Raw genomic sequence first — 57,671 nt, 5'->3', positions numbered from 1 at the left:
CGGCTCGCATATCGACACGGTTCGCACCGGCGGCGTATATGACGGCAATCTTGGTGTGCTGGCCGGGCTCGAAGTCGTGGAGACGCTCAACCGTGCCGGTCTTCAGACGCGCAGACCGCTGTGTGTGGCCTTTTTCACCAATGAGGAAGGCGCGCGATTTGCGCCGGACATGATGGGTAGCCTGGTCTACGTGGGTGGCATGACGCTTGAGCAGGCCCTGACGACGCGAGGCATCGACGGCGAGAGCGTGGCCGACTGTCTCGACCGCATCGGTGCAGCGGGTCAGCACCCCGTAGGCCAGCCCGATGTGCACGCCTTTGTGGAACTGCATGTCGAGCAAGGGCCGGTGCTCGAGCGCCAGGGCATTACCATCGGCGCGGTGGAGCAGGTCCAGGGCATCTCCTGGGCCGAGTATCGCTTTACCGGCAGGTCCAATCACGCCGGTACCACGCCCATGGACATGCGTCAGGACGCGGGTTTTGCTGCCATGGACACTGCCAGCTATGTCAGGCGTCGTGTCAGTGAGGCAGGCGGGCATCAGGTCGGTACCGTAGGGCGCATGTCGCTGACCCCGGACCTGGTCAACGTGGTACCGCAAACGGCCTGCATGACCGTCGACCTGCGCAATACCGATGATCGGGTGCTCACACAGGTCGAGGCGGACGTCGAGCGCCATGCGCGCGAGCTGGCGAAGCAGGAGGGGCTGCTCTTCGAGCGACACACCCTTGCGCGGTTTGCCCCTGTCGACTTCGATCCTGGCGTGGTGGAGCTGGTCGAAAACACGGCCAGGCGACTGGGACACAGTGTCCGTCGCATGCCCAGTGGTGCCGGCCATGATGCCCAGATGCTGGCGCGGGTATGCCCGACGGCGATGATCTTTGTCCCGAGCGTAGGCGGGATCAGCCACAACATCGAAGAGTACACCGCGATGGAAGACATCACCGCTGGCGCCAATGTGCTGCTGCAGGTGTTGCTCGAACTCGCCCAGACCCCCTGACGCCAGACGCGACAAGCAGAGAGAGCTCATGAGCCGACATATTGTAGTAGGTGCCGCCCAGCTGGGTCCGATTGCACGCGACGAGTCCCGGGAGCACGTGGTCGAACGCATGCTCGCCCTGATGGAGCGAGCCCATCAACGGGGTGTGACCCTGCTGGTGTTTCCGGAACTGGCGCTGACGACGTTCTTTCCTCGCTGGTTTATCGAAGACGAACAAGAGCTCGACCGCTTTTACGAGGGGGGTATGCCAGGCCCGGCGACGGATCCGTTGTTCGCCGCCGCGAAACGACTGGGCATCGGCTTCTATCTGGGCTACGCCGAACGCGTCCGTGAGGGCAGCCAGGTGCGCCGCTACAACACGGCCATTCTGGTAAACGAGCACGGCTCGCTGGTCGGCAAGTATCGCAAGGTGCACCTGCCTGGGCATGCCGAGCATGAGCCCTGGCGGCCCTTTCAGCACCTGGAAAAGCGCTACTTCGCCCCAGGAGAGGAAGGGTTCGGCTGCTGGGAGGCGTTTGGAGGCAAGATGGGGATGGCGCTGTGCAATGATCGCCGTTGGCCCGAGACCTATCGTGTCAGCGCCCTGAAAGGGGTTGAGCTATTGATGCTGGGCTACAACACGCCGGTGCACTATCCGCCGGTGCCGCAGCATGATCATTTGCAGGGGTTTCACAACCACCTGTGCATGCAGGCGGGGGCTTACCAGAATGGCATGTGGGTGGTCGCGGTCGCCAAGGCGGGACGTGAGGAGGGCTGCGACCTGTTGGGGCAGAGCTGCATCATCGCTCCTACCGGCGAGATCGTTGCCATGGCCAGCACCCTGGAAGACGAGCTGATCGTGCATGACTGTGACCTCGAGCGTACCCGGGAGATTCGCGAACACATCTTCAATTTTCGTTTGCATCGCCGCCCCGAGTGCTACGGCGTACTGGTAGAGTCATAAAAAAACCGCCCCGGAGGGCGGCAGGCTAGTCACGACCTTCCAGGTCGTGGACATCGCAGGGGCAAGGGGGCCTTGCGATGTCGTCAGGGAACGTCGTTACGTCTCGATGCCGGCGATTTCCTTACTCGAACACTGCATAGATGCCTGCGTGGTCGAGTCGCTGCACGGCGGGCGCCAGGCACCGCTGGGCTCATGTATTCAGTGCTTGCTACTGCCGGATCAGGTAGTCAAAGGCACCGAGAGCAGCGGTGGCGCCTTCACCGACGGCAATGACGATCTGCTTGTACGGCACGGTAGTGACGTCGCCAGCAGCAAAGATGCCCGGCACTGAGGTCATGGCGTGGGCGTCGGTGACGATCTCGCCGCGCTCAGACAGTTCGATCGGAGAATCCTTCAGCCACTCGGTGTTGGGTACCAGGCCGATCTGCACGAAGACACCTTCCAGCTCGACCGTCTTGAGTTCGCCGCTGGAGCGCTCTTCGTAGCTGAGGCTGGTGACGCGATTGCCGTCGCCGTTGATCTCGGTGGTGCGAGCCCCGGAAATGATCTCGACATTGGGCAGGCTGCGCAGTTTCTTCTGCAGCACGGCATCGGCACGCAGCTCGTCCATGAACTCGAACAAGGTCACGTGGGAGACGATGCCCGCGAGGTCGATGGCAGCCTCGACGCCGGAGTTGCCACCGCCGATGACCGCAACCCGCTTGCCCTTGTACAGGGGGCCATCGCAATGGGGGCAATAGGCGACGCCGCGATTGCGGTACTCGGACTCGCCGGGCACGTTCATTTCGCGCCAGCGGGCACCGGTGGCCAGGATCAGGGTCTTGGAGCGCAGGCTGGCACCGGAGGCAAAGCGGACCTCATGCTCGCCGCCCGGGGTGCTGGCCGGTACCAGTTCCACCGCCCGCTGCAGATTCATGATATCCACATCGTACTGCTTGACGTGTTCTTCCAGCGCCGTGGCGAGCTTGGGACCCTCGGTCTCCTGCACCGAGATGAAGTTCTCGATGGCCATGGTGTCGAGTACCTGACCACCAAAGCGGTCTGCCGCCACACCAGTGCGAATGCCCTTGCGCGCCGCGTAGATCGAGGCGGCGGCACCGGAGGGGCCACCACCGATGGTCAGCACATCGAAGGCCTGCTTGGCGGACAGCTTCTCGGCTTCGCGTTGTTCCGCGCCGGTGTCGACCTTGGCCAGAATCTGTTCGAGTGTCATGCGGCCCTGGTCGAAGGGCTCCCCGTTCAGATAGACACTGGGCACCGACATGATCTCGCGAGATGCCACTTCGTCCTGGAACAGCGCGCCGTCGATGGCATCGTGGGAGATGCGCGGATTCAGGATAGCCATCAGGTTCAGCGCCTGGACCACGTCCGGGCAGTTCTGGCACGACAGCGAGAAGTAGGTCTCGAAGTGCATGTCCGCATCGAGGGACGTGATCTGTTCGATCACTTCTTCGCTGGCCTTGGGCGGATGGCCACCCACCTGCAGCAGTGCCAGCACCAGCGACGTGAATTCGTGGCCCATCGGGATACCGGCAAACACCACCCCGGTAGGGGCTCCGTCGCGATGCAGGGCAAAGGAGGGCGCGCGCTGGTCCTGGCCGTCGGTGGACAGGCTGATATGGTCACTGAGTGCGGCAATATCGCTCAGCAGACCGTGGAGTTCCTTGGACTTGTCGCCGTCATCCAGAGTGGCGACAAGCTCGAAGGGGCGAGTGACGCGTTCGAGATAGGCTTTCAGCTGTTGCTTGAGAGAGTCGTCCAACATGACAGCGGCAATCCTGGTATCTATGGGAAAGTAAAACTCTGCGGCGGACGTGGCTTCACCCGGTCACGCGCTCGAGCGCAAGCTGCGTGGGCGTTGAGCAGGCCGCAGAATCCCCACCGAACCCCTCCAAACCCGCAGGGACCCGATCTCGCTTGCGCGACTGGTAGGATGACCGGGACGAGGAGCCCGGTGGGGAAAAGGGTGATCATCCCTGCGGGATGACAGGCGCCTCGCAGGAGGCGCCGTACTGCATATCGGCGAGGTTTAGATCTTGCCGACCAGGTCCAGAGACGGAGCGAGAGTCTCTTCGCCTTCCTTCCACTTCGCCGGGCACACTTCGTTCGGGTGAGCGGCGACGTACTGAGCAGCCTTGACCTTGCGCAGCAGCTCTTCGGCATTACGGCCGATGTTGCCAGCGTTGATCTCGACGATCTGGATCTTGCCTTCCGGATCGATGACGAAGGTGCCACGCTCGGCCAGACCGTCTTCTTCGATCAGCACTTCAAAGTTGCGCGAAATGGTCAGAGTCGGGTCGGCAATCATCGGGAACTGCAGCTTGCCGATAGTCTCGGAGCTGTCATGCCACGCCTTGTGGGTGAAGTGGGTGTCGGTGGAAACGCTGTAGATTTCCACGCCCAGCTTCTTGAACTCTTCGTAGTTGTCCGCCAGATCGCCAAGCTCGGTCGGGCAGACGAAGGTGAAGTCGGCCGGATAGAAGAAGACGACGCTCCACTGGCCCTTCAGGTTGTCGCTGGTGACGTCGACAAACTCGCCATTGTGGTAAGCGGTGGCCTTGAACGGCTTGACTTCGGTGTTGATCAGGGACATTCCCGTCTCCTTTGAGCGATGGGTGTGTTGTCTGAAGACAGGGCATACCTTACGCAGATTCGGACGATAGGATAAATTGAATGGCCTGATGATCCTGATAAGAGCTGGCTATGTTTGAGCGCGAGTGAAAGCGGGACACTCTTGCCCACAGGGTGGCCTCAGAGGGCCTTGCACCAGCGCCTCAGTAGTCGGCGAGATAGCCCCGTAGACGGCTGACGGCCTGGCTGTGAAGCTGACACACCCGCGATTCGCTGACCCCCAGCACGGCGCCGATCTCCTTCAGGTTGAGCTCTTCCTGATAGTAGAGCCCCATCAACAGCTGCTCGCGCTCTGGCAGGGCAGCAATCGCTTCGATCAGGGCCTCGCGGCGCTCTCCGTCCAACAGGTCTGCCAGTGGCGCCGCAGCAATCTGGTCGCTGAAACGGTGCTCGTTGCCTTCGGCCAGCAGTTCCTCGAAGGGCATCAGCTGGCCGTTGTTGACGTCGCCGAGCAAGCGCCGATAGCTGACCAGGTCCATGTCAAGGGCGGCCGCTATCTCATGCTCTTCGGGGGCGCGGCCCAGGCGTTGCTGCAGCTCCCGGGTGGCTTGATCCAGGGCCCTCGCCTGGCGCCGTACGCTGCGCGGCAGCCAGTCGCGACTGCGCAGTTCGTCCAGCATGGCGCCGCGTACGCGCTGGCTGGCAAAGGTCGAGAACTGGGCGCCCTGGCTGGCGTCAAAGCGCCCCAGGGCTTCCAGCAGACCGACGATGCCAGCCTGAATCAGGTCGTCCAGGTCCACCCCGGCGGGGAGTTTGACCTGCAGCGCCAGAGCCTGTCGGCGCACCATGGGAAGGTAGGCCTCAAGCTGGGATTGGTGCTCCATTCTGCCTTGAGCGGTGTACATGGCATTGTCCTCGGCGACAGCGTCAACGGTGATTGACGATCACGGTCATGCCCTCGACCGTCTGCGGTGGCGCACCCTCCGCCAGACGAAAACGAAAGACGAAGGGGCCGGCGGCGGCGAGCCCGGCAAAGGCCTCGGTGCTGCCACGCGCGGCGTTCAGGCGTACGCAGCGATGGCCGTGGCACAGGCGTGCCAACAGGCCTGCGCCAGGGGCCTGACGATAGCGCCAGACCACTCGCTCGACGACACCATCGGCGTGTCCGGCGGGCGGTACCAGCGCCGCTGAGTCACGCTCCAGTTGGCTGGAGGCGACGGACAGGCGCGGAGCGCTGGCGGTCCAGGCGCCCGGAAAGGCCACGGCGGTGGCACTTGCCAGCACGACCGCGATGGCCACAGCGGCAGCGCTAACGGTGCGTCGCAGGAAGCGGTTCACATGCCCCCCACTTGATGAGTGACGCGCAGTAGCCTGTCGTCTGGAATTTCGGCCTGGGACATCACCACCAGGTGACGCAGGCGCCGACGCAGGAAGCGCGCCAGCACTGGACGCATGTTCGGCGATACCACCAGGACCGGCGGCTCGCCGGTCGCTTCGTGACGAGCCAGGGCGGCTTCGGTCTGGTCCATCAGGGTCTGGGCCAGCCCCGGTTCGAGCGCACCGTTGCCGTTCATCGCCTGATTCAATACCTGCTCCAGCTGAGGTTCGAGGCCGATGACGTTGAGGGACGCCTGGCCGGCAAACCACTGCTCGGTGATGGCCCGGCCCAGGGCAATCCTCACCAGCGCCGTCAGCTCGGTGGGGTCCTGCTGATGAGGTGCGTGTTCTGCCAGGGTGTCGAGAATCGTGCGCAGGTCGCGGATCGACACATCCTCGTCCAGCAGCTGCTGCAATACCCGGGTGAACGCGGTCAGTGATAGCGCCTTGGGAACCACCTCTTCCACCAGGGACTTCTGTTCACTGCCCAGCTTGTCGAGCAGTTTCTGTACTTCCTGGCGACCCAGCATCTCGGACGCATGACGATGCAGCAGGTGATTAAGGTGGGTGGCCACTACGGTGCTGGCGTCTACCACGGTGTAGCCATAGACCTGAGCGCGCTCACGCTGGCTGGCACCGATCCAGATGGCAGGCAGGCCAAAGGCGGGGTCCTGGGTCGGCGTGCCTTCCAGTTCGCCGGATACCTGACCGGGGTCGATGGCCAGCCAGCGGCCTGGCCAGGCTTCGGCGCGGCCGATCTCTGCCCCCTTGAGGGTGACGCGATAGGTCGAGGCGTCGAGCTCCAGGTTGTCGCGAATATGTACCACCGGCGGCAGAAAGCCGACTTCCTGGGCAAACTTCTTGCGCACACTCTTGATCCGCCCCAGCAGCTCACCCTGCTGGCGGGCATCGACCAGGGGAATCAGGCGATGTCCCACCTCAAGACCCAGGGTGTCGACCAGCTGCACATCATCCCAGCTGGCCTCCGGGGCTTCGGTGGGAGGTGCCGGCGTTGCGCTTTCCTGCTCTTCCACCAGGCGCTTCTCGGACTGCCGCGACAGCCACCAGGCAAGTCCTGCCAGCAGACCCGTGAACAGCAGGAAGACCAGGTTGGGCATGCCCGGCACAAGACCGAGCAGGCCCATCACCCCAGCGGCCAGCAGCAGCACCTTGGGATTGACGAACAGCTGGCTGATCATCTGCTGGCCCACGTCCTGGTCGGTGTTGACCCGAGAGACCGTGACGCCGGCGGCGGTGGAGATGACCAGGGCCGGGATCTGAGCCACCAGACCGTCGCCAATGGTCAGTAGGATGTAAGTGCGAGCGGCGTCGGAAAAGGCCATGTCGTACTGCATCAGGCCGATCATCAGGCCGCCAAGGACGTTGACCACCATGATCACCAGGCCCGCCATGGCGTCGCCGCGCACGAACTTGCTGGCACCATCCATGGAGCCGTAGAAGTCGGCTTCCTGGGCCACTTCGGCACGCCGACGCTTGGCGTCTTCCTCGCCGATCAAGCCGGCGTTGAGGTCGGCGTCGATGGCCATCTGCTTGCCAGGCATGGCATCCAGCATGAAGCGAGCGCCCACTTCGGCGATACGCCCCGCGCCCTTGGTGATGACCATGAAATTGATGATCACCAGGATCAGGAAGACCACCAGCCCCACGGCGAAATTGCCGCCGACCAGGAACTGGCCGAAGGCCTCGATCACCTTGCCCGCAGCGTCGCCACCTTCGTGGCCGTTCATCAGCACGACCCGGGTCGAGGCGACGTTGAGTGACAGCCTGAGCAGGGTGGTGAACAGCAGCACCGCCGGGAAGGCAGCGAAGTCCAGCGGCTTCTCGGTGAACATGCTGACCAGCAGCACCATCACCGCCAGGGCGATGTTGAAGGTGAAGAACAGATCCAGCGCGAAGGGCGGCAGCGGCAGAATCATCATCGACAGGATCATGATGATCAGCAGCGGCCCGGCCAGCACCTTCATTGGCACCTCGGCCATCCAGTCGCGGCGCGTCAGATACTGGGAAAACGACTTCATCCGCGTGCTCCGTCAAGCCTGGATCGGGTGCTGGTGTCAGCGGTCATGGCTGTCTCTCATCGGTAGTCACGTCCTGTTCGGGCGCATCGGCGGCCACGGCCAGCTCGTCGGGAACGGCGATGGCCGTGGGGGCAGGGGGCGGGGCCTCGCCCTCGCTGGCGGCTCGCTTGAGGCCGAAGGCCCAGGCCAGCACCTCAGCCACGGCGGTATACAGCGCCATGGGGATCTCGCGATCGAGATCCACGTGGCGGTAGAGCGTTCTTGCCAGTGGCGGCGCCTCCAGCAGCGGCACCCCAGCCTCCTGGGCCAGGTCGCGGATGCGTGCGGCCACCGCGTCGGCTCCCTTGGCCACCACCCGCGGCGCCCCCATGTTGCCCTCGCGGTAACTCAAGGCCACGGCGAAGTGGGTGGGGTTGGTCACGACCACATCGGCCTCGGGCACCTTGCTCATCATGCGTCCGCGGGCCATGGCCTGCTGCTGCTGACGAATGCGGCCCTTGACCTGGGGGTCGCCCTCGGATTCCTTGTGTTCCTGCTTGATCTCTTCCTTGCTCATGCGCAGCTTCTTGGCATGGCTCCAGAGCTGATACGGCACATCGATCAGGATCACCACCACCAGGGTCAGCACCATCAAGGCGCTGGCTTCGGCCGCCATGCGCATCGCTGCGGCCAGGGCGGCGGCGATCGGCATCTCCATCAGGCCCAGCGCATCGCCCTTATGCAGATAGACGTAGCCCAGGCCGACGCCGCCGACCAGTACCGACTTGGCAATGGCCTTGGCCAGCTCTGCCAGGGCGTGGGTCGAGAACATCCGCTTGAGCCCCTTGGCGGGGTTGAGCTTGGACAGCTGCGGCTTGAGCGACTTGGCCGACACCAGCCAGCCTCCCAGCAGCGCCGGCGCCACCAGCGCGATCAGTGTCAGCAGCAGGAACAGGGGAATCAGGCTGATCAGGGTGCGGCTACCCAGGTCGAGGGCCTGGGACAGCATCGGCATGGTTTCCATGGCCTCGCGCCGCTCGAACAGGAAGGCCTGCTCCATGACCGAACCTAGCTGACCGTAGAGCATGCCACCCATCGACCACAGCCCGACCACGCCACCCAGCAGCAGCATAAAGGTGGCCAGCTCGCGGGAACGGGCTACCTGGCCCTCCTCCCTGGCCTTCTCCAGGCGTCGGGGGGTGGCCTCTTCGGTCTTTTCCTGATCGCTCGCGCTATCGGCCATGGGCAGTCAATGGGCACAGATTCTGGTATGACCCATTGTCGCCGCTGTTAGCCAGATCAAAGGCTCGAAAAGATGACGAGAACGCAGGCTTACCCCCGGATGGAGGTAAGCCCAGAGACATTCCCGGGAAGAACAGTCAGACGCCGCTTCAGCGCCGCAGCCGAAAGATGTCGTCGGCGATCACGCGCACGGCAGGCCTGTCACCAGGCGTATGGACCACGGCGTGAGTTTAGAAGCCAAGCTCGTCCAGCAGATCGTCGACCTGGTCCTGACTGGCCACCACGTCGCTGCTTTCCGGCTTGATCTGCGGGCCGTTGAGCAGCGAGTCCTCGTTGCGCCGCCGCAGGCTGTCGCGGGCATCCGTATCAGGCACATTGTCGATGAGCACCTGCACCAGCTGGTCCTCGATCTCACGGATGACGTCCATCATGCGCTTGATCACCTGGCCAGTGAGGTCCTGAAAATCCTGTGCCATCAAGATTTCCAGCAGCTCCTTCTGGGTGGCCTGGGTGTTTTCCGGCACCATCGCCAGATAGGCGCGAGTGTCGCTGACCAGGTCGCGGGCGTCGTCCAGCTCCTTGGGAGCGTCGAACCAGGCCTGCCAGCGCTCGTCCAGGGCCTGGGCATGCTCGCTCAGGCTATCCTGCAGAGGCTGGGCGCGATCGATGGCGTTGAGTGAACGTTCTGCGGCCTGCTCCGTCATGCTGGCCACGTAGCTGAGACGATCACGAGCGTCGGGGATGGCCTCTGCGGCCTTTTCGATCTCCTTGTCCAGGCCCAGCTCACGCATGCTTTCACGCAGCATGCGGGTCAGCTGGCCAATGCGCTGGACCAGGTCGTCGCCTTGTGCACCGGAGTTGGCGCTGGCGATCTGCGGGTGTGTCATCGTTGTCTCCTGGTGACGCCTTGGCGTCACATGCCGAGCTTTTCGAAGATCTTGTTCAGCTTTTCTTCCAGGGTGGCGGCGGTGAAGGGCTTGACCACATAGCCGTTGGCGCCAGCCTGGGCCGCGGCAATGATGTTTTCCTTCTTGGCCTCGGCGGTCACCATCAACACCGGCAGTGCCTTCAGACTGTCGTCGCCGCGGATGGTCTTGAGCATCTCGAGGCCGTCCAGGTTCGGCATGTTCCAGTCGGAGACGACAAAATCGTAGCCGCCTTCACGCAGCTTGTTGAGCCCGTCCTGTCCGTCCTCGGCTTCTTCTACATTGGTGAAGCCCAGTTCCTTGAGCAGGCTGCGCACGATACGTCGCATGGTGGGAAAATCGTCCACCACCAGAATGCGCATGTTCTTGTCGGCCATGAATCAGGTTCCTCATCGTTCGCTTGGGGAGGAGGGGGCCTAGAAGGCCTCCCATTCGGTTTCTTCGTGTCGTTGTGCGGTGCGTGTCGCGTGGGGCGCCGACTCGTCGTTGCGCGGTCTTGCGTCAGCAAGCGTTGGCGCGTCCGCGGCCGGTTCCGGGGCACGCTGGGAAAGCTCGGCGTTGCTATCGTCGGGCAGCTGGAAGATGGCGACCGTCGTGGCCAGCTGGCGGGCCTGGATGGCCAGGTCTTCGGCGGCGCGGGATACCTGCTGTACCAGCGCTGCATTTTGCTGGGTGGTCTGGTCGAGTTGGGTGACGGCCTGTCCGATCTGGCCGATACCCTCGCTCTGCTCGCGGGAGGCCACGGCGATCTCGTCGACAATGTCGTGGACCCGGCGCACGGCGTTGACCACCTCGGCCATGGTGTCACCGGCCTGGCGTGCCAGCTGGGTGCCCCCGTCGATACGCTGGGTGGATGTCTCGATCAGCGTCTTGATACGTCCTGCTGCCTCGGCGCTGCGGCTGGCCAGGCTGCGCACCTCGCCGGCGACGACCGCGAAGCCACGGCCCTGCTCGCCGGCCCTGGCGGCTTCCACCGAGGCATTCAGCGCCAGAATGTTGGTCTGGAAGGCAATGGCGTCGATCATCCCGGTGATATCGCTGATCTGACGGGAATCCTGGCTGATGGTCTCCATCGTCTCGACCACCCGCCCGACCACGTCTCCGCCCTGCTCGGCGGTGGTCGAGGCCTGGCTCGCCAGATGTCGCGCCTGGCCTGCATTATCGGCATTCTGGGCAACGGTGGTGGTCAGTTCGTCCATGCTGGCGGCGGTCTGTTCGATCGATGCCGCCTGCTGTTCGGTGCGTGCCGACAGGTCGACATTGCCAGCGGCGATCTCGCGACTGGCGTCGGCCATGCGAGTTCCTCCATGGCGAACCTCGCTGACGGTCTGGCCCAGCTTGGCCTGCATCTGGTGCATGGCGGCGAACAGCTGGCTGATCTCGTTGTTGCCGCGCACCTCGATGGGCTGGGAGAGGTCGGCGTGGGCGATCGCGTCCAGGGTACTCACCGCGCGCTTGAGCGGTTTGATCACCAGGCTTCGCAGCAGCAGGTAGGCGCCCAGCACCGCCAGCAGGATCATCACCAGGGCAGCGATCTCGAGCAGGCGGTCCGTGGCCACCTGGCGTTCGAAGTCGGCCTTGATGACATCGCCACGGCGGTCGGCGTAGTGACTGAAGTCATTGAGCACGTCGTTGAGGGCGTCAAGCTGCGGTGCCAGTTGACGGCTGCCCGCGGTGAAGCGCGTCATGTCGCCGGCTTCCAGCGCGTCGATCAGTGTCATCGCGCCCTCGATGACCTGGGGATAGCGGTCTTCGATCAACTGCCCCGTGGCGTCTCCCTGGGCGGTGCGTGGCACGGCGGCAAAGCGTTCGAAGTGGGTCCTGGCGCGTTCGACCAGTTCCCTGGCATGGCCAAGTCCGGACACCAGTTCCTGATTGACGCCGCCTGATGCCACTTCCACTTCCAGCAGGGCCTCATTGAGCAGCGCGTCACCGCGGCTGACGGCGTTGAGCTGCTCGACGTTGATACGATTGAGCAGAGACAGGGTCTGGGCGGCCTTGTGACTGCTCAGCATGCCGATCCCGAGGCCGACAATGGCCGCCACGAGCAGGCTGGCGAGCATCGCCACCATCAGGGTGTGCAGGCGAATATGATGAAGTCTTGCCACGGTAGAGTCCTCTAGCTGACGGCGCCCTGCCCAGGGCGATGATCAAACACGTTGGGCGCGCCCTGCTGCGGCCACCAGCGCCAGGATGCGCGGCGCGACGTCGGGCAATGCAATCACTTCCGTGGCGCCGCCCAGGGCGATGGCTTCCCGCGGCATGCCGAACACCACACAGCTGGCTTCGTCCTGGGCGAGAGTCTTGGCGCCGGCCTCGCGCATGCGCAACAGGCCCGCCGCACCGTCCTTGCCCATGCCGGTCAGCAGCACGCCGACGGCATTGGCACCCGCCAGGCGTGCCACGGAGTCGAACATCACGTCCACCGAGGGGCGGTGACGGTTGACCGGTGGGCCTGCGTGAAGTCGCGCGATGTAGTTGGCACCGCTGCGGGCGAGTTCCAGGTGATGATCGCCGGGGGCGATATAGGCATGGCCCGGCAACAGGCGCTCGCCGTCGCTGGCTTCCTTGACGGCGATTTGGCACAGCCGATCGAGGCGTTCTGCGAAGGAGCGGGTAAAGCCCCCAGGCATGTGCTGGGTGATGATGATCGCCGGGCTGGCGGCAGGCAGTGGCTCTAGCACCTGCCGAATGGCTTCGGTGCCGCCGGTGGAGGCCCCGATGGCGACCAGCTTTTCGCTGCCGATGATGGGTGCCGAAAGGCGCTGTGGTGGGGCTTCCCGAGGCTTGGTCTGACGCGGCCGAGAGCGCGCAGCAGCGCGTATCTTGTCGGCAATGTCGTTGGCGTAGTCGAGCATGCCGTCGCGGATGCCAAGGGTCGGCTTGGCCACAAAATCCAGCGCGCCAAGCTCAAGCGCCCGCAGGGTGATGTCCGAGCCGGCCTGGGTCAGTGACGACACCATCAGCACGGGCATCGGTCGCAGCCGCATCAGTCGCTCGAGGAAGTCGAGCCCGTCCATGCGCGGCATTTCCACGTCCAGCGTCAGCACGTCCGGGTCGTGGCGCTTGATCAAATCGCGCGCCACCAGGGGATCCGGCGCCACTGCCACCACTTCCATATCCGGCTGGGATTGGATGATTTCCTTGAGCAGGTTGCGAATCAGTGCCGAATCATCGACGCACAACACCTTGATCTTGGGGGCACTCAAGCCGCTCTCCTCTGGGTGGTCCATGCCAGGATTATCGGCAGGCGCGCGCCGATCTTTAGACGTCTGTCAGGGCGCCTGGCAACTGGTAGACCGTCTGCCCGCGCAGGCGGAAGGCGGCGGTGATCTGGGAAAAGTTCTCGGAATGTCCGGCGAACAGCAGACCGTCGGGCTTGAGCAGGGGGGCAAATCGCTCGAGGATGCGCTTTTGGGTTGGCTTGTCGAAATAAATCATGACGTTACGACAGAAGATGGCGTCAAAACGCCCCTCCAGACCCCAGCTGGGCGAGAGCAGGTTGAGGGCGTTGAAGCTGACCCGACGGCTAAGCTCGGGATGGACCCGAGCCATACCCTCCTGACGTCCCTTTCCCCGCAGGAAGTGGCGCCTCAGCAGGGCCGGGTCAAGCCGCGACAGCTGCTCGATGCTGTAGACCCCGGCCCGGGCGCGGGCCAGGGCCTCGGTATCGATATCGGTGGCGATGACCTCCAGATTGGCGGTGTTGCCGCCAAGGGCATCGCTCAAGGTCATGGCGATGGAGTAGGGCTCCTCGCCGGTAGAGGCGGCGGCGCTCCAGACGCGGTAGCCGCCGGAGCGCTGACGAGCGTGCTCTGCCAGCAAGGGAAAATGGTGGGCCTCACGGAAGAAGGCCGTGAGGTTGGTGGTCAGGGCGTTGGTGAAGGCTTCCCATTCCCTGGCGTCCGGGCGCTGTTCGAGCCGCTCCAGGTAGTCACTGAAGCGTACCAGGCCGTGATGGCGCAGGCGCTTGGCCAGACGGCTGTAGACCATCTCGCGCTTGTGCTCGGCCAGCACGATACCGGCCCGCTCGTAGATCAGCTGACGAATGCGAGAAAAGTCTCGTTCGGTCAACAGCAGGTCGCGCTCGAGCGAGGCCATGGCCTCGCTCGGTTGACGGCTGATAGAGGCTGCCAGGGGGTCGTTCAAAAGGCTTCCCACTCCTCGTGGTGTGATGATGGGGCCGCAGGAGCTGCGCGGGAGGGCGCTGGCTCGTTGGCAGCCGGGCGGCGCGTGGTGTCGGGCTGTTCACTGACCTCTTCGCGCACGGCGCCCTTGAGACGGAAGGCGCGGATAGCGAATGACAGCGCCTCACTGTGATCCCGCAAGCGCATGGCGGCAGCGGCGGACGTCTGCACCCGAGCGGCGTTCTGCTGGGTGACCTGGTCCATTTCGGCGACGGCCTGATTGATTTGCACGATGCCGTTGCTCTGCTCGTTGGACGCTGCGGTTATCTCCGCCATGATGTCATTAACCCGGGTGGTGGCTTCCATGACCTCGGTCATGGATGCCTCGGCTTGACGCACCAGAGCGGCACCGCCATCCACGCGCTGGTTGGCATCGTCGATCAGCGCACGAATTTCGCTGGCGGCATCGGCGGAGCGCCCGGCCAGGGTGCGCACCTCTCCGGCCACCACCGCAAAGCCACGGCCTTGCTCACCGGCACGGGCGGCTTCTACCGAGGCGTTCAGTGCCAGGATGTTGGTCTGGAAGGCGATGGCATCGATGGTCGAGATGATCTCGGCCATCTTGCGTGACCCTTCGGTGATCTCCCCCATGTTGCCGACCAGGCGCTGCATCAGCTCGCCGGTGGCCTGGGTCCGTTCAGCGTTGTCAGAGGCCAGGCCGCTGGCCTGACGGGCGTTGTCGCTGTTATGGGCCACCGTGGTGGTCATCTCTTCCATGCTGGCGGCGGTCTGCTGCAACGACGACGCCTGCTGTTCGGTACGTGCCGACAGGTCTTCGTTGCCACGCGCGATCTCACCCACCGCAGGCGTGACCTGGGCGATGGCGCGATTGACGTCGCCGACGATGCTGCCGAGGCTCTTGCGCATGACGTCGAGGCCAGAGACGACCTGGCCAAACTCATCGCGGCGGGCACGCGGGACCTGGGCACCGAGATTGCCGGAGGCGATCTGCAGGCTGAAGCGCTGCACATCGCGCAGTGGCTTGAGCATGGCGCGCAGGGTCAGGGTGCCAATCAGCACCAACAGCAACAGGCCTGCGCCGAGAACGCCGGCGAGCACCATCAGCATATTTTGCTGCATCTGGTTGGCCTGCATGGCCAGGGCATTGGCGGACGCCTGCTTGTCCTGGATCAGACTGGTAACGCGATTCGACAGCGCCTTGCCCTGGGCCTCCACACCGCCGATATGATTGGGCAGGGCCACAAACACTTCGTAGCTGTCATCACCGGACAGGATATCGATGGAGGCGCCGAGGCCTTCTTCCAGATAGTCGTTCAACTGGGTGTCGAAGGCGTCCGCCAGCGCGGTCTGGTTGACCTCACGGGCGTGATAGCCGTCCCATAGCTTCGTTAGGCTTTCCTGAATGCCCGCCAGGTTGGCGGCATGCTCTTCGCGCTTGTCCATCAGCGCCATGCGTTCCTTGCCGACCAGCGACTGGTAGCCCTGGGTGATCAGCTGATCCATGCGCTGCAGCCGGGCCACGTCCTGCAGACCATCCTGGTGAATGGCGGCCAGGTGGCTTTCCGCCTGACGCTCGGCGTACAGACCCACCGCGCCGCTGGTGGCCAGCAGCAGGACGGCGACGCCGATCAGGCCAATCAGGCGGGCCTTCATGCTGGTCAGGTTCAGGCGGCCCAGGGCGCCCAGCAGGCCACGTCGCTTCAGCTCACCCTGGCGCAGGACGAAGCGAGGGCGACGCTTGCCCGCGTGGTAGTCCGCATAGGCGCGCTCGGCAAGCGCCACTTCATCGGCAGAGGCCTTGGTACGGACAGAGGCGTACCCCACGACCTCACCGCCTTCTTCCAGCGGAGATACGCTGGCCTTGACCCAGTAGAAGTCGCCATTCTTGCGCCGGTTCTTGACCAGGCCTTGCCAGTTGCGCCCAGCCTTCAGGGTCTTCCACAGATCGGCAAAGGCCGCTGGCGGCATGTCCGGATGGCGCACCAGGTTGTGATGGGCGCCGACCAGCTCGTCACGGCTGAAGCCGCTGACCTCGACGAACGCCGGGTTGGCGTAGGTGATACGGCCCTGAAGGTCGGTACGGGAGATCAGGAAGTGCTCGTCGTCGAGGACGAACTCTCGTTGTGTCGTGGGTTGATTGTTGCGCATCATGCCCCCTGCGTGGCGGTGTTCTTATGTGTTTCTTTTTGGGCTCCGCGCTGGGTGTTTAGGGGCACGCCAGCGCGGTTCTGGTCAGGGCGTCAGAACGACTCCCACTCCTCTTCACTCGCATTGCCGTCTGCGCGGCTGGTGGTACTGCTGGCGTGTTCGTTGCGCTGTTGCGCGTGACGGCTGGCGTCGGCATCGCGCTGACTCGAGCGCAGCGCCGGCATCCAGCGGGTCAGGTCGTCCTGGCGCTGGCGCTCACCGCTTTCGACAAGCTGGAAGCGGCTCATGGTGGCGGTCAGGCGGCTGGCCTCGGCCTCAAGCTGATTGGAGGCCGATGCTGCCTGCTGCACCAGCTGGGCGTTCTGCTGAGTGACCTGTTCCATCTGGGTGATGGCGTCGTTGACCTGGCCGATGCCGTGGCTCTGTTCGGTGGTGGCAGAGGCGATTTCGTCCATGATGTCGCTGACCCGCGTCACCGCCTTCACCAGCTCGCGCATGACCCCGCCGGCTTCATCGACCAGCTCGGAGCCGGAGCCGACCTGGCTCAAGGAGGCGTCGATCAGCTCGCGAATTTCGCGGGCCGCCTCGGAGGAGCGGCTGGCCAGCTTGCGCACTTCCTCGGCGACCACGGCGAAGCCGCGGCCATGTTCACCGGCACGGGCGGCTTCCACCGACGCATTCAGCGCCAGGATGTTGGTCTGGAAGGCGATGGCATCGATGGTGCCGACGATGTCCGCTACCCGGTGGGAGCCAGAGCGGATGTCATGCATGGTGGTGACCACCGATTCCATCACGTCGCCGCCACGGCCAGCGGCACTGCTGGCCTCATTGGCCAGCTGGCTGGCCTGGCGTGCGTTGTCGGCGTTCTGGCTGACCGTGGAGGACAGCTCTTCCATGCTCGAGGCGGTTTCTTCCAGGGCTGCCGCCTGCTGCTCGGTGCGCGCGGACAGGTCGTTGTTGCCGCTGGCGATATGCTGGGCGCCACGGTAGATCAGGTCGCCGCTGTCACGCACGGCACCGACGGTGCTGGCGAGTCCGGCCTGCATCTTGGCCAGGGAGGCGTAAAGACGGCCGATCTCGTTGTTGCCGCGCTGAGGAATCTGCTGGTCGAGGCGTCCTCCCTCCACGGCTTCGAAGTAGCCAACCAGTCTGCCCAGCGGGCGAATGACGTTGATGGTCACTCCCCACAGCACGCCAGCGATGGTCAGGGCAGCGATCACCAGTACCGCAATGATGGCCCATTGCAGCAGGCTCATGCGCTCGAGAAAGGTGTCGTACAGGGCATGACCGTTGTGCTCGGCCGTGACGAAGAAGTCGACCGCCGCGGTATAGAAGGCTGTGCTCAGGCCGATCAGGTTCTCGCGACCCTGGGTGAAGGCATCGGTATTGCCCGCTGCCAGCGCGGCCTGCTGCGGGGCCAGACTGTCATCGACCAGAGCATGAAAGCTGGCTTCGACAGCAGCGATTCGCTCCGCCTGTTCGGGCCGTGCCGGCAAGGCCATGAACTCGTCAAAGACCTGCTTGAGCTGGACCAGCTGGGCGTCCAGCGCGGCGGCGGCGGCGGTCAGGGGTTCCCGCTCCTCAGGCCAGACGGCGTCGAGCAGTCCGGCTTGGATGTCGCGCAGCTCCACCTGTACGAAAAGCTGCTGGGAATTGACCCGATTGAGCGTCGACTGCTGATCGACATTGACTTCATTGAGTCGCTGGATCGAATTCTCACTAAGCGAGGTGATGTACAGGCCAAGGCCGCTGAGCACCAGTACCAGCAGCGCGAAGGTGCCGAGTACCAGGGTCCAGCTCAGTCTTACCGTCATGTCGTTGAGTCGCTTCACGTGCCATTCCTATTGGGGCGTCTTTTCTTGTCAGCCGTGGGGCGTTGGAGTCGTCAGGGTGTCGTCAGGGGCGTGTTCAGGCGCTGGCGCCGGCGTGCTCGACCAGGGCCATTTCATCGCTGGTCAGCAGCTTGTCGATGTCCACCAGCACCAGCATGCGGTCATCGAGGCTGCCCAGACCGCTCAGGTAGTCCGACGACAGGGTCACGCCGAATTCCGGCGCTGGCTTGATCTGGTCCGGCGCCAGGGTCATGACGTCGGAGACCGCATCGACCACGATGCCGACCACCCGTGTGCCCACGTTGACCACGATGACCACGGTCTGGCCGCCGTACTCCACGCGTTCCAGGTGGAACTTGATGCGCAGGTCGACAATCGGAACGATCACGCCACGCAGGTTGGTGACACCCTTGATGAAGGCCGGTGCGTTGGCGATGCGGGTGACGTTCTCGTAGCCACGAATCTCCTGAACCTTGAGGATGTCGATGGCGTATTCCTCGTCACCGAGGGAAAACACCAGAAATTCACGATGGCTCAGGTCGGTGGCGGCCTGTGCCGCCAGATCGGTGTGCTGGTTCATGCTGAAAGGTCCTCCGTCAGGGAGTGAGAGGCGGTCTGGCTAGCGAGGTCGCGGGGCTTGCGCTGGCGCTTCTCCCGATGCAGCCGGTGCAGATCGGCGATATCGAGGATCAGCGCCACGCTGCCATCACCGAGGATGGTGGCGGCAGAGACACCGGGGACTCGCCGGTAGTTGGTCTCGAGATTCTTCACCACGACCTGCTGCTGGCCGATCAGGTCGTCCACCAGCAGGGCATAGCGGCGGCCCTCGCCCTGGACGATGACCGCGATGGTCTCGGTGATCTCGGTTCGGGCATTGGCGACATCCAGCGCTTCGTGTACCGCCACCACCGGCAGGTATTCGTCGCGAACCTGCAGCACCTGGTCATCGCCGGCCATGGAATAGAGGTGCTCCCTGGACGGCTGCAGCGACTCCAGCACCGCCGACAGGGGCAGGATGAAGGTTTCGTCGCCGACCCTGATCGACATGCCGTCGAGGATGGCCAGGGTCAGCGGCAGCACGATGCGGGTGGTGGTGCCCTGGCCCTGGCGCGACAGAATTTCCACGTGACCGCCCATGGCCTGGATGTTGCGTTTGACCACGTCCATGCCGACCCCGCGGCCAGACACGTCGCTGACCTGGGCGGCGGTCGAGAAGCCCGGTGCGAAGATCAGCTGCCAGACCTCATCGTCGCTCATGCTGTCGGACACGCTGAGGCCGCTGTCTCTGGCCTTGGCCAGGATGCGTTCACGGTCGAGTCCGGCACCGTCGTCGATCACCTCGATCAGAATGTTGCCGCCCTGGTGCTGGGCCGACAGGGTCAGGCGTCCGGTGGCGGGCTTGCCGGCGGCCAGGCGGGTCTGGGGAGACTCGATACCGTGATCCAGGCTGTTGCGAACCAGGTGCGTCAGGGGGTCGATGATGCGTTCGGTCAGGCTCTTGTCGAGCTCAGTGGACTCGCCTTCGGTGGTCAGCTCCACTTCCTTGTCGAGCTTGCCGGCCAGGTCCCGAACCAGTCTGGGGTAGCGGCTGAAGACATAGTCCATGGGCACCATGCGCACCGACATCACGGCTTCCTGCAGGTCCCGGGCATTGCGCTGCAGCAGGTTCATCCCGTTGAGCAGGCGCGGATCGGCGGCGCCGTCCAGCTCGCTGACCGTCTGATCGAGCATGGATTGGGTGATGATCAGCTCACCGACCAGGTTGATGATCTGGTCGACCTTGTCCACCGACACCCTGATGGAGCTGTTTTCCTTGGCCGGTTTAGCGCTGGTCTTGCGCTCGGCACCAGCCGCCGCCTTGGCAGGAGGCGTAGAGGCAGGGGGCGTCGAAGCAGGGGGCGTCGAGTCAGGCTGCGATGTGGACGGAGAGTCGGTGGAAGCAGAGCCCTGTGAAGAAGCGCCCTGTGAAGAAGTCTCCGGCTCGCTGCCTGTTGCCTGCGCGTGCACGTCAGCGGCCGCGTTGGATGAGGCTGCGGTGCTTATCGCTACCTGCTCTGGTTCGGCGATAAAGCACATCACCGCCTCGATATCTTCGGCGCTGACGCTGGTGGACAGCACCACTTCGTAGCGCTCGGCATCGCCGCGCTGTTCCACCACCTCGCCCAGCTGGGCCAGCTCTTCCACCAGCAGTTCCCGGTCCTTGTCGCCGACGCCGATCAGCGCGACTAGCAGTTGGTCTCCTGCGCTCGGGAGGGTGGGCGCGTCCTCGGCCGGGGCGGCCTCAGGCTCTGGTGGCGTGACGGGCGTTGGCGCTGGTGCTGCCTCATGGCCGCCATCCAGAGACTGGCCGATCTCTTCCAGGGCCAGCGTCTTCAGGGTCTGGCAGATGCGCTCGTAGGCCTCTTGATCCGGCGCCTGTTCGTTGCGATAGGCGTCCAGCTGGTCGTTGAGCATGTCCTTGGTTTCCAGAAAGATATCGACGATGTCGGGGCGCAGGCGCAGCTCCCCCCGGCGGGTATGGTCGAGCAGGTTCTCGAACAGGTGTGTGGTGCGTTGCAACACGTCGAAGCCGAACGTGCCGGCGCCGCCCTTGATGGAGTGGGCGGCACGAAAGATGGCGTTGAGCTGCTCGGTGTCCGGCGCCGCCGGGTCAAGCTCCAGCAGATGGCGCTCCATGTCTGCCAACAGTTCTTCGGCTTCCTCGAAGAAGGTGTCGTAGAAATCGGTGATATCCATGCGTGTGTCACCCGGGGTCAGTGGGGCTCGTCGGACGGCGCTGTCGTGGCATTGGCCAGGGCGCCCTGGAAGCGCGCTTCGATGTTCTCGAGGGGGCCTGCCATCAGTGCCCTGTTGTCATTGCTGGTGGGGGGCGTGGAGCGCGGATCCAGCGTGCCGGGATGACGGATCAGCTCGGCCACACTGGGAAACAGCACCACCAGCTCGATGCGGCGGTTTATCGGGTCGTCGGCCTGGGTGTCGGGCATGACGACCTGGTCGGCCAGACCGGCCACGCGCAGCAGCTTGCCACTGTCAAGGCCGCCGCCGATCAGCTCGCGGCGAGACGCATTGGCGCGGTCCGAGGACAGCTCCCAGTTGCTGTAGCTACCGTTGCTGTTGAGGTAGGCCAGGCTATCGGTGTGGCCGCTGATGCTGAGGTCGTTGGGCAGGTCATTGAGCAGGGGGGCCATGGTACGCAACAGGTCCCGCAGGTAGGGCGCCACCCGATCGCTTCCCAGCGCGAACATCGGACGCTGCTCATCGTCCAGGAGCTGAATGCGCAGGCCTTCCTGGGTCATGTCAAAACGCAGTTGATCGCGCAGGCCACGCAGCTTGGGGTCCTGCTGGATGGCCAGCTCGATACGCTGCTGCAGGTTGCGAAAGGCCCGGCGCTGTTGCTCGCTGGGCCGGGTCTGGCGCTTCAGGTCGATGCGCATGCGCTCGCCCTGCTGGCTGGTCACGTCGGGGCCGCCTCCAGGAATGACCTGGGGGCTCATGGCGACGCTGTCACCGTTGGTCATCGACGCCAGCAGCGGCATGCTGAAATAGTCGGCGACCCCCTCGCGGGTCTCGCGGCTGGAGGATGACAGGATCCACATCACTAGAAACAGCGCCATCAGTGCGGTCATGAAGTCGGCCAGGGCGATCTTCCAACTGCCACCATGGTGACGATGCACCACTTTCTTGCGGCGGATGATGATGGGGCGACGCTGGTCGGCGCTGCTCATGCCGCCCCCGCGCCAGCCTTGGCGTCACGCACGTGATCTTCCAGCTCCTTGAAGCTGGGGCGCTCGCTGGTGTGCAACGCCTTGCGGCCGAATTCCACCGCCAGCTGCGGCGGGTAGCCATGCAGGCTGGCCAGCATGGTGACACGCAGGCATTGCAGCATCTTCACCGACTCGCCTGTCTGGCGCTCGATGCGGCTGGCCAGTGGGCTGATAAAGCCATATCCCAGCAGAATCCCGAGGAAGGTGCCGACCAGAGCGTGGGCAATCATCACGCCCATCTCGGAAGGGTCGGCGGCGGAAGCGCTGAGCGCCTTCACCACGCCCATGACCGCGGCCACGATCCCGAAGGCCGGCATGGCGTCGCCGACCTTGGCGATGGCATCGGCGGGGATATGCGCTTCCTGTTCGAACATCTCGATCTCATGGAGCATCAGTTCGTCGATCTCCATGGGATCCATGCTGCCGGCGACCATCAGGCGCAGGTAGTCGGTCAGAAAGTTCATGATCATGGGGTCGGCGAGCACCTTGGGATACTCGCTGAACAGTGCGCTCTCGGCGGGGTTGTCGATATCCCGCTCGATTCCGAGCATGCCGTCGCGCCGGACCTTGGCCAGAATCCGGTAGAGCAGCGCCATCAGCTCCATGTACATAGCCTTGTCATAACGCTTGGAGCGTTTCAGGCGCGGGAAGATGCGGAAGGTCGCCTTGAGCGCCTTGCCGTGGTTGGAGGCGATGAAGGCACCGAGACCGGCGCCACCGATCATCAGCAGTTCGGTCGGCTGGAACAGCGGGCCCAGGCTGCCGCCGGAGAGCACGAAGCCTCCGAACACCGACAGCAGCACGACCGCGAATCCGATGGGTATCAGCACGACGACTATCCTTTGCTGGGACGTGGAAGACGTTCTGCTGGTGTTATCGGCCTGATCACGCAGGACTTGAGCGTGAAATCAGCGTTCATGGAAAAAAAGTGCCTGTTCGCGGCGGGTCGGAGTTTGCACCGGCTCCATCGTGGTCGCGAAGAGCGCCAAGCTATTCCCGCGGCGGTGCTGTGCTGGGCGGCGAGGATCGGGCCGCTGAGGTGAGCTGAATCGGAGCGAGATAGGCAGGAACCACCACGCCGGGGCTTGCTGCGAAGCCCTCGGCGCGGGGCTGGATCAGGCTTGGTGCTTGACCGGTCGGGCGATCGGCTCGGCGCTGACGCCGTCCTGTGTCAGCGCCTGGCGACGGCGGGTCTTGCCGGCACGGGAAGGGGGTTGGCAGATGCCGCACACATAGTCATGGCTGGGGGAGTGGGCATGGGCCACGAAATGTCCCTGGCACCGGGTGCAGGCGTTCAGCTGCAGCAGGTCGCTTTCGAAGAAGCGGATCAGGGTCCAGGCACGGGTCAGGCCCAGCACCGGCTCGGCGGCGTCGATATCGACCTGCTCGGTATACAGCCGGTAAGCCTTGACGAAAGCCTCCATGCGCTCGCAGTCCTGCTCCAGCAGACGCTGATAGTAGGCATAGAACAGCGAGGAATGGATGTTGGGCAGCCAGGTGATGAACCAGTCCGTGGAGAACGGCAGCATGCCCTTGGGGGGAGACATGCCGCGAACTTCCTTGAACAGGCGAATCAGGCGCGCCCGGCTCAGGTCGGTTTCCGTCTCGAGTACCTGAAGACGAGCGCCCAGCTCGATCAAATCGATCGCAAGCTGAACCTGGTGCATCTCCTCGACCAGACTCTTGGTGCTCATGGTCATGCCCCTCCGGCGCGAGCCGAGTTGCAGGCCATCAGCAGGGAAGAATGAAGATGGGCAAGTCCCTGCTCCCGCGGGTTGTCCACGACTTGGCGCAGCTGGTCGGTGGAACCGATGCCAAGCTGGCACAGCAGCTGGTTGGTGCGGGACAGGCGGGTCAATTGGCGTGCGTTGAAGCTCTCGAGAAGATCCGCCTGTTCCTCACTGATGTTCAGGCGTAGCCTGGCAGTGGTGCGGTCTTCGGCCAGCAAGCGCTGCGCCAGCAAGAGATAGGCAAGATTCAATTCCTGAATCTCGTCGATCAGTGAGTGACTGCTCATAGGTTCCCTGCCTTGATCGTTTTCTTTTTTGCTGATCATCGCCAGCTTTAGATAAAACTGTTACACCCCTGGGGATGCGGACGAAGAGTATCGCCACTGTGTGACGTTTACGTGTTCGTCTTCACTCCTTCGTCCGGGGTATTGTCGATCAGTAACAGTGTGGCGCAAGGCAAGAGTGCCGCCAACGCATCAACGCTGGTTGGCTGATATGTATCAAGAAAAATGAATGTTCATAGAAAACCGACGCTTACGACGCCATAAAAAGCCAAGTAAACTTAGCGTCGTACATTTATTTACCTTTTTGTTTCATTGCTTACATCATTCAGCTCGCCAATCCATACCAGCAGCTCGGCAATGACCTGGTAAAGCGCAGGCGGGATCTTTTCATCCAGATTCAACTGCATCAGCAGACCCACCAGGGCGGGTTCGTCGTGGACGTGGATGCCCTGCTGGCGCGCCTGGTCGATGATCCGGGCAGCAATGTCCCCATAGCCCTTGGCGATCACCCTGGGCGCACTGTCTCCCTCGGCGTAAGCCAGGGCAACGGCCTGGCGCCGTGAAGGCGTGTCATCCGTCATTGTCGGCGCCTCGCTGGATGGTCATGCTCACCTCGCCAACGCCATGGCCGCTCAGGCGTTGGATCAGAGTCGCGCGGCCCTGTTCCAGCTGCTGCCTGAGGGGTTCGCTGGCGGTGGCAAGAATCAGTTTGAGGTGCTGTTGTCCGACCACGGCAGTGACGCTGAGCGTGCCGTGGTCGGGCAATGTGAGCTGGATGTCCGTGCGCCAGGCACCCTCGTCGCCAGGCTCCTCACCGCGTTGCTGGCCCCCTTCGCGCCGATCGGGTTCGCGTTGAGGCGGATGGATGGCCAGGGCCATGAACAGCCCGCTCCAGACATCGCCTTCCCAGCGCAGGACGGGGGCGGCGAGCAGCTCTAGCTGATGGCGAACCAGCGGCGCCAGGCTCTCGTGAACGCCGGTCGGCTGCGCGGGTTCCTGGCGCCCTGCGGGCCGCTCGCCCGCTTCGACCAGGACATCGCCCCGAGGATGGGCCACCGGTGCCAGGCTGGGCAGGAAGCCGGCGGGTTGGGTGGTTCGCCAGGGCGCCTGTAGTGCCGATGGGCTCGAAGGCGCCACGCTGGGATCGCTGAGGGGGCGGAAGACCAGGGGGCGCCACATCTGTGGCTCCCGAGCGAGTTGGGCGCGATCCAGCTCGCCACCCAGCCAGCGTCCCAGGTGGGATTCGTAGAACAGGCCACTGTCACGCACGCTGGAGCCAAGGCGCTCGGCCAACTGGGCCACTGCTGGGGTCGAAGGGCCAGCCAGAGGGGCGCCTGCAACGGGTGAGCCAGCCACAGGCGCACTCGCAACAGGCGCACTCGCAGGCGGTCGGCTAGCAAGGGAGGCTGCGGCGGCAGAGCTGGCCGCGGTTGCTGCCGGGGGAGGTGGCGAGCTTGCGGCTGGCGACAGCGTTGCGGGGGATGGCTGGGCAGCCGCTGCAGGCCCTGGTGGTGTTGCCAGCAGCGGACGTGACGGCGACAACGCCGAAGGCGGTGCTGGAAATCGCGCCAGCAGCTCAGCGATACGTGCTCCCGGAGCGCTGAGCTGGGTGATGGTCGAGGCGGGGCGGTCAGCGCTTGGGGCAGTGTCCCCACCGGCTGAAGCAGGCGCGGAGGTGGTGACACTGCTGTGAGCGGTACGTCTAGCGTCCAGCCGCGAGTCGCTGTGCACGGCGCCCGGCCCGCGACCTGGGTCGATCGGCTTGACCGGGGCGTTGGGGTCCTTGGCGGGGGGCACATCGACACGCTTGCCCAGCACCTGGTGGAGCAGGGTGTCGATCAGCGGAGTGATGCCGCTCACGGCGTCTCACGACGGAAGCGAGCGCCGGCGTTCACCACGCGACCGCCGGTGTAGGCGCGGTGCAGATCCTGCTGGTTACGAGAGACGTTGAGCAGCTCGCCCAGCTCGTCCCGCCGTTCGACCAGGCGTTCACGCAATACCAGGTCATTGTGCAGGATGGCCTCGAGCAGCCCACCCAGACGCTGGCGCTGGGTATCGCTCATGCCGTCTGCGGGCAAGGGGCCCTGAAGCGCCGTGACCTGGGTCACGTAGTCCGTTTCCAGGCGCACCAGACCGTCCCAGTCATGCTCGCTGGCCATGGCCAGCATCTGCTCGGTCAGCGCCAGCAGCGCTTCGTAGCGAGTCAGCAGCAGGGTCGCGGTGTCGGTACTGTGGTACTCGGCAAGCGGGGGCATGGAGAACCTCGGGCGCTCAGGGGTGATTAGGGGTGCCGATCTCGCGCCAGGCCGAGGCGACTTCCTCGATCAGGCGTTCGGCTTCGTCGAGGCCAGCGACATCGTTGCGCAGGTTGGCATCGAGCAGACGGCGGGCGATGTAGTCATAGAGGCTATCCAGCTGGATCGCCACCTCCCCACCCTTGTCGCCATCCAGAACAGCACGCAGGCCGCTGTTGATGATGTCGAGAGCCTTGGAAATGGCGGCGCCCTTGGCCGCGATGTTGCCGTCTTCCAGGTGTAGCCTGGCGGCGCGAATCGAGGCCTGGGCGCCGTCGAACAGCATCACGATCAATTGGTGCGGACTGGCCGACATCACGCCGCTTTCTACTCCCATGCGCGCATAGGCGCCGGCGCCGCGGCCGCGGCCGTAAGTGGCCTGTGCCTGGTTCATCTCACTCTTCCTCTTGTCGTGGGGCTGACGACATCATCGTTGTGGACGCAACGTCATTGATTTAACTGAGCATTGAGGGCATCGAACTGCTGGGTCAGATAGCTGCTGGTCTGGTTCATGCTGGCGATCATGCTGTCCAGCTGGCCGAACTGAGTGCGGTAGCGACTGACGGTGGCATCGATGCTTTTCTCGGTGCGTTCGTACTGGCGCTCGAGGCTCTCCATGCGGGTCTCGAGGCCGCTGGTGGCATTGTCGAGCAGGCCACCGTCATCCAGGATGGCGGCCAGGGTGTCATCGAGACTGTCGGCCAGGCCGACACCGTCCTCACCACCGGTGAAGAAGCTGGCAAGATCGTTGCGCTGGGTGGTGATGACCTCGTTCAGGCGGTCTTCATCCAGCTCCAGGGTGCCGTCCAGCTGCAGGGTGATGCCGATATCGGTCAGGCTGCGGAATGCGCCTTGGGCGACGCCGCCCGTCAGGGTGCTGCGTAGCCGCGACTCGATGCTGCGCAGGGTGGCATCGCCCAGCAGCTCGCCGGAGGCGCCAGTCTCGGCATCGAAGCTGGTCAGGGTGCCCATGGTGCCCTTGAGCTCGTTGTAGCTCTTGACGAACCCGCTGACCGCCTCGCGCAGGGCCAGGTTGTTGTATTCGACCTTGACGGTGGTGTTGCCGGTCTCGGTCAACGACAGCTCGACCCCTTCGATGGCGTCCTTGACCGTGTTGGAGGCACTGGTGATGGCGATCCCGTTGACGCTGAGCTCGGCGTTTGCGCCGGCGACGGACTGGTGCATGCCAGCGCCGGTGTCGTCGGGGTCGGGGGTGGCGATATCGAAGGCCAGCTTGGTATCCAGATCGCTGGTGACCCCGGCATCAGGGGTAAAGCTCATGGCGCTGATGGAGGCGTCCACGCCGGTCTTGCTGGTGGACAGTACCAGGCGGTACGGATTGGCGGCGTCGCCGGTATCGATGATCGAGGCGCTGACGCCGGCCTCGGCGTCATTGATGGCATCGCGCAGGCCTTCCAGGGTGCTGTCTTCCTGGCTCAAGGTGATGCTGATGTCTTCGCCACCCACGGTCAGGGACAGGGTGCCGGCGCCAAGCTCGCTATCCTTGGTCGCGAAACCGTCACTGGCCAGGCTCTGGGCCCGGGCCAGCTGGGTCACCGATACGTCGTAGCGCCCGGGGCTTGCGGCCTGGCTGGTGCTGGCAGTGATGCCTTCACCGGAGACATTGCTCGACAGGCTCTGATAGAGCGTCGGGTCTCCCAGCTTGTCGACCGCTTCCTTGAAGCTCTCGAGCGATCCTTCCAGGGTGCCGTAGGCGGAAATCTTGGCCTCATAGCTCTGCTGCTGGGCCACGATGGGTTCCAGCTGCTTGCGTTCCGCCGCCTCGAGCTGGTCGAGCAGCCCATTGAGGTCGAGGCCGGAGCCTATGCCGAGCGATGAAATCGAGGCCATGTCGTGATTCCTGTGTAGTGTGACCAGTGTGACAGAACGCCAGAGGGCCCGTGGCTCGAACAGGCGTCCTTGTGCTTGGTATATCGTCTTATCGGCGGTGTGATCGGCAACTTGAGCCAGCCTGCATCAGGCGCCGATGATCACTTCTCCCTGAATGGCGCCGAGCGCCGCCAGGGCCTCGCCCTCGACCCGGGCCCCGTCGAGCGGGGCGCGCGGCACTTGGCTGGGGGGCTTGCCCGTCGTACGTTGCACGCAGGCCGGCCGGCTCTGGTCGTCCAGGGCCAGAATCCAGCCCAGGGAGTTATCGCTGAAGCGCACCAGGGCGCCGATCGGGTACAGGCCGAAGCGCTGGATGAAGCGCTTGACCCAGACGCTGTCGAACTTTTCAGGATGATCGAGCAGGTAGCGGTAGATCGCGGCGATACGCCAGGGCGGTCGATCCGGACGCTGGGCGCGCATGGCATCGATGGCGTCGACCACCGCGCTGGCCCGGGCCAGTTCCCGCAGATCGGCATCCTGAATGCCCAGGGGGTATCCGCTGCCGTCGAGGCGTTCATTGATCTGACAGGCCACGGCTTCGAACACCGAGGCGTTGATCCAGGCGCAGTGACTGAGTCGCTCTTTCAACCAGCCTACGTGCTGGATCAGTCGGCTGCGTTCGGCGTCACCAAAGGTCGGCGTCAGTCGCAGGGGGGCGGGCAGTAGTACCTTGCCCAGGTCATGGATCATGGCGCTGGCGGTGATGGACTTGCGCAGCTCCGCTGGCAGGCTGTCGGCCAGCAGGTCAACCAGCAGGATGGCCACCGACAGTCCATGGCGCACCGGCCAGGATTCCCGGGTCAGGAAGCGCAGCGCAAATATCAGGCCGTTGCGGTCTTCATCGTAGAGCGCCAGTAGCTGATCGGTCTGGCGAGATAGGCGCGGGCCATGGATGCAGCCGCCTTGGGCAAGCTCCAGGGCCTGGGCATGCAGGTAGCCGGCGATGCGCGACAGGCGGCGAGTCATGTCGGTGGGATAGGTTTCTGCCTCGCGTCGGCCAAGGCGAGGCCCGCGCCGCCCCTGGCTGGGCTGGAACAGCGCTGAAGGCGGTCGCCGCGAATCGACCCCCTCGGCGATACGCGCGGACTCTCGCTCTATCTCTCTCACCAGCTGCCACAGGGTGCGCTCCTGGTGGGCGCGCACAGCGGTGAAGTGAAAGCCCGCCTCGACCAGCCGACGCTCAGGATCGAAGCGGTGATGCTGGACGCAGGCCTTTAGCGTCAGCCGCGAGCCGTCAGGAAAGCCCAGCTCCAGGGGGACGGCAGCGCCGCCGTTGCCCAGCAGTGCCGCGGCGGTGTGGGGCAGATCGAGGCGACAGCCATCGATGGACAGGTCGATCAGATCACCGGAAAAGCGCTGTCCGTCGCTGTCGTGCAGGATCGCTTCGGCGGCCATGCCCAGGCGCAGCCTGGCCCGGAAACTGCGCCGGCGCTGCAGTCGTTCCAGCGTTTCCGGATAGGGACAGCGCCACAGCTGGCGCGGTGGCACTCCGCTGCCCCGTGGGCGAGCGGCCTCCGCGGCCTGGGCCGTTGCACTGAGTGCGGTGACGACCTCGCCCTGACTGGCTTCAAGAACTGAGGTGCGGGTGATCATGCCTTCGCAGTAGCCCATCAGCCGGAAGGGCTGACCTTGCTTGAGACGCCTGCCCAGATCGCCGGCGGCGGTAATATCCAGGGTGATCGACTCGCCGGGCAGCAGCTCCACCAGAACCACTGGCGCCGGAGTTCCCGCACTGTTCTCCCACACCAGTCCGGCGCCTTGCGGCCCACTCAGACAGTCCAGCAGTTGGGCCACTTCCTGGGGGTGACGGATGGTTTCGAATTCTTGTTGGTCTGCCACCTGCGGGGCTCCTCGACGACGCCTGTTCACTCGTGCACAGGTTATCGGCGGGGAGCGGTGGATCTTTAGCCGGCACATGGCGCTCGCGAGGGGGCGAGACCGTATCAGCCGGGCAAGGACTGGCGCTTGCGTGAGCGGGCCATGACCTCTCCCTGGGTGGCCAGCGGGTGCTCGCCCAGGAACTGTTCAAGCTGGTCAAAGGGCATGGGGCGTGCCAGGTGAAAGCCCTGGAAGGCATCGCAGTGATGCTGGTTAAGAAACTGCCACTGTGCCTCGTGTTCGATGCCCTCTGCCACCACCATCAAGCCCAGGTGATGAGCCATGGCGATGATGCCCTGAAGGATGGCGCCATCCTCGTGGTTGTCAGGCAGGCCTTTGACGAAGGTGCGGTCGATCTTCACGGTGCTGACCGGCAGATGCTTGAGATAGCCAAGGCTCGAGAAGCCGGTGCCAAAGTCGTCGATGGCGACTTCCACCCCCATGTCCCGCAGTGACTGGAGGGTCTCGATGGCACTGTTGGTGTCATGCATCAGGATGCCCTCGGTCAGTTCCAGGACCAGCTGCTGGGCGTCGATGCCGGTGCGATTGAGCGTGTCGCGCACGGTTTCGAGGAAGTTGGCCCGTCGGAACTGCAGGGGCGACAGGTTGATCGCCACCGCCAGTCCGCGTAGCCCTGACTCATTGAGCAGTTGCAGGTCGCTGCAGGCCCGGGTCAGGACCCAGTGGTTGATGGCGATGACCTGTCCGGTCTCCTCGGCCAGCGCAATGAAGTCCTGGGGCGACACCTGACCGCGCACCGGATGCTCCCAGCGCAGCAGCGCCTCGACGCCGATGATCGCCCTGTGGCTGTCGAACACCGGCTGGTAGTGCAGGCGCAGCTGGTCGTTGTCGATGGCGGCCTGCAGGTCATGACGCATGGCCACTCGCTCCGACATGCCCCAGTGGATGTCCTGGCTGAAATGCTGCAAGGCATTGCGGCCCTGGTGCTTGGCCCGATACATGGCCATGTCGGATTGTTGCAGCAGTTGCATGGGCTCCAGGGTCGAGTCGTCGGAGACCGCGATGCCGATGCTGGCGGTGATGTGCAGTTCATGCTCGCCGACCCGGTAGGCCCGTGCCACCGTGGGCAGCAGGCGTTCGGCCAGGCTGACCGCTTGCTCCGGCTGTTCCAGGTCCGGCAGCAGCACCACGAACTCGTCACCGCCAAAGCGTGCCACCGTGTCACCGGGACGCAGCGCTTCGGTCAGGCGCTGGGCCACCTGAACCAGCACCTTGTCACCGACGTCGTGGCCAAGGCTGTCGTTGATCGGCTTGAATTCGTCGAGGTCGATGAACAGTACGCCAAGGTGATGGTGCTGACGCTTGGCCAGGGCAAAGTCGTGACGCAGGCGATCCTCGAACAGCGCGCGATTGGCAAGCCCGGTGAGCGCGTCATGGCTAGCGTGGTAGGCCAGGCTTTCCTCGTAGGCCTTGTGCTCGGAAATATCGTGCTGCACCCCGACAAAGTGCGTGATGTCGCCGTCGGCATCCGTCACCGGAGAAATGTACAAGTCGTTCCAGAAGGCTTCACCATTCTTGCGGTAGTTGCGCAGGGTGGCGCGCACCTCACTGCGATTGGCCAGCTGCCGCCGGATGCGCTCCACCACCTGGGGGTCGCTTTCCCCCCCTTGTAGAAAACGGCAGTTGCGGCCCAGCACTTCATCTTCGGGATAGCCGGTCATCCGCATGAATGCCGGATTGGCATAGATGATGGGGAAGTCCGGCAGGCGCGCATCGGCAATCACGATGCCGTTGATGCTGGCCTCGACGCTGCGCTGCAGGATACGCAGCTGGGTTTCCTGGGTGTGGCGCTCGGTGACGTCCTTGGCAATGCCGAAGGTGCCGCGAATGTCCCCTTCGATCATGATCGGCAGGTTGGTGATATCCATCACCCGCTTGCCCAGCGGGGTGGTGATGTTCAGGGTGTAGTGAGTAACTTCCCCCTTGAGGGTCTTGCGCACCGCCTCTCTGACCCAGCCGCGGTCCCGGTCCTTGACGAACATGTCGTAGTGACGGCCGAGGATATCGTCCAGCGGCACGCCGGTGAGGGTCGAGCAGGTGGTGTTGGCGGCGATGAAGATGCCTTCATGATCCAGCGAGTAGATGGCATCCGGGTTGTAGGTGAACAGCGAGCGGTAGCGCTGCTCACTCTGGATCAGGGCCTGGCGGTCCTGGTCGCGCTCCACCGCCAGGGCGATCAGCTCCAGGCAGCGCTCGATCCGGCGACTGTGTGTCTCTTCCAGGGTGGCCGGCGAGTGAAAGAATAGGCTGACCACCCCCAGCAGGCGGTCGTCGCTGGCGGTTACCGCGAAGGCCCAGCAGGCTTTCAGTTCGCTGTCCAGGAGGCGTGGATGAATGCCGGCGCAGGTCGGATCGTGGCTGATGTCTTCGCTGACGCGGGTGGCCTTGTCCCTGGCGGCGATGGCCCAGGTACCAAAGGTGTCGCCGATGGGCGTGCGCTCCAGCAGGGGGGCAAGGTCGGCGGGTAGACCACGGCCGGCGACCAGGCTCAAGGTCTCGTTACCTTCGTCGACCGTCAGGACGGTGGCGATGGCATCCGGCAGCTGGCCTTCGACCAGTCGGCAGCAGGCTTCCAGGGTTTCCGCCAGCGGCGCCTCGCGGGCGATCATCGACTGAATGCCCTGATAGCTTTCCAGCTGGTCCTGGGTGGCGACCAGGCTATGGGTCTGCCATAGCAGGGTGCGCATCAACGACAGCGTCAGGGCCAGGCTGTAGGACATCACGAGCCCGATCAGGGTTATCAGCGCCGGCAGGCTTCCGGCCAGCCACCAAGGGCTGGCCGGGCCGGGCAGGGCGCGCATGCTCAGGGTGCGCCCATCCAGCGACAGGGAGAGTTCAGCCAGCCGCGGGATGGTGGGATCCTTGACCTCGATGCTGTCCTGACCGAAGCCACACCACCAGTCGCCATCGACATCCTGCATGGCCAGGATGGTGGTGTCGTCAGCCACCGCAGGTGCCAGGGTCCCGGGAAGGTCGATGCAGGCAATCAGCCTGAGCTGCCCATCGGCCAGAGTTCTGACCATGCGTGCCGGTGCCGACAAGGGGTTGTCGGGAAGCTCCAGTTCAAGGCTTCCGCCAGCGGGCAGGTTCAGCGGAGTGCTGGCATGGCAGATGGCGGGCTGGGCGCGCCGGGAGCGTTGCCACAGGCGCTCTTCGCCGCGATACAGCGACAGGCTTTCCAGGCTTTGCACATCGCGCAGGTAGAAGGTGATCATCCCGGCCAGGGTTTCCACGTCGCTGCTCTGGTCGCCGATTCGATTGGTCAGACGGTCGAGCCAGCGACGATGCAGCGCCATCTGGTCGTGGCCGCGCTGTTCGATGCTGGTCAGGGTGTGTTCGGCTTCCAGCTTGACGTGGCTCTGGCGCACATGATTCAGCGACAGCCAGGCCAGGCTGCTGAGCAGCACGCCAGCGCAGGCCACCGCGACGCTGGCCCGTTGCAGGTGCAGTGGTCGTGTGGGCGGACGAGAGGCCAGCACCAGCGATGCCGGGCCGGCCAGCAGGTAGAGCAGACAGACCGCCATCGGTGAGGTGCTGCGAGTCACCTGCCAGATCTGCGGAGCTTGCCCGGGAATCAGCAGCCAGACCGTGAACAGCAGGCCGATCAGCAGCAGCAGGGTGCCGGAAAGGCGCCACCAGAAGCGCCCGTGACGGTGTTCCACGCCAACGATCAAGGCGACGCAGCCCGGCAGCATCGAGATGCCGGCCCAGCTGGTCATGCGCGGCCCTCCCGTCAGCAGCGAGAAGACGTCCATGGGGCCGCTGGCGACCAGATCGTGGACGATGGCGTACAGCGCCAGCAGCAGCGTCAAGGCACCACAGAGCATGCGCCCCTTGGCGTAGCCCAGCACTTGCAGCAGCACACCGCCACCGCCTGCCAGGCTGGCCAACGCGACATCGGGCACCAGCAATGGCTGGCCCCCCGGCTGAATCAGCCAGGCAGCGAGGCCTGCCGCTCCCACCATCAACATCCCGCAGGAGGCCATCAGCAGCCAGGTGTCTTCTGCTACATCACGAAGTCTGAACGGCATCCTACCTTCGACCTCCCTCGCGCCGGTGATGCGTGGCGCTCGCGTTTCCTTGGTACTGTGCTGCTTCGATACCACGCTTCCAGCATGGCAGGTGCCAGCGTTGATAGATGCCTGTGGCAGCGTCTTGCCGCCGCCAACGAAGGCAACTTCGGATCGCGGCGCACGACACGCGATGTCACCACGTTCCGCGTGGTGGCATATCACCCCTCAACATACCTGAATGGCTCTGATTCGCTAACCTGTATCGACGATGTAAGGCAACGGCTGCGGCCGATCCGATCAAGAGAGGTGGACAAGAGTCCAGTATTGATCGCGCAAGAACAACCGCATCGCGCATGCCTCAGCGATTGGGCATAGGGAGGTAGGGGGGAGGCGAGAAAGGGGAGGTAGGGGAGAAAAAGGAGAAAGGTGGGGGAAAAGAAAGGGAGAGGACATCATGGTTGACCTGCCAGGCCCTACACAGTGGCGCGAGCGCTCCCCATGGAAGGCCATCGGCCGCCCCAGCGAGAAATTTTTTTGGTGTCAGCCTAAAGCTTCCGGCCAAGCCACCGATAAAAGAGGGTAACGGCCAACGGCGCCGTTGCGGCAGGCCAAGACGGTCCGCCAATGGAGCCCAACACTTTAAGGAAGGATGACACCATGTCCGTGATCAATACCAATATCACTTCCATGATCGGTCAGCAGAACCTGAACGCGTCCAAGAGCGCCCTGACCACCTCCATGGAGCGCCTGTCCTCCGGCCTGCGCATCAACAGCGCCAAGGATGATGCGGCGGGTCAGGCCATCGCCAACCGTATGTCTGCTCAGATCAGTGGTCTGGCGCAGGCGCAGCGTAACGCTAATGATGGTATCTCCATCGCTCAGACCGCCGAAGGTGGCTTGAACCAGATAAATGATAACCTTCAGCGCGTGCGAGAGCTGACGGTTCAGGCTCAAAATGACACTAACTCAGCGTCTGATATTGATTCTATCCAGCAAGAAGTCAACGAGCGGATGGCGGAAATTGAGCGTATTGCCAACGAGACAGACTTCAACGGTACTAAAATTCTTTCTAAAACCGGCGATACTGAGATTAGTATTCAAGTAGGTTCGGAAGATAATCAGAAAATTGGGATTGAAATCAAAGGTAATTCATCTTGGAATTTCGCCGATAACGTAGGGACGCTGAATGCTGGAGGTTTTGCACAAGTAAATGGCGAGAGCCGTAGTGTTGATGCGAATGGCTTTGACGTTCTTTCAAAGACTGCGACAACTACTACTGCAACTGCAGAAATAACCGCGCTTGCGGCAACTGCTGAATACACAACCATCGATAGCGCTTACACCGGTACTGCTCAAGTTGTTTCCTATACTGATCTTGAGGGAAACACTGCTTACGCAATAACTTCTGATAACGCTGCAGATACTGCAGCATATAATCTTGAGTTTGATGCTGATGGGAATGCAACCATCGGTGGTGTGCTGGGTGGTGCCGAAGATGTTCTGGCCCGCAGTAGTACAACTACTATTGCCAATGGTGACAATGTCACTTCCTATGGCGAGAGCAACGCACTCGATACCTTGGATACAGCACTGAAAGCTGTTGACGAGCAGCGCAGTCAGCTGGGTGCTGTACAGAACCGTTTCGAGTCTGCCATCACCAACCTGCAGACCAACGAAACCAACCTGTCTGCCGCCCGTTCGCGCATCGAAGATGCTGACTATGCTACAGAAGTAGCCAACATGACTCGGGCGCAGATTCTGCAGCAGGCCGGTACTTCCGTACTGGCACAGGCCAACCAGATTCCGCAGTCCGTGCTGTCCCTGCTGGGTTAATCTGAAGCCCTTGCAGCAATTCCTTGGGAAGATGGTTTTCCCCTTGGTGTGTAGAGAACCGGCTCCCATGGTGGGGCCGGTTTCTTTCTTTTGGAGGTGGTATGACGGTGGATGAGCATCAGCGGGTAATCGATGAGCTTCAATCTGTCATCAATGATACCCAACATACCCTTGATCGTTTTGAGGCTGCTTGCATGGAGGATAAAATGCCGGAGGACTACGACAGGCTACTGACCATCCTTGATGATGCCGTGACCCACCAGAGGGCACATACGCTGGCGATGTTGTCCAGCGTGACCTGACGTTGCCGTTAAGCTGCTTCATGCTCCAATGTGTGACGACTCGACACTTCCCGTCTCCTGACCTGCCCCTTCGCTAGAGGCTCACGGAGAGAAGGCGCCGGCAAGTCATCATGCCTGGTGCCAGCCGTTGGCTGACATGACCTTCTGGGGATCATGATCTTGGGCCTGCTCCATTAGGCGCATGCATCGATAGGGCGTCACGTCCTTCTTCATGCACAGCTTGCAAGTGTGATCTCACCGCTTCTCCTCTATGGTGTCTCGTTTTGCCGAATAATCGTGCAAAAACTGCCCGTCCGAGGGCTAAAGAGTGCACTTTGCCAGCCGATAATGACTATATTAGGTAATGCGCACCGCTTACCTTTTTCTGGGCAGGGCACATGGCTAAGGATCGACGAGGAGACATGGGCCCAAGGTCGCTGTCGCAGGCAGATGGCGGAGGCACCGTGACGCGCCACCCGTCGGTGGTGGCGGGGCTGGTATTGGACCGGGCACCGGTCTGTATGGCACTGATTGACGCCAACGACAGGCTGGTGTGGGTCAACACGGCCCTGACGGTGCTGGCATGCCCCACCGGCGGCGAGCTGATCGGGCGTAATCTCAACGAGTTGTTTCGCCCCTTCGTCAACCTGCTGGGAGAGCGTGGCAGCTATCACACCCTGTCACCCGGTGAGGAATGGCAGCAGGCCTGGCTGCTGGTAGATGACAGCGCCAATGCTCGCCTGGGCCTGATGTCCTGTGTTTCCTTCGATCGCGACGCGGGCGAGGCGGACTCGTTGGCAGAGCCGCTAATGTGGCTGGTCACCTTTATCGACCTCAACGCTGACGCCGAGTCGGTGCTCGAGCGCCGCCATGCGGATATCGGCAGCGTGGCCAGCGCCTGGATCTTCGAAGATCGTCTGTCCCACGCCTTCGAACGTGCCGACCGGCTGGGCCAGCGCCTTGGGGTCATGCTGGTCGAGCTGCATGGTATTTCACGTTTGATGGTGGAGCATGGCGCCGAGGTGGCGTCACGTGTGTCACGCCGCGCCGGCCGCCGCCTGGTCAACACCCTGCGACGCGAAGACAGTGTGGTGCAGCTCGACCGGGAGCGCTGGGGCATCCTGCTGGAGCATCCGATGTCCCCCGAGACCCTCCAGGTGATCGCCGATCGCTGCCTGGAGGCGCTGGAACCCCCGTTTACCCTGTCCGGCTACTCGCCTGCGCTGATCGAGCCGCGCATCGGTATTGCGCTATGCCCTGAGGATGGAGAAGAGGCGGGCGAGCTGCTGGCCCATGCGGAAAAGGCGCTGGAAGAGGCGCCGCTGGGTAGCTTTGCCTTCTATGACGGCAGCCTTCAGCAGTTGATGGAAATCCAGCAGTGCTTCCGTCAGGAGCTGCAGGAAGCGCTGATGTTTCCCGACCAGCAGCTGTACCTGGTGTTTCAACCCCAGTTCGATCTGTCCTCGCGACATTGCTGCGGGCTCGAGGCGCTAGTGCGCTGGCGCCATCCCCGCCGCGGGGATATCGCCCCGGAGGAGTTTCTGGGGCTGGCGGCGGAGATGCAGCTGATCGATCGGCTGGACCGCTGGGTGTTGAAGGAGGTCATGGCCCAGCGCCGGCGTTGGCGCGAAGCAGGGCTGGTGCTGGGGGACTGGGATGTGGCGGTGAACATTCATCCCTGCCTGCTCGATCAGGTCAGCTTTGATGGCCGGGCGCTGGACCTGTATCTCCGTCAGCTGTGCAGTGCAGACAGTGGTGGCGACGAGCGTCTTGACTGGCTGAGCCTGGAGGTCGATGGCACCGGTCTGTTCGAGGTGGGCTACCGCCAGTCTCACCTGCTGCGGCGGCTGGTGGCGCTGGGTATACGGCTGGGGGTGGACCGGCTGGGCCAGTCCCCGGTGGACCTGTTCGGTATGGCCTCGCTGCCGGTCTCCCTCGGCAAGCTGGGCCCCGATACCCTGCGCGCGCTGGCCGAACCCTCATCGAGTGCACGCCAGAGCGTCGCGGCGCTGATTCGCTGCTTCGAGACCCTGGAGTTCACCGCGGTGGCCGTTGGAGTAGAAACCGCCAGCCAGCTCGAAACGGTACGAGCGCTGGGGCTGATGCGGGCTCAGGGGCATTTGCTGGGGGCGCCGTTGGAAGCTCACGCACTGCTGGCCTGGGTGGCGGCGGGAGCGAGGCCGGCGGCACCGCTGTAGTCATACGGCCACTGCCCGGCTGTCGGTGCTGGCTGGGCAGCCGCAGTGTGGGTAACTGCAGTATGGGTAACTGCGGTGTGAGTCACTGACGTGTGGAAAACAGCAGAACTGGCGGAGAGTTGCCGCGGCTCAGGCCGAGACGTTCAGGCGCGAGGGTTGCAGGCGGGTACGCCCGTCTGGCCGATAGACGCTGGCGTTGGCGATGCGGTGAATCTCGTCGAGCATCTGTTGGTTGTGCTGCATACGCAGGCCGAGCAATTCCCCGCAGCGCAGGTTGGCGCGGGAGACGTCCCTGGCCATCGCCATGGTGGAGTCCCACTGCGCGATACAACCTGCATCCATGGCGGCCTGGCGCGCTCCCTCGCGGTCGTCGGCGTAGCCCAGGCGGCACTGCACCTGACGACGTCGCGCCTCGGTCTCGGCAAGTTGCTGCTGAATCTCCGACTTGCGCGTGGCCAATCCCACCAGGGCCTCGGTGTCGACCTGGCCTTGCACCAGGCACTCCTGCTCCTGCTGCAGCAGTCCCAGCAGATCGCTCAGGCGGGTGTGCTGCTGATCCAGCAGGCGGATGAGGCTCATGACGGATCGCGTCCGTTGCCGGCCGCCGGCTCGTCCAGCATGCTGCGAATACTGTCGATCAGCCCGTCGGCGATCCGCTCCGGATTGATCTCCAGGCGACCTTCACGAATGGCGTCGCGAATCTCTTCTACCCGTGCCATGTCGATGTCCTGGCTGGCATCGGCCGCCGGACGGCTGAGGTGGGTCTGGGCGCCGGCTTCCGCCGATGACGAGGTGCCAGCGGGCGTCGGTTTTTCGCTCTGCTGAGGCCCTTCGCTCTGGGCGGGGCGGGTCAGCGGCTGTTGCGAATCGATTTTCACGGGCATGGCCTCACAAGATTGGCGCTAGAAGCAGGCGCGGCTGACGTGCCTGACTCGGTAACTAGAAAGGGTATCGGCAGCGCTGCGCCAAACTTTAGGCCAGCAGGGTCTGGATGACCAGTGGTGGGCGCTGCAAGCATGAAGGGAAGCGGCTAGAAGGCCACCGCCAAGCGCCCGCGATCGACCACCCTGGCCTCAAGCACCTGGCGCCGATCCACCCTGACGCGCACCCTGTCCCCCATTCCTCCTGCCTCCAGAGCCTCGCCCTGGCGGCTAATGCGAAAGCCGCGTCCGCTGGCTTCCACCGCGACCTGTTCGCCTCGTCTGACGAGTTTCGGAGCGCTGAGCTGGTGGCTGGCCAGGGCCTGCCCCTGTCGGATGCCGCGCCGGGCGACCTGGCCGATGGCGCTGGCAGGGTCGTTCAATGCCTGGGAGGACAGCCGGGCCAGATCGACCCGCTCACGGCCCAGCATGTCGTCGCTCAGGCGCTCTCCGGGGGCAATGTCGCGAGCCGCCACCAGCTGCCAACCCATGCGGGTGATGTCAGCCTGCAGATAGCGCGTGCGGTGCGACTCCCCGGCGCAGCGCAGCCCGACCGAGACCCGTCCGGCCAGGCGCGTACCAGCGCGAGGCAGAAAGGGCTCTGCTGCCTGGCAGTCCGTCAGGTCTGCCGCCGGTGCAAAGACCTCGATCTGCAGGTCTTGTGGCGAGGCGCCGTCGGCCAGCGCCTGCTCGAACAGAAACCCCTCGACCCGATCAAGCAATGCGGTGTGCTGCGGTTCATCCGCGGCCTGTGCTGTGCAGGCAATGGTCAGCAGGGACGTGGCCAGCAGGAAAATGACCAGCAGCAGTCGCGCCAGCGGCGCAAGGCTTGAGCGTCGCTGCGGGTCCAGCAAGGAAAGGGTGTCTAGGCGCTGCGAACGCTGTGGCATGGCGGGTACCTGTCGCCGAAAACATGGCCTGGGATGGCGTATGGCACATCAGTCTAGCCTTGGCGCGGCGCCGGTATGGATCGAAATGGGCACGCTTATGACGGCTGTTCACGGCTTTGTGCTGACACCGGGCTGGGTATTCTTCATCGTCGAAACCTTTGTCTTTGTTCCCTGCCTACGGAGCGCACTGGGATGATCGATCAGCTCGAAGCCTCTCTGGCCTTTCATCAGCAGGCCTTGTCGCTGCGACAGGAGCGCCAGAAGGTGCTGGCCAGCAATATCGCCAATGCGGATACCCCTGGCTACAAGGCCCGCGACATGGATTTCGCCCAGGCGCTGGAATCCGCTACCCGCGGCATGTCTCAGCCGGGGCTGGCGCTGTCGCGGACCTCTGGCCATCACCTGTCGGGGCACGGCAGCGCGCTGTCCCTGGGCGGCAGTGAACTCAAGTATCGCGTGCCGGAACAGGCAAGCCTCGATGGCAACACCGTGGACATGGATCGTGAGCGGGCGGCGTTTACCGACAACTCGGTGCGCTATCAGGCTGCGCTGACCATCCTCAACAGCCGCATCCAGGGCCTCAAGCAGGCCATGCAGCCAGAGCAATAAGCCCAGGCCACCATTTATTCCACGCAGGGAGAGCGCTCCATGTCGATGTTCTCGATCTTTGATATTTCTGCCTCGGCGATGACCGCCCAGTCTCAGCGCATGAACGTCACCGCCAGCAATATGGCCAACGCCGACAGCGTGGCCGGCCCCGATGGCGAGGCCTACCGAGCGCGTCAGGCGGTGTTTGAATCGCGCGCCGCCAGCGACGGCATCGGCGGTGTGGCGGTGCGCGAGGTGGTCGAGGATCCCTCTCCGCTGCGTCAGGAGTACCGCCCCGAGCACCCGCTGGCGGACGATGCCGGCTACGTGTCGATGCCCAACGTCGACCCGGTGGGCGAGATGGTCAACATGATCTCCGCCTCCCGCTCCTATCAAGCCAACGTCGAGGTCATGAACACCAGCAAGCAGCTGATGCTCAAGACGCTGACCCTGGGCGAGGGCTGAGCCGATGGCCACTACCATTGATCCCAGCGTCTATAACGCCGTCAATGCCGCGACTGCTCAGGCCAGCTCCAAGCAGGCCTCCGATGAGCTCGGCGACAACTTCATGACGATGCTGGTGACGCAGCTGCAGAACCAGGATCCACTCAACCCCATGGACAACAGCGAGATGACCTCGCAGTTGGCTCAGATCAATACCGTATCCGGCATCGAGGATCTCAACGAGACCATGTCGTCGATCACTGGCCAGATCAATGCCGGCCAGGCGCTGCAGGCGACCTCGCTGATCGGCAAGGGCGTGCTGGTGCCCGGAGATCGCATCGTCATGGCCCACAACGACGATGGCACTCCGGTCTCCACGCCCTTTGGTGTCGAGCTGGATAGCCCCGCGGCCGAGGTCAAGGTGACCATCACCAACGAGTCCGGCGAAGTCATCAATAGCTACAACCTGGGCCCGGCGTCGGCGGGGAGCGAGTCGTTCCAGTGGGATGGCATGACCGCGGAGGGCGTGGCCGCCCCTGAAGGTGCCTATCGCGTCAGCATCGATGCCACCGGTGTCGAGGGTGAGGCGCTGTCGGTCACCGCCTTGAACTATGCCCAGGTGGGGGGTGTGTCCCCGGCCACGGACAGCGGCCAGGTCATGCTCGACCTTGGCGCGGTCTACGGCCAGGTGGCGCTCAATGATATTCGCCAGATTCTGTAGGGCGAGTCGAGAGGTCGCTGGCGACGTCCAGGCTGTGCCGACTAGGCTGCCGTGCGCCGCTGAAGGTCGAGAACATGATCGTCGAGTCATCGACGCAGGGAACTATCTAAGGAGTGTGACATGGGCTTTTCACAAGCGCTTAGCGGCCTGAATGCCGCCGCCGACAGCCTGGATGTGCTGGGCAACAACATCGCCAACTCGCAGACCGTGGGCTACAAGAGCGGCAGCGCCCAGTTCGCCGACGTCTTCGCCAATTCCCAGATCGGCCTGGGCACCAAGGTCTCCACGGTGCTGCAGGACTTCAGCGGCGGCAACCTGGAATCCACCAATCGTCCTCTGGACCTGGGCATCAGCGGCGATGGCTTCTTCCGCATGGAACAGAACGGCCAGGTGGTGTACAGCCGCAATGGCCAGCTGACGATGACCCCGGATGGTTACCTGCAGAACGCCCAGGGCGCCCGCATCATGGGCTACGGCGTCAACGCTGCCGGTCAAGTACAGGTCGGCGGTCAGCCCGAAGTACTGCAGATCGAGGCCGACGAGATGCCGGCCAGCGCCACCACCGAGGTGGCCACCACCTTCAATCTGGACTCGCGCAAGGAAGTGGGCGTCGACACCAACAGCGTGACCCTGGCCGGGTCTGGTGGCGCCACCAACGTGCCGGTGGCGTATCACTACTCCAACAACTTCACCGCCTACGACTCCCTCGGCAACCCGCGCAACGTGACGGTCTACTACGAGAAGACCGGGCCGAATACCTGGACGGGCACCATGGCGATGGACGGCAAGGTGCTGATGGATGGGGCCGATCCCAAGGCTCTAGATATGAAGTTTGACGCCAACGGCTTGCTCAGTGAGCCGGACCCAGCAAGCTTTTCTTTGGTTTTTGATGCCGCTGACTACTTTGATGGTGCTGCTGCGGAAATGAAGCTCGACTTCGATATCTCCGGCTCCACCCAGTTCGGTAACAGCGCCAGCACCACGGCACTGAACCAGAACGGCTATACCTCCGGCGCCCTGGTCGGTATCAGCATCCAGGACGACGGCACCGTGGTGCGCAGCTACTCCAATGAGCAGACGCGCCCGGCCGGTCAGATCGCCTTGGCCAACTTCCGTAATCCGGAAGGCCTGTCCCCTGCCGGTGACAACACCTGGGCGGCCACCGACGCCTCCGGCCAGGAGCTGGTCGGCGCCCCGGGCACCGGTCTGCTGGGCGGCATCCAGTCCGGCGCCATCGAAACGTCCAACGTCGACATGGCCAAGGAACTGGTCAGCATGATCGTCACCCAGCGGGCATATCAGGCCAACTCCCAGACCATCAAGACCCAGGACGAAGTGCTGCAGACCGCCATCAACCTGCGCTGATGATGACCGCCCCGGCTGCTGCCGCAGGCAGTGGCCTCCCAGACGCCCCAGAGGGATAGCCGATGGATCGCATGCTCTATACCGCCATGAGTGGCGCCCGCCAGACCATGGAACAGCAGTCGGTGGTCAGTCACAACCTGGCCAACGCCTCCACCTCCGGGTTTCGGGCCCAGCTGCATGCCATGCGCGCGGTGCCGGTGGAAGGCGAAGCGCGTCTGGATACTCGGGTCTCTACCGCCGCCACCACGCCAGGCACCGACTTCACGCCAGGCGCGATTACCCGCACAGGGCGCACCCTGGACCTGGCCATCGACGGTGACGGTTTTCTGGCCGTGCAAGGTGATGATGGCGGCGAGGCCTACACCCGTCGGGGAGACCTGCAGGTCGATGCCAATGGCCTGCTGACGTCGATGGGGCGTCCGGTGATCGGCGAGGGCGGCCCGATTCAGATCCCGCTGGAGGCCGAGCTGTTTGTCGGCGCCGACGGCACCCTGAGTGCCATCGGCATGGGCCAGGACCCGGACGCCCTGGCGGAAGTGGGGCGACTCAAGCTGGTCGCTCCCGAGCCTGGCGAGCTGGAGCGTGGCGCAGACGGACTGTTCCGCGCGACGGGAGCCAACGGCCAGCCGGCTGAGCTGCCGGCGGCGGAGCAGGTCACGGTGGTCAGCGGAGCCCTGGAAGGCAGCAACGTCAATCCGGTGGAGGCCATGGTCTCGATGATCGATGTGGCGCGCCGCTATGAGCTGCAGACCAAGATGATCTCGAGCGCTGACGAAAACGCCCAGAAAGCCAACGGCCTGCTGTCGCTGAACGGCTGATACCACGGCCCCTGAATACAGGCCGGCGCTGGCAAGGCCCGGCACGAGGAGAGAAGCACCATGATCAAGTCGCTGTGGACGGCCAAGACCGGACTCGAATCGCAGCAGGTCCAGCTGGACGTGATTTCCAACAACCTGGCCAACGTCTCGACCAACGGGTTCAAGCAGTCCCGCGCCGTGTTCGAGGACCTGCTGTACCAGAACATGCGTCAGCCGGGGGCCCAGAACAACGTCCAGGATCGCCTGCCGTCCGGCATGCAGATCGGTTCCGGTGTGCGCCCGGTAGCCACCGAACGGCTGCATACCCAGGGTGGCCTGGAGTCGACCGAGAACTCCCGGGACCTGGCGATCAATGGCAAAGGGTTCTTCCAGGTACTGATGCCTGATGGCACCACCGCCTTTACCCGCGACGGCAGCTTCCAGCTCGACGAGAACGGCCAGATGGTGACCGCCAATGGCTATCCGCTGGAGCCGGCCATCATCATTCCTGACAACGCCCTGTCCGTGGACATCGGCGAGGACGGCATCGTCTCGGTGACCCAGCCTGGCACCAGTGAGTCCGACGAGGTCGGCCAGATCACCATCTCGACCTTCGTCAACGCCACTGGGCTTCAGTCCATCGGCGGCAACCTGTACGTGGAGACCAGCTCCTCGGGGCCGCGCAATGAGCTGATGCCCGGCATGAACGGTGCCGGTCGCTTGCTGCAGGGCTACGTCGAGACGTCCAACGTCAACGTGGTGGAAGAGATGGTCAGCATGATCGAGACCCAGCGCGCCTACGAGATCAATTCCAAGGCGGTGCAGACCAGCGACGAGATGCTGGCGCGCCTGGCGCAGCTGTGATCTCGGCCTGTCACTGACACGCCCCTGACCATCGATGTGCTGACACCCTGAATCACGTCCCCTGATAGCGCTGGAGCCGGCCATGTACGCTGACACTCACTCTTCCCTGCGGCAGCCACGTACTGGCGTTGATGGGGGCTCTCATGCGGTGCTGGGGCCAGCGCTGCGCCTGCTGATGCTGGCCCTGGCGCTGGCCGTGCTGGCGCTGTCGGGCTGTGCCCAGATTCCTCATGCCTCGGTGGTCGGCGAGCAGGAGCAGATCGAGATCCCCGATCGCCCGTTGCCGGTGGCCAACGGCTCGATCTTCCAGAAGGCACGGGGCTACCAGCCGCTGTTCGAGGATCGTCGTCCGCGCAGCGTCGGCGACATCCTGACCATCGTGCTGGATGAAGAGGTCAGCGCCAGCAAGAACTCTCGCTCCAACGCTGATCGTGATGGCAGCTCCAGCCTGACCTTCACCCAGGTGCCGGATGGTCTGGAAGACCTGCTGGACTATGGCTTCGAGATCGACGGTGACTCGGACTTTGCCGGCGGCGGCGGCTCCCAGGCCAACAACTCCTTTACCGGCACCATCACCGTATCGGTGATCGAAGTGATGAACAACGGCAACCTGAGAGTGCGCGGCGAGAAGCAGATCGCCATCAACCAGGGTACCGAGTTCATTCGCTTCGGTGGCGTCGTCAATCCGCGCTTCATCACCACCCAGAACACCGTGCTTTCCACGGCGGTGGCCGATGCCCGTATCGAGTATGTCGGCAATGGCTATATCAACGAGGCCCAGCACATGGGCTGGATGCAGCGCTTCTTCCTGAACGTTTCTCCCTTCTAGGCCTGGCATCATGAGACATCCTGTTTCCCGTCGCCCCATCCTGACCCTCGGCAGTCTGATGCTGGTGCTGCTGATCGGCCTGAGCGCCTGGTCGTCCCTGGCCCGCGCCGAGCAGGTCCGCGACCTGGCCACTTTTGCCGGTGTGCGCGACAACCAGCTGGTGGGGTATGGCCTGGTGGTGGGGCTGGATGGCACCGGCGACCAGACCATGCAGGCGCCGTTCACCGGCCAGAGTCTCAACAACATGCTGTCCCAGCTGGGTATCACGGTGCCGCCGGGGACCAACATGCAGTTGCGCAACGTGGCAGCGGTGATGGTGACCGCCGACCTGCCGCCCTTTGCTCAGCCGGGACATCGCCTGGATGTGGTGGTCTCGTCGATCGGTAATGCGCGGAGCCTGCGCGGCGGCAGCCTGCTGATGACCCCGCTGAAGGGGGCCGATGGAGACGTCTACGCGCTGGCCCAGGGCAATCTGTTGATCAACGGCGCCGGCGCGCAGTCCGCCGGTTCCAGTGTGCAGATCAGCCATCAGGCCGCGGGTCGCATCGCCGGTGGTGCGATGGTCGAGCAGACCGTGCCGCTGTCGCTGGGCAGCCGCGACGGGGTGCTCGAACTGCAGCTCAACCAGGCCGACTTCGGCACCGCCGAGCGCATGGTGCGAGCCATCAATGACGAGTTCGACTACCCGGTGGCGTCAGCGCGCAACGGCGGAGTGATCGCGCTGAATGGGCCGACCAACGCCAACTCCCGGGTCAACTTCATGGCCAGGGTCGAGAGTGTGGAGCTGACGCCAATGCCGGCCCGAGCCAGGGTGGTGTTGAATTCGCGGACCGGCTCCATCGTGCTCAATGGCAGCGTGACCCTGAAGCGGGCAGCGGTGGCCCATGGCAACCTGTCGATCGTCATCGATACCGCCTTTGGCGTCAGCCAGCCTACGCCCTTCAGCGAGACCGGCAATACCGCGGTCGTGCCGGACTCCGACATTACCATCAACGAGGAGCAGGGCACCCTGCAGATCGTTGAGGGGGCGAGTCTGCTGGACGTGGTGGACGCGCTGAATGCGCTGGGGGCGACCCCCAATGACCTGATGTCGATCCTGGAAGCGCTCAAGGCGGCAGGATCACTCAGAGCGGAGCTGGAGATCATCTGATGGCCATATCCGATCTGTCGTCGAACCTTCCACTGGGTCTGTCCGGGTCTGCGCTGGCAGGCGCCAGCCGTGCTACGGGCAGTGTGGGGCAAGCGGGCTTCGCGCTGGACATGCAGGGACTGTCGCGACTGAAGACCAGTGCGCGCCAGCAGGATCCGGCTGCCGCCGCTGAAGCGGCGCGCCAGTTCGAGGCAATGTTCATCAACATGATGATGAAGAGCATGCGCGATGCGGTGCCCAGCAGCGGCCTGACCGAGTCCCGCCAGACCCAGTATTACCAGTCCTTGCTCGACCAGCAGTGGTCGCAGACCATGGCTAGCCGTGGCATCGGCCTGGCGGATCAGCTGCTGCAGCAGCTGCGCGGGCCCCAGCCAAGCAGCGAAGAACAGCGTTCGGAGGTGGAGGCGTTGATCGCCGGGATACCGCGCGGTACCCCGCGTCCGCTGTCCAATGCATTGAGAAGCGACGCTCCGGCCGCTGATGAGGTCGAGATGCCCGCCAGCTTCCTGGATGAACTGGGCGCCGTTACCGCGGGGCTGGATCGGCGGGCAGCGGATGCCCAGATCAGCGGTCGCGAGGCACGCGACACACCGGCCCATGTCCAGGCCTTCCTCGACAAGCTAGCCGCGCCTGCCCAGGCGGCCAGTCAGGCCTCAGGCGTGCCGGCAGAGTTGATTCTGGCGCAGGCGGCCCTGGAAACCGGGTGGGGGCGTCATGAGATCGCCACCGCCGACGGCGGCAACAGCCACAACCTGTTCGGCATCAAGGCCGGTAGTCGCTGGGAGGGCCCCACGACCCGGATCACCACCCACGAGGTGGAGCAGGGGCAGCGCCTGCGCATTCGCGATGATTTCCGTGTCTATGGCTCCTTCGAGGAAGCCTTTACCGACTACGCCCGCTTGATCAGCGATAACCCGCGTTACGCCGCTGTGACCACGGCCCCCGATGCGGAAGCGGCCGCCCACGCGCTGCAGCAGGGGGGCTACGCCACCGACCCGGCCTATGCCGCCAAGCTGATTGCGGTCATGCATACCTTCGGTCCGCTGAGTGATGCACCCGCGGCGACCCAGGTGGCCGCCGTCGAGCGGGCCCGCGCTGACACGAGCACCCGCCAGGCCAGCAGCAGCCAGGCCAGCGATAGCAAGGCAAGCGTCAGCCAGGCCAGCGACAGCGGAGACTGGCTGGCACGGGCGGATATTGCGACGAACCCTACCCGCGTCTTCTAGACCCGCAACACAGCAACGGAAGAAATGGTGCTGTCGGCCTCAAGCCTGAAGCGGTTTGGCCGATAACGCTTCTATCGGCGAAAGGAATTCCACCATGAGCATGTTCTCCATCGGCTTGAGCGGTCTGAATGCTGCCCAGAATGCCCTGTCCACCACCAGCAACAATATCAGTAACGTCTATACCCCCGGCTACAACCGCGAGATCACGGTGTTGGGCGAGGGAAGTGGCGGTACCCAGGGGGTGCAGGTCAATGACATCGAGCGCCAGTTCAATCAGTACGTGGCGGACCAGCTCAATGGCTCGATCAGCGCCTACTCGGCGTTGAATGCCTACCAGACCCAGGTCAACCAGATCGATAGTCTGCTGGCCGACCAGGACGCCGGTCTGGCGCCGTTGATGCAGAACTTCTTCTCCTCGATGGAAGACCTGGCCTCGGCACCGTCTGATCCTGCTGCCCGTCAGGGCGTGCTGGGAGCGGCGGATACGCTGAGTGCCCAGTTCCGCGCCTTTGACAGCTACCTGCAGGACATGCAGGACGGCATCAATGGCCAGATTCGCGACGAGATCACCCAGATCAACAATCAGAGCGAGGCGCTGGCCTCCCTCAACCGCGAGATTGCCCTGGCGCGGGCCAAGACCGGCGAAGCGCCCAATGCCTTGCTCAACCAGCGCGACCAGCTGGTGACCGAAATGAGCGAGCGCATCGGGGTCGAACTGACGGTCCAGGACGGTACCTCCTACCGCGTCAATCTCCCTGGCGGTCAGCCGCTGGTGGCCGGCACACAGTCCTATCAGTTGAAGGCGGTATCGTCTCCCAGCGACCCCCAGCGCATCGTCGTCGGCTACCAGGATCCCGGGGGTGGCCTGCAGGTGCTGGATGAAGACGGTCTGCAGGGCGGCTCCTTGGGAGGCTTGATCCAGTTCCGCTCCGAGACGCTGGATCGCACCCAGAACCAGATCGGCCAGCTGGCGGTATCCATGGCGGTGGCCTTCAACGAACAGCATGCTCTTGGCAAGGACCTGGAGGGTATGGACGGTGGCGCGATGTTTGATATCGGCGCTCCCAGGGTCTTCACCCACGATGCCAATACGGGCAGTGCGACCCTGACGGCGAGCTTCGACACCGCCAATATCAGCGAGCTCGAGGCGGCGGACTACCAGGTGCGGGTCACCGATGCCGCGGCCACACCACCGACCTTCGAGGTCACCCGCAGCGATACCGGAGAGACGATCACCACGACCTTCGATGCGGTCGAGAACACCCTCAGTTTTGGCGGCGTGACGCTCGCCATCGACGATCCCACGGCGCTGGCCGATGGTGACCGTTTCGAGATTCAGCCGGTGCGTCGCGCTGCCGGTGAATTCGAGACCGCCATCAGCGATCCCGACAAGATTGCGGCTGGCCTGTCCGGAGCCAGCGGCGACAACGAAAATGCGCTGGCCATGCAGGGGCTGCAGGATGCGCTCACTGTCGGTGGCAGCGCGACGCTCAGCCAGGCCTACGCGTCACTGGTCAGCGACGTGGGCAACCGGACCAATGTGGTGCAGGTCAATCTGGCGGCACAGCAGGGGCTGACCGAGCAGCTCAGCGCGGTCAAGCTGTCCGAGTCCGGGGTCAACCTGGATGAAGAGGCGGCCAATCTGATCCGCTATCAGCAGTATTACCAGGCGAATGCCAAGGTCATCGACACCGCTACCTCGGTGGTCGACACCATTCTTGGACTGAGAGGCTAAGGAGCATCAGGTCATGCGTATCAGCACCGTTACCATGTTTGACCAGAGCGTCAGCTCACTGAACCGTCAGCAGTCCGACTTCATGCACCTGAGCCAGCAATTGGCGACCGGGCGCCGAGTGGTCAACCCGTCGGATGATCCCCAGGCGGCCTCCCGCGCGGTGTCGGTCAGCCAGGCCCAGGCGGTGACCCAGCAGTACACCGATGCCAGGGTCAGCGCACGCAATGCGCTGTCCCAGGAAGAAAGCGTGCTCAATAGCGTCAGCGACGCGCTGGCCAGTGCCAAGACCCTGGTGATTCAGGCGGCCAACGGCACCCTCAGCGATGCCGACCGTCAGTCCATCGCCAGCGACTTGCGCGGTATCTACGAGACAATGATCGGTCAGGCCAATGCGACCGATGGCAATGGACGCTATCTGTTCGGTGGCTATGCCGATGGCAGCGAACCGTTCAAGGACTCTGGCAGTGGCATCGAGTACGCTGGCGCCGATCAGGTGCGCAAGCAGCAGGTCGACGCCTCGCGCAAGATGCCGGTGGGGGATACCGGTGCCGACATCTTCACCAGCGTGCCCAGCGGTGCGGGCTACGTGGCTGAGCAGGGCAGCACCAATGCCGGTAGCGTGACCTTTGCCGGGCCTGATGTCGTCGATACCGCTGATGCGGGGTATGGCGAGCGCTACCGGGTCGCGTTCGGCGGCACGGCGGATGCGCCCACCTACAGCGTGGAGGTCGATGATGGCAGCGGCAACTGGGTCAGCGCCGGCGCTGCGTTCGAGGATCAGCCCTTTGCAGCCGATGGCACCACGGTAGAGGTGGGAGGCCTGCGCCTCGAGCTCGAAGGCGAGCCTGTGGCAGGCGATACCGTCGTGTTCGGCCCCGCCGACGAGATGAACACCAACGTCTTTACCACCTTCGAGAAGGTGTTGGCGGTGCTCGAAGCGCCGGCGGACACACCCGCCCAGCAAGCGACGCTGGAGAACACCCTCAACGGCGCCATGCGCGAGCTGGACGCCAGCCTCGACAACGTGCTGACCAAGCGCGCCTCGGTCGGCGCACGGCTCAATGAGCTGGACGTGATCGACTCGGTCAGCGGCAACCGTGAACTCAACTACGCCCAGACCATGTCGGACCTGGTCGACCTGGACTACAACCAGGCGATCTCTGAGTACAGTCTGCGCCAGGTGGGCATGCAGGCCGCCCAGCAGGCTTTCATCGGCATTCGTGACCTGTCGTTGTTCAACTATCTGTAAAAGGGGGTGGTGTGGGGCTTGCCCCCATGTCTCTTCCCGTCCCCATGCAAAAACGGCGCGTCCTCTCCAGGGCGCGCCGTTTTTATGACAGCAAGGGCACCGGCGAATCACCGGCCATCACTCTGTCCGTGGGGCTTGGGCCGGGCTCCTGTCACCGGCTACTCTATGCCGTTGCCCCATGCCGTTGCCGCCAGACTGGCCACTCCAGGGTTGACGTATCGATCAATATGTCCATAATTCCGGACATATGGACACTAAAGACTTTCAACCGACTCTCGATACCTTCGCGGCACTGTCCCAGCCTACTCGGCTGGCGGCCTTTCGCCTGCTGGTGCGGCATGAGCCCAATGGCCTACCGGCGGGGGAATTGGCGCGCTTGCTGGAGGTGCCCCACAACACCCTATCGGCCCACCTTGGCGTGCTCAGCCGCGCTGGGCTGGTCAGCCAGCGCCGGGAAAGTCGCTCGATCGTCTATCGGGCAGAACTGGCGCACATGGCCAGGACACTCGACTTCCTGGTGCGCGATTGCTGCGCCGGACGTCCTGAGGTGTGCCATCCGCTGGCCGACCTGATGACGCCTGGCTGTAGCGACCCCACCTGACGGAGCGACCCCGACCATGACCCTGATCTATCACAACCCAGCCTGCGGTACGTCACGTAATACCCTGGCGATGCTCAAGGCCTCCGGCGAGACCCCAGAGGTCATCGAGTACCTGGTGACGCCCCCCAGTCGCGAACGCCTGGTCGCGCTGATCGATGCCATGGGCATCACGCCGAGGGCATTGCTGCGCCAGAAAGGGACGCCCTACGCAGAGCTGGGCCTTGAACAGCCACACCTGTCGGACGAGGCATTGATCGGCGCCATGATGGCGCATCCCATCCTGATCAATCGGCCCATCGTGGTCACCGACCTGGGCACCGCCTTGTGCCGGCCCTCTGAGCGCGTGCTCGACCTGCTGGCGGCTCCGCTGTCGCGGGTGGGTGGCACCTTCACCAAGGAAGATGGCGATATCGTGACCCTCAAGGAGGGCAACTCATGACCGCAGCATCCTTGTTGCATGATCTGCCGAACATTGATCCCGAGCACTTCCAGGCCATCGATGTAGATGCCCTGGTACCCGCCGATGCTCCGCGCCATGCCCCGCGCATTCTGGTGCTGTACGGCTCGCTGCGCGAGCGCTCCTACTCGCGCCTGGTCGCCGAGGAGGCGGCGCGGCTGCTGACGGCTTTCGGCGCAGAGGTGCGCACGTTTTCCCCGGTAGGACTGCCGTTGCCTGACGGCGCCGAGGCCGATCATCCCAAGGTGGCCGAGCTGCGTGAGCTGGCGACCTGGGCCGAAGGCATGGTGTGGGTCAGTCCGGAACGCCATGGCGCCATGACCTCGGTGATGAAGGCACAGATCGACTGGCTGCCGCTGTCACTGGGCGGGGTACGTCCCACCCAGGGCAAGACCCTGGCGTTGATGCAGGTATGTGGCGGTAGTCAGAGCTTCAATAGCGTCAACCAGATGCGCATTCTGGGGCGCTGGATGCGCATGCTGACCATCCCTAATCAGTCCTCGGTGCCCAAGGCATTCAATGAATTCAACGAGGCGGGCCGGATGCGTCTGTCACCGTTGTATCTGCGTATCGTTGATGTCTGCGAAGAGCTGGTGAAGTTCACCTGGCTCAATCGCGACCGTGCGCGCTACCTGACCCAGCGCTACTCCGAGCGAGTGGAAAGCGCCGAGGCGCTGTCGGCGCGGGTCAATCAGGACAGTCTTTGACAGGGAGTCGAGCATGTTGGCCTTTGCTATTTTTGTGGTGACCCTGGTGCTGGTGATCTGGCAGCCGAAGGGGCTCGGCATCGGTACCAGCGCCCTCGGCGGCGCGCTGGTCGCCCTGGTGGCTGGCGTCGTCGACCTGCCCGATGTGCTGGTGGTATGGGATATCGTGTGGGACGCGACCTTCACCTTTGTCGCCCTGATCCTGATCTCGCTGATCCTGGATGAGGCCGGGTTCTTTGCCTGGGCGGCGCTGCACGTGGCCCGTTGGGGCGGTGGCAACGGCCGTCGCCTGTTTCCGCTGATTATCTTGCTGGGGGCGGTCATCGCGGCCTTCTTTGCCAACGATGGTGCGGCGCTTCTGCTGACGCCCATCGTCATGGCCATTCTGGTCCGCCTCAAGTTTTCTCCCCAGGCGTCATTGGCCTTCATCATCGCCACGGGCTTTGTCGCCGACTCCACCAGCCTGCCGTTGATCATCTCCAACCTGGTCAACATCGTCAGCGCCAACTATTTCGACATTTCCTTCAATCGTTACGCCATGGTGATGGTGCCGGTGGACCTGGTGTCACTGGCGGCCACCCTGGTGGTACTGGGCTGGATGTTTCGTCGCGACATTCCTGGGCAGTACGACGTGGCCTTGCTGGAAGAGCCGCGTCAGGCGATTCGCGACCCGCTGGTGTTTCGCGCCGCTTTTCCGGTGCTGACGGCGCTGCTGGTGGCCTTCTTTGTTACCGCACCGCTGGGCGTGCCGGTGGCGGTGGTGACCGGATCCGCCGCGCTGATCCTGGTGGCGCTGGCGGGGCGCTGGGTCCAGGGTGGGCGTAGCGTGATCTCCCTGCCCAAGGTGTTCAAGGGGGCGCCCTGGCAGATCGTGCTGTTCTCCGTGGGCATGTACTTGGTGGTCTACGGGCTCGGCAATGCCTGGCTGACGGCAGATGCCAGCGCCCTGCTGACCTGGCTGGGTGAACAGGGCGCCCTGGTAGCCACCCTGGGGACCGGCCTGGCGTCGGCGCTGCTGGCGTCGGTCATGAACAACATGCCGTCCACCCTGGTCGGAGCGCTGGCCATCGACCAGGCCCAGGTCAGCGAGCTGACCCGGGAGCTGATGGTCTACGCCAATGTGATCGGCAACGATCTCGGGCCCAAGTTCACCCCCATCGGTAGCCTGGCGACGCTGCTGTGGCTGCACGTACTGGCCGACAAGGGCACCCATATCAGCTGGGGGCAGTACATGAAGGTCGGCATCGTCATGACCCCGCCCGTGCTGCTGGCGGCACTGCTGGCGCTATGGCTGTGGTTGCCGGTGGTATCGCCGTGAGGAGGCAATATCTCTAAAGGCACTGATGCCATTTCGCGCCATCGTCCCTTGAGCCCACGGCTACCTGCAGCGTGTGTATTGCCAACTCGATGGCGATAGATCCGACTGGTAGCCGTTGTCGTCGCGGCTTTCTGAGTAGCGCTAGCTCGTTGGAGTGCTAGCGTTGAGGTAGCCGGGCACAGTGGAACCCTTCATGTCGATGGAAATTGTGGGACAAGGCGCTGTTTCCAGTTTTTTTTGCGGCTGATACTTTCTTCACCTGAACTGGCGGATACCCAAGGAGAGCCACTGTCATTTTGGCATGTGGCTGCGGCTAAGAGGTGTTCAGCCCGATCTGTGAGAGGTCTATCTCGCCGGTCCGTGGTTGCATGTTACCGCCTCCGCGGTTGAGCGATCTTTCTGTCGACTGAGCCTATTCAACATGAATGCAATGTTGGCATGGAGTGTTTTCATGCCAGGCATAAGCCGCTAGCGAATGAGAATTTTTCCATCAATTCACCTTTTGTCGAACAGTCTGGTGTTAAAGAAGTTATGTGTTTAAAAAGCGTTGTCGTCGAACTGTTTAGTCATATCCAAAGTTTCTTGTTGTAACAGTATTCTTTACTAAATATACGTTTCTTAAAATAAAGAATAGATAAAAAAGTGTTTTTTTATCAATTGGTTGCATTTCGCTCTTGTTAGCATGCTCACATCTCCATCTGCAAAGAAACATGTTTTATATGTTGTTTTTTTTATTTAACCGATTTTTAAACGGTTTTTCTCACCAGTAATATCGATTTTTCCCTCTTGCCTCTCCAGGTTCCTTTGCCTTACATGGTTAATCACAAGTCCTCTATGAAAATAAGTTGGGCTTGCTGTGAGCCAGAGCGAAAAGCGCAGGAAGCCAAAGGAACTGACAAGGGGTGTCGCATGGGAATGACTGTCAAAGTAAGCCGTCTGGATGAAACTTTATCCGAGGCTGTCGCGTGGGAGGTCGAGGGGGAGCTTGTTCTCGAGACGTCGAGCAAGGTATTGCTGGATATAAGCCCTGAGGATGTCATTTCCCTTGTTAGAGACGGCGACGATCTCATTGTCGAGATGGCCAACGGCCAGACGTTGAAGATCGCCGGGTTTTATTCCGACGCGGGCGCAGGCCAGAGCGAGCTTTACCTTTTAAATAGCGAGGGCGGGGTGGTCTGGGCGGACCTGGCGCCAGCCGCCGACAACGGCGTCGTTGCAGCGCAGTATGTCCCTCAGCCTGACATGGCCGGCTTCGAGATGGTGGCTGTAGCTGAAGAGGGTGGCAGCGGCTGGATTGGCGCTGCGATTCTTGGCGGTGCCGCCGCTGCGGGTCTGGCAGCTGCGGCATCCGATGATGGCAGCAGCGATGATAGCGATGACGCCCCGGTCAGTGATGACGGCAGCGACGATGGCAGTGACCAAGATAGCGACGGCAGTTCTGATCAGATAGCACCGCCAGCTCCTCAGATCGAAGACATCCGCGATGATACGGGGGGCGTCATTGGTCTTTTGGCTAGCGGCGACAGCACCGACGACACCACCCCGACGCTGTCCGGCAGCGCTGAAGCGGGCAGCACCATTACCATTCGTGACGGCGATACCGTGCTGGGTACCGTTATTGCGGACGATAGCGGCAACTGGAGCTTCACCCCCAGCGAGCCGCTGGCCGAAGGTAGCCACAGCCTGACAGTCACTGCCACCGATGCCGCCGGCAACACCTCGGAGGCGAGTGATGCCGTTGAGGTCACGGTCGATACCACCGCGCCCGATGTTCCGACCCTGAATCCGAGTGACGGCACTGTCATCAGCGGCAGTGCTGAACCCGGAAGCACGATCAACGTCGACCTCGATGGCGATGGCACGGTGGACTTGACGATCGTCGCTGATGAGACAACTGGAGAGTGGTCGGCGGAGCCCTCTTCGCCGTTGGCTGACGCTTCTATCGTCACGGTGACAGCGACCGATGCGGCGGGCAACACCAGCCCGGAAGCATCGTTGACGGTAGATGCTGCTGCCCCGGCGACCCCGAGCATTGCAGAAGTCGCGGACGATGAAGGTGGCGTCACCGGGGCACTAACCAGCAGTGACAGCACCGACGACACCTCTCCGACACTGTCTGGCACCGCCGAGGCGGGCAGCACGGTGACCATATTCGATGGTGATACCGAGTTGGGTACTGTCGAGGCTAACGGGAGCGGTAACTGGACCTTCACCCCTACCACTCCGCTGGCCGAGGGCAGCCATAGCTTGACGGTCACAGCGACGGATCCCGCCGGCAACACTTCGGAGCCGAGCTCCGCCTTCGAATTGAGCGTGGATACTAACGCTCCAGACGCGCCACTCACCAATCCGACCGACGGAACCGTGATCAGTGGCAAGGCTGAGCCGGGATGCATGGTCGAGATTGACATCCGCGGCGATGGCACCACGATGATGCGGGTTGAGGCAGACCCAAGGACCGGTGATTGGTCGGTGGCACCTTCTTCTCCGCTGACCGACGGCACCATGGTGGTAGTGGTGGCGATCGACGAGGTCGGGAACATCAGTCCGACAACCTCGGTAGCGGTAGATACCTCTCTGGATGACACCCTGGCTCCAGCCGCGCCGACCATCTCGGTGGGGGTGGACGACGAAGGCGACATCACCGGGCAGTTGGCCAGCGGAGACAGCACTGACGATACCACTCCGACGCTTTCCGGTAGCGCAGAGGCGGGCAGTACGGTAACCATATTCGATGGCGATACCGAGTTGGGGACCGTCGAAGCGAATGGGAGCGGTACCTGGACCTTCACTCCGACCGACCCGCTGGCCGAGGGCAGCCATAGCCTGACGGTCACTGCGACTGATGCCGCCGATAATACCTCGGATCCAAGTGACGCCTTTGAACTGAGCGTGGATACCGAAGCGCCAGAAGTGCCGGCCATCGTCCAGGTTCAGGACAATACCGGTGATATCACCGGGGCGCTGACTAGCGGTGATAGTACCGATGACACCACTCCAGCGCTGTCCGGCACCGCCGAGGCAGGCAGTACGGTAACCATATTCGATGGCGATACCGAGTTGGGGTCCGTCGAAGCGAACGGGAGCGGCACCTGGACCTTCACCCCGACCGACCCCCTGGCCGAGGGCAGCCATAGCCTGACGGTCACAGCGACTGATGCCGCCGATAATATCTCGGATCCAAGCGAAGCCTTTGAACTGAGCGTGGATACTACTAGTCCTGGCGGTGACGCCGGTACCGATGCCCCGACGCTGGCGATTGCCGAGGCTGAGGACGACAGCATCAACGCTGCTGAGCTGTCTGATGGGGTTCAGGCCAGCGTCGGTCTGACTGCCGGGACCCAGGCCGGTGACACCCTTACCCTGCAGATCGATAACGCGGACGACGTGACCTACACCGTGACGGCGGACGACGTCGACGC

51 protein-coding genes (1 of these 51 running past the window's edge) are annotated in these 57,671 nt (G+C 63.6%); 22 read left to right on the top strand and 29 right to left on the bottom strand.

Annotated features, from left to right (window positions below; translation table 11 throughout):
* Positions 1 to 997: the 3' portion of a Zn-dependent hydrolase gene (locus KUV41_RS17140; RefSeq protein WP_222486867.1), read on the top strand. 239 nt of this gene lie to the left of the window's left edge; 997 of the gene's 1,236 nt are visible here — the last part of the coding sequence; the start codon falls outside the window, past its left edge; its stop codon occupies positions 995 to 997.
* A 28-nt stretch (positions 998 to 1,025) separates the two neighbouring features.
* A complete protein-coding gene (locus KUV41_RS17135) occupies positions 1,026 to 1,940 on the top strand; it encodes an N-carbamoyl-D-amino-acid hydrolase (protein ID WP_222486866.1) in 915 nt (304 codons plus the stop codon).
* Positions 1,941 to 2,148: 208 nt separating this feature from the next.
* Here the strand turns inward: KUV41_RS17135 and ahpF are convergent, their stop codons facing one another.
* From ahpF to KUV41_RS17005, 26 genes are all read right to left on the bottom strand, one after another.
* Positions 2,149 to 3,705, bottom strand: a complete 1,557-nt coding sequence (gene ahpF / locus KUV41_RS17130; RefSeq protein ID WP_222486865.1) for an alkyl hydroperoxide reductase subunit F — start codon at positions 3,703 to 3,705, stop codon at positions 2,149 to 2,151.
* Between the two features lie 264 nt (positions 3,706 to 3,969).
* A complete protein-coding gene (gene ahpC / locus KUV41_RS17125) occupies positions 3,970 to 4,533 on the bottom strand; it encodes an alkyl hydroperoxide reductase subunit C (RefSeq protein WP_206941923.1) in 564 nt (187 codons plus the stop codon).
* A gap of 181 nt (positions 4,534 to 4,714) precedes the next feature.
* Positions 4,715 to 5,416 (bottom strand): RNA polymerase sigma factor FliA, encoded by a 702-nt coding sequence (locus tag KUV41_RS17120; protein WP_222162331.1) that lies wholly within the window; start codon positions 5,414 to 5,416, stop codon positions 4,715 to 4,717.
* Positions 5,417 to 5,438: 22 nt separating this feature from the next.
* Positions 5,439 to 5,849 (bottom strand): flagellar protein FlhE, encoded by a 411-nt coding sequence (locus KUV41_RS17115; protein WP_222486864.1) that lies wholly within the window; start codon positions 5,847 to 5,849, stop codon positions 5,439 to 5,441.
* Positions 5,846 to 7,927, bottom strand: a complete 2,082-nt coding sequence (flhA, locus tag KUV41_RS17110; RefSeq protein ID WP_222486863.1) for a flagellar biosynthesis protein FlhA — start codon at positions 7,925 to 7,927, stop codon at positions 5,846 to 5,848. Before flhA ends, KUV41_RS17115 begins: the two co-directional genes overlap by 4 nt.
* A 43-nt stretch (positions 7,928 to 7,970) precedes the next feature.
* Positions 7,971 to 9,149 (bottom strand): flagellar biosynthesis protein FlhB, encoded by a 1,179-nt coding sequence (gene flhB, locus KUV41_RS17105; RefSeq protein WP_222162332.1) that lies wholly within the window; start codon positions 9,147 to 9,149, stop codon positions 7,971 to 7,973.
* A gap of 229 nt (positions 9,150 to 9,378) precedes the next feature.
* Positions 9,379 to 10,035 carry a protein phosphatase CheZ gene (gene cheZ / locus KUV41_RS17100; protein ID WP_206941914.1) on the bottom strand — a complete coding sequence of 219 codons (657 nt, stop codon included), beginning with the start codon at positions 10,033 to 10,035 and terminating at the stop codon, positions 9,379 to 9,381.
* 26 nt (positions 10,036 to 10,061) lie between these two features.
* Positions 10,062 to 10,451, bottom strand: a complete 390-nt coding sequence (cheY, locus tag KUV41_RS17095; RefSeq protein ID WP_206941913.1) for a chemotaxis response regulator CheY — start codon at positions 10,449 to 10,451, stop codon at positions 10,062 to 10,064.
* A gap of 39 nt (positions 10,452 to 10,490) precedes the next feature.
* On the bottom strand, positions 10,491 to 12,182 hold the full coding sequence (locus tag KUV41_RS19685; RefSeq protein ID WP_222486862.1) for a methyl-accepting chemotaxis protein: 1,692 nt from the start codon (positions 12,180 to 12,182) through the stop codon (positions 10,491 to 10,493).
* Positions 12,183 to 12,224: 42 nt separating this feature from the next.
* Entirely contained in the window at positions 12,225 to 13,283 is a 1,059-nt protein-coding gene (locus tag KUV41_RS17085) for a chemotaxis response regulator protein-glutamate methylesterase (protein WP_224907888.1), read from the bottom strand.
* 55 nt (positions 13,284 to 13,338) lie between these two features.
* On the bottom strand, positions 13,339 to 14,175 hold the full coding sequence (locus KUV41_RS17080) for a CheR family methyltransferase (RefSeq protein ID WP_206942557.1): 837 nt from the start codon (positions 14,173 to 14,175) through the stop codon (positions 13,339 to 13,341).
* A gap of 44 nt (positions 14,176 to 14,219) precedes the next feature.
* Entirely contained in the window at positions 14,220 to 16,370 is a 2,151-nt protein-coding gene (locus tag KUV41_RS17075; protein WP_222486861.1) for a methyl-accepting chemotaxis protein, read from the bottom strand.
* 92 nt (positions 16,371 to 16,462) lie between these two features.
* Positions 16,463 to 18,202 carry a methyl-accepting chemotaxis protein gene (locus tag KUV41_RS17070; RefSeq protein ID WP_315900605.1) on the bottom strand — a complete coding sequence of 580 codons (1,740 nt, stop codon included), beginning with the start codon at positions 18,200 to 18,202 and terminating at the stop codon, positions 16,463 to 16,465.
* Positions 18,203 to 18,278: 76 nt separating this feature from the next.
* A complete protein-coding gene (gene cheW / locus KUV41_RS17065) occupies positions 18,279 to 18,782 on the bottom strand; it encodes a chemotaxis protein CheW (RefSeq protein ID WP_206941909.1) in 504 nt (167 codons plus the stop codon).
* The gene (gene cheA / locus KUV41_RS17060) at positions 18,779 to 20,938 is read right to left on the bottom strand and encodes a chemotaxis protein CheA (protein ID WP_222486860.1); all 2,160 of its coding nucleotides are present in this window, start codon (positions 20,936 to 20,938) and stop codon (positions 18,779 to 18,781) included. The genes cheW and cheA overlap by 4 nt, the downstream gene beginning before the upstream one ends.
* Positions 20,939 to 20,955: 17 nt before the next feature.
* Positions 20,956 to 21,927 (bottom strand): flagellar motor protein MotB, encoded by a 972-nt coding sequence (gene motB / locus KUV41_RS17055; RefSeq protein WP_206941907.1) that lies wholly within the window; start codon positions 21,925 to 21,927, stop codon positions 20,956 to 20,958.
* Positions 21,924 to 22,796 (bottom strand): flagellar motor stator protein MotA, encoded by an 873-nt coding sequence (gene motA / locus KUV41_RS17050; RefSeq protein WP_206941906.1) that lies wholly within the window; start codon positions 22,794 to 22,796, stop codon positions 21,924 to 21,926. Before motA ends, motB begins: the two co-directional genes overlap by 4 nt.
* Positions 22,797 to 23,081: 285 nt before the next feature.
* Positions 23,082 to 23,660, bottom strand: a complete 579-nt coding sequence (flhC, locus tag KUV41_RS17045; protein WP_222486859.1) for a flagellar transcriptional regulator FlhC — start codon at positions 23,658 to 23,660, stop codon at positions 23,082 to 23,084.
* A gap of 2 nt (positions 23,661 to 23,662) precedes the next feature.
* The gene (locus KUV41_RS17040; RefSeq protein WP_206941902.1) at positions 23,663 to 23,983 is read right to left on the bottom strand and encodes a flagellar transcriptional regulator FlhD; all 321 of its coding nucleotides are present in this window, start codon (positions 23,981 to 23,983) and stop codon (positions 23,663 to 23,665) included.
* 293 nt (positions 23,984 to 24,276) lie between these two features.
* Positions 24,277 to 24,561 (bottom strand): EscU/YscU/HrcU family type III secretion system export apparatus switch protein, encoded by a 285-nt coding sequence (locus tag KUV41_RS17035; RefSeq protein WP_222486858.1) that lies wholly within the window; start codon positions 24,559 to 24,561, stop codon positions 24,277 to 24,279.
* Positions 24,551 to 25,840, bottom strand: a complete 1,290-nt coding sequence (locus KUV41_RS19680) for a flagellar hook-length control protein FliK (protein ID WP_222486857.1) — start codon at positions 25,838 to 25,840, stop codon at positions 24,551 to 24,553. The genes KUV41_RS17035 and KUV41_RS19680 overlap by 11 nt, the downstream gene beginning before the upstream one ends.
* The gene (gene fliT / locus KUV41_RS17025) at positions 25,837 to 26,235 is read right to left on the bottom strand and encodes a flagellar protein FliT (protein WP_261396096.1); all 399 of its coding nucleotides are present in this window, start codon (positions 26,233 to 26,235) and stop codon (positions 25,837 to 25,839) included. Before fliT ends, KUV41_RS19680 begins: the two co-directional genes overlap by 4 nt.
* Before the next feature lie 16 nt (positions 26,236 to 26,251).
* Positions 26,252 to 26,668: a flagellar export chaperone FliS gene (fliS, locus tag KUV41_RS17020; RefSeq protein ID WP_206941896.1), complete on the bottom strand. Its 417-nt coding sequence runs from the start codon at positions 26,666 to 26,668 to the stop codon at positions 26,252 to 26,254.
* Between the two features lie 53 nt (positions 26,669 to 26,721).
* On the bottom strand, positions 26,722 to 28,125 hold the full coding sequence (fliD, locus tag KUV41_RS17015) for a flagellar filament capping protein FliD (RefSeq protein WP_222486856.1): 1,404 nt from the start codon (positions 28,123 to 28,125) through the stop codon (positions 26,722 to 26,724).
* A 126-nt stretch (positions 28,126 to 28,251) separates the two neighbouring features.
* Positions 28,252 to 30,003, bottom strand: a complete 1,752-nt coding sequence (locus tag KUV41_RS17010) for an HD domain-containing phosphohydrolase (protein WP_222486855.1) — start codon at positions 30,001 to 30,003, stop codon at positions 28,252 to 28,254.
* A gap of 104 nt (positions 30,004 to 30,107) precedes the next feature.
* Positions 30,108 to 34,094 (bottom strand): bifunctional diguanylate cyclase/phosphodiesterase, encoded by a 3,987-nt coding sequence (locus KUV41_RS17005; RefSeq protein WP_222486854.1) that lies wholly within the window; start codon positions 34,092 to 34,094, stop codon positions 30,108 to 30,110.
* A gap of 639 nt (positions 34,095 to 34,733) precedes the next feature.
* Between KUV41_RS17005 and KUV41_RS17000 the strand changes: the two genes are divergently transcribed.
* The 3 genes from KUV41_RS17000 to KUV41_RS16990 all read left to right on the top strand — a co-directional run bounded on the left by KUV41_RS17000 (position 34,734) and on the right by KUV41_RS16990 (position 38,388).
* On the top strand, positions 34,734 to 35,909 hold the full coding sequence (locus tag KUV41_RS17000; protein WP_222486853.1) for a FliC/FljB family flagellin: 1,176 nt from the start codon (positions 34,734 to 34,736) through the stop codon (positions 35,907 to 35,909).
* 101 nt (positions 35,910 to 36,010) lie between these two features.
* Positions 36,011 to 36,211 carry a hypothetical protein gene (locus KUV41_RS16995; RefSeq protein ID WP_222486852.1) on the top strand — a complete coding sequence of 67 codons (201 nt, stop codon included), beginning with the start codon at positions 36,011 to 36,013 and terminating at the stop codon, positions 36,209 to 36,211.
* A 401-nt stretch (positions 36,212 to 36,612) separates the two neighbouring features.
* Positions 36,613 to 38,388 carry a GGDEF domain-containing phosphodiesterase gene (locus KUV41_RS16990; protein WP_222486851.1) on the top strand — a complete coding sequence of 592 codons (1,776 nt, stop codon included), beginning with the start codon at positions 36,613 to 36,615 and terminating at the stop codon, positions 38,386 to 38,388.
* A gap of 129 nt (positions 38,389 to 38,517) precedes the next feature.
* Here KUV41_RS16990 and KUV41_RS16985 read toward each other — a convergent pair whose 3' ends face one another.
* The 3 genes from KUV41_RS16985 to flgA form a co-directional block, all read right to left on the bottom strand.
* Positions 38,518 to 38,967 carry a flagella synthesis protein FlgN gene (locus KUV41_RS16985; protein WP_222486850.1) on the bottom strand — a complete coding sequence of 150 codons (450 nt, stop codon included), beginning with the start codon at positions 38,965 to 38,967 and terminating at the stop codon, positions 38,518 to 38,520.
* Positions 38,964 to 39,266, bottom strand: coding sequence for a flagellar biosynthesis anti-sigma factor FlgM (flgM, locus tag KUV41_RS16980; RefSeq protein WP_206941881.1), 303 nt, complete (start codon positions 39,264 to 39,266; stop codon positions 38,964 to 38,966). The genes KUV41_RS16985 and flgM overlap by 4 nt, the downstream gene beginning before the upstream one ends.
* Before the next feature lie 152 nt (positions 39,267 to 39,418).
* Positions 39,419 to 40,198 (bottom strand): flagellar basal body P-ring formation chaperone FlgA, encoded by a 780-nt coding sequence (gene flgA / locus KUV41_RS16975; protein WP_222486849.1) that lies wholly within the window; start codon positions 40,196 to 40,198, stop codon positions 39,419 to 39,421.
* Between the two features lie 40 nt (positions 40,199 to 40,238).
* Between flgA and KUV41_RS16970 the strand changes: the two genes are divergently transcribed.
* The 17 genes from KUV41_RS16970 to KUV41_RS16890 all read left to right on the top strand — a co-directional run.
* Positions 40,239 to 40,394: a hypothetical protein gene (locus KUV41_RS16970; RefSeq protein ID WP_206941877.1), complete on the top strand. Its 156-nt coding sequence runs from the start codon at positions 40,239 to 40,241 to the stop codon at positions 40,392 to 40,394.
* Entirely contained in the window at positions 40,391 to 40,807 is a 417-nt protein-coding gene (gene flgB / locus KUV41_RS16965) for a flagellar basal body rod protein FlgB (RefSeq protein ID WP_206941875.1), read from the top strand. Before KUV41_RS16970 ends, flgB begins: the two co-directional genes overlap by 4 nt.
* Before the next feature lie 39 nt (positions 40,808 to 40,846).
* Entirely contained in the window at positions 40,847 to 41,251 is a 405-nt protein-coding gene (flgC, locus tag KUV41_RS16960) for a flagellar basal body rod protein FlgC (protein WP_222486848.1), read from the top strand.
* A 4-nt stretch (positions 41,252 to 41,255) separates the two neighbouring features.
* A complete protein-coding gene (gene flgD, locus KUV41_RS16955) occupies positions 41,256 to 41,951 on the top strand; it encodes a flagellar hook assembly protein FlgD (RefSeq protein WP_206941871.1) in 696 nt (231 codons plus the stop codon).
* A 120-nt stretch (positions 41,952 to 42,071) separates the two neighbouring features.
* Positions 42,072 to 43,316: a flagellar hook protein FlgE gene (gene flgE, locus KUV41_RS16950; RefSeq protein ID WP_222486847.1), complete on the top strand. Its 1,245-nt coding sequence runs from the start codon at positions 42,072 to 42,074 to the stop codon at positions 43,314 to 43,316.
* Between the two features lie 62 nt (positions 43,317 to 43,378).
* Positions 43,379 to 44,134 carry a flagellar basal-body rod protein FlgF gene (flgF, locus tag KUV41_RS16945; RefSeq protein WP_206941867.1) on the top strand — a complete coding sequence of 252 codons (756 nt, stop codon included), beginning with the start codon at positions 43,379 to 43,381 and terminating at the stop codon, positions 44,132 to 44,134.
* Between the two features lie 60 nt (positions 44,135 to 44,194).
* Positions 44,195 to 44,977: a flagellar basal-body rod protein FlgG gene (gene flgG / locus KUV41_RS16940; protein ID WP_206941865.1), complete on the top strand. Its 783-nt coding sequence runs from the start codon at positions 44,195 to 44,197 to the stop codon at positions 44,975 to 44,977.
* A gap of 175 nt (positions 44,978 to 45,152) precedes the next feature.
* On the top strand, positions 45,153 to 45,806 hold the full coding sequence (locus tag KUV41_RS16935) for a flagellar basal body L-ring protein FlgH (RefSeq protein WP_261396113.1): 654 nt from the start codon (positions 45,153 to 45,155) through the stop codon (positions 45,804 to 45,806).
* Positions 45,807 to 45,816: 10 nt separating this feature from the next.
* Positions 45,817 to 46,956 carry a flagellar basal body P-ring protein FlgI gene (locus tag KUV41_RS16930; RefSeq protein WP_261396095.1) on the top strand — a complete coding sequence of 380 codons (1,140 nt, stop codon included), beginning with the start codon at positions 45,817 to 45,819 and terminating at the stop codon, positions 46,954 to 46,956.
* On the top strand, positions 46,956 to 48,182 hold the full coding sequence (gene flgJ, locus KUV41_RS16925; RefSeq protein ID WP_222486845.1) for a flagellar assembly peptidoglycan hydrolase FlgJ: 1,227 nt from the start codon (positions 46,956 to 46,958) through the stop codon (positions 48,180 to 48,182). The genes KUV41_RS16930 and flgJ overlap by 1 nt, the downstream gene beginning before the upstream one ends.
* Positions 48,183 to 48,276: 94 nt before the next feature.
* Positions 48,277 to 49,917, top strand: a complete 1,641-nt coding sequence (gene flgK / locus KUV41_RS16920; protein WP_222486844.1) for a flagellar hook-associated protein FlgK — start codon at positions 48,277 to 48,279, stop codon at positions 49,915 to 49,917.
* A gap of 13 nt (positions 49,918 to 49,930) precedes the next feature.
* A complete protein-coding gene (flgL, locus tag KUV41_RS16915) occupies positions 49,931 to 51,166 on the top strand; it encodes a flagellar hook-associated protein FlgL (RefSeq protein ID WP_222484104.1) in 1,236 nt (411 codons plus the stop codon).
* Positions 51,167 to 51,413: 247 nt separating this feature from the next.
* Positions 51,414 to 51,767 carry an ArsR/SmtB family transcription factor gene (locus KUV41_RS16910; protein WP_222486843.1) on the top strand — a complete coding sequence of 118 codons (354 nt, stop codon included), beginning with the start codon at positions 51,414 to 51,416 and terminating at the stop codon, positions 51,765 to 51,767.
* A gap of 16 nt (positions 51,768 to 51,783) precedes the next feature.
* A complete protein-coding gene (arsC, locus tag KUV41_RS16905; RefSeq protein ID WP_222486842.1) occupies positions 51,784 to 52,206 on the top strand; it encodes an arsenate reductase (glutaredoxin) in 423 nt (140 codons plus the stop codon).
* The gene (gene arsH / locus KUV41_RS16900) at positions 52,203 to 52,931 is read left to right on the top strand and encodes an arsenical resistance protein ArsH (RefSeq protein ID WP_222486841.1); all 729 of its coding nucleotides are present in this window, start codon (positions 52,203 to 52,205) and stop codon (positions 52,929 to 52,931) included. The genes arsC and arsH overlap by 4 nt, the downstream gene beginning before the upstream one ends.
* A 13-nt stretch (positions 52,932 to 52,944) precedes the next feature.
* Positions 52,945 to 54,249 carry an arsenic transporter gene (locus KUV41_RS16895; protein ID WP_222486840.1) on the top strand — a complete coding sequence of 435 codons (1,305 nt, stop codon included), beginning with the start codon at positions 52,945 to 52,947 and terminating at the stop codon, positions 54,247 to 54,249.
* 915 nt (positions 54,250 to 55,164) lie between these two features.
* On the top strand, positions 55,165 to 57,671 hold a 2,507-nt coding region (locus KUV41_RS16890; RefSeq protein WP_222486839.1), incomplete at its 3' end, for an Ig-like domain-containing protein.

This window comes from Halomonas sp. DP8Y7-1 (assembly GCF_019801685.1).
GTDB lineage: Bacteria > Pseudomonadota > Gammaproteobacteria > Pseudomonadales > Halomonadaceae > Halomonas > Halomonas litopenaei_A.
This window is presented reverse-complemented; position numbering and strand designations above follow the sequence as displayed.

What these genes read in the sequence shown, in the direction of transcription:
- flgD (WP_206941871.1), top strand. Translation starts at nt 41,256, where the DNA reads ATGGCCACTACCATTGATCCCAGCGTCTATAACGCCGTCAATGCCGCG.
- flgL (WP_222484104.1), top strand. Translation starts at nt 49,931, where the DNA reads ATGCGTATCAGCACCGTTACCATGTTTGACCAGAGCGTCAGCTCACTG.
- cheW (WP_206941909.1), bottom strand. Translation starts at nt 18,782, where the DNA reads ATGAACCAGCACACCGATCTGGCGGCACAGGCCGCCACCGACCTGAGC.
- fliT (WP_261396096.1), bottom strand. Translation starts at nt 26,235, where the DNA reads ATGCCCCCGCTTGCCGAGTACCACAGTACCGACACCGCGACCCTGCTG.
- cheZ (WP_206941914.1), bottom strand. Translation starts at nt 10,035, where the DNA reads ATGACACACCCGCAGATCGCCAGCGCCAACTCCGGTGCACAAGGCGAC.
- KUV41_RS17035 (WP_222486858.1), bottom strand. Translation starts at nt 24,561, where the DNA reads ATGACGGATGACACGCCTTCACGGCGCCAGGCCGTTGCCCTGGCTTAC.
- KUV41_RS17000 (WP_222486853.1), top strand. Translation starts at nt 34,734, where the DNA reads ATGTCCGTGATCAATACCAATATCACTTCCATGATCGGTCAGCAGAAC.
- ahpF (WP_222486865.1), bottom strand. Translation starts at nt 3,705, where the DNA reads ATGTTGGACGACTCTCTCAAGCAACAGCTGAAAGCCTATCTCGAACGC.
- KUV41_RS16930 (WP_261396095.1), top strand. Translation starts at nt 45,817, where the DNA reads ATGAGACATCCTGTTTCCCGTCGCCCCATCCTGACCCTCGGCAGTCTG.
- flgE (WP_222486847.1), top strand. Translation starts at nt 42,072, where the DNA reads ATGGGCTTTTCACAAGCGCTTAGCGGCCTGAATGCCGCCGCCGACAGC.
- flgA (WP_222486849.1), bottom strand. Translation starts at nt 40,198, where the DNA reads ATGCCACAGCGTTCGCAGCGCCTAGACACCCTTTCCTTGCTGGACCCG.
- flgC (WP_222486848.1), top strand. Translation starts at nt 40,847, where the DNA reads ATGTCGATGTTCTCGATCTTTGATATTTCTGCCTCGGCGATGACCGCC.
- ahpC (WP_206941923.1), bottom strand. Translation starts at nt 4,533, where the DNA reads ATGTCCCTGATCAACACCGAAGTCAAGCCGTTCAAGGCCACCGCTTAC.
- arsH (WP_222486841.1), top strand. Translation starts at nt 52,203, where the DNA reads ATGACCGCAGCATCCTTGTTGCATGATCTGCCGAACATTGATCCCGAG.
- KUV41_RS17120 (WP_222162331.1), bottom strand. Translation starts at nt 5,416, where the DNA reads ATGTACACCGCTCAAGGCAGAATGGAGCACCAATCCCAGCTTGAGGCC.
- KUV41_RS16910 (WP_222486843.1), top strand. Translation starts at nt 51,414, where the DNA reads ATGGACACTAAAGACTTTCAACCGACTCTCGATACCTTCGCGGCACTG.
- motB (WP_206941907.1), bottom strand. Translation starts at nt 21,927, where the DNA reads ATGAGCAGCGCCGACCAGCGTCGCCCCATCATCATCCGCCGCAAGAAA.
- flhC (WP_222486859.1), bottom strand. Translation starts at nt 23,660, where the DNA reads ATGAGCACCAAGAGTCTGGTCGAGGAGATGCACCAGGTTCAGCTTGCG.
- flhB (WP_222162332.1), bottom strand. Translation starts at nt 9,149, where the DNA reads ATGGCCGATAGCGCGAGCGATCAGGAAAAGACCGAAGAGGCCACCCCC.
- KUV41_RS16985 (WP_222486850.1), bottom strand. Translation starts at nt 38,967, where the DNA reads ATGAGCCTCATCCGCCTGCTGGATCAGCAGCACACCCGCCTGAGCGAT.
- flgF (WP_206941867.1), top strand. Translation starts at nt 43,379, where the DNA reads ATGGATCGCATGCTCTATACCGCCATGAGTGGCGCCCGCCAGACCATG.
- KUV41_RS17075 (WP_222486861.1), bottom strand. Translation starts at nt 16,370, where the DNA reads ATGCGCAACAATCAACCCACGACACAACGAGAGTTCGTCCTCGACGAC.
- KUV41_RS16935 (WP_261396113.1), top strand. Translation starts at nt 45,153, where the DNA reads ATGCTGGCCCTGGCGCTGGCCGTGCTGGCGCTGTCGGGCTGTGCCCAG.
- flgK (WP_222486844.1), top strand. Translation starts at nt 48,277, where the DNA reads ATGAGCATGTTCTCCATCGGCTTGAGCGGTCTGAATGCTGCCCAGAAT.
- KUV41_RS16895 (WP_222486840.1), top strand. Translation starts at nt 52,945, where the DNA reads ATGTTGGCCTTTGCTATTTTTGTGGTGACCCTGGTGCTGGTGATCTGG.
- KUV41_RS17040 (WP_206941902.1), bottom strand. Translation starts at nt 23,983, where the DNA reads ATGAGCAGTCACTCACTGATCGACGAGATTCAGGAATTGAATCTTGCC.
- arsC (WP_222486842.1), top strand. Translation starts at nt 51,784, where the DNA reads ATGACCCTGATCTATCACAACCCAGCCTGCGGTACGTCACGTAATACC.
- KUV41_RS17135 (WP_222486866.1), top strand. Translation starts at nt 1,026, where the DNA reads ATGAGCCGACATATTGTAGTAGGTGCCGCCCAGCTGGGTCCGATTGCA.
- KUV41_RS16970 (WP_206941877.1), top strand. Translation starts at nt 40,239, where the DNA reads ATGGCACATCAGTCTAGCCTTGGCGCGGCGCCGGTATGGATCGAAATG.
- flgG (WP_206941865.1), top strand. Translation starts at nt 44,195, where the DNA reads ATGATCAAGTCGCTGTGGACGGCCAAGACCGGACTCGAATCGCAGCAG.
- KUV41_RS17005 (WP_222486854.1), bottom strand. Translation starts at nt 34,094, where the DNA reads ATGCCGTTCAGACTTCGTGATGTAGCAGAAGACACCTGGCTGCTGATG.
- flgJ (WP_222486845.1), top strand. Translation starts at nt 46,956, where the DNA reads ATGGCCATATCCGATCTGTCGTCGAACCTTCCACTGGGTCTGTCCGGG.
- flhA (WP_222486863.1), bottom strand. Translation starts at nt 7,927, where the DNA reads ATGAAGTCGTTTTCCCAGTATCTGACGCGCCGCGACTGGATGGCCGAG.
- fliD (WP_222486856.1), bottom strand. Translation starts at nt 28,125, where the DNA reads ATGGCCTCGATTTCATCGCTCGGCATAGGCTCCGGCCTCGACCTCAAT.
- fliS (WP_206941896.1), bottom strand. Translation starts at nt 26,668, where the DNA reads ATGAACCAGGCACAGGCCACTTACGGCCGCGGCCGCGGCGCCGGCGCC.
- cheY (WP_206941913.1), bottom strand. Translation starts at nt 10,451, where the DNA reads ATGGCCGACAAGAACATGCGCATTCTGGTGGTGGACGATTTTCCCACC.
- flgB (WP_206941875.1), top strand. Translation starts at nt 40,391, where the DNA reads ATGATCGATCAGCTCGAAGCCTCTCTGGCCTTTCATCAGCAGGCCTTG.
- KUV41_RS17080 (WP_206942557.1), bottom strand. Translation starts at nt 14,175, where the DNA reads ATGGCCTCGCTCGAGCGCGACCTGCTGTTGACCGAACGAGACTTTTCT.
- KUV41_RS16990 (WP_222486851.1), top strand. Translation starts at nt 36,613, where the DNA reads ATGGGCCCAAGGTCGCTGTCGCAGGCAGATGGCGGAGGCACCGTGACG.
- cheA (WP_222486860.1), bottom strand. Translation starts at nt 20,938, where the DNA reads ATGGATATCACCGATTTCTACGACACCTTCTTCGAGGAAGCCGAAGAA.
- KUV41_RS16995 (WP_222486852.1), top strand. Translation starts at nt 36,011, where the DNA reads ATGACGGTGGATGAGCATCAGCGGGTAATCGATGAGCTTCAATCTGTC.